Source organism: Streptomyces sp. NPDC085937, assembly GCF_044540535.1.
Taxonomy (GTDB): domain Bacteria; phylum Actinomycetota; class Actinomycetes; order Streptomycetales; family Streptomycetaceae; genus Streptomyces.
In genome coordinates this window covers 126,842-182,332 of the sequence record NZ_JBITSH010000008.1, presented here as the reverse complement: position 1 = coordinate 182,332, position 55,491 = coordinate 126,842, and the positions used below count along the sequence as shown (strand labels likewise).

Sequence of the window (55,491 nt, the reverse complement as noted above, 5' to 3'; positions counted from 1 at the left end):
GACTAGAGATGGGCAGGCGGTAGCACACGTGGGCAGGAACCGTCCGGGGTGGCGGCCGGAGAAGCTGAGGGAGCAACGGGAGGCACACGGCCTGACGCTCGAAGGCGCGGGTGAGCGGCTGCGCGAGGTCGCTGCGGCTGCTGGGCTCGCCGTGCCGGCGGCCAACTTCCAGACGCTGTGGCAACACGAGCAGGGCGAGGTGTATCCCGGACCGCACTACCGCCGCGCCTACTGCCTGCTGTACCGCGCCACCGAGCCCGAGCTTGGATTCCGTGCCCCGCTGCCCGGCGAGGCGACGGAGCTCGCGTTCACTGCGTCCAGCGAGCAGCACAACGGGACCCACGTCCTGGCCGTCGAGCGCGCACTGAGCCAGCTCACGCCCGCGACGGAGCAGGTTGACGGCCTGGGCATACAGCAGCGCATTCTCGATGCCTGGAAGCGTCGACATACCGGTGGTGACCCGAACCGGCCGACGCTGATGATGGTCGGAGGCTATGCAGGAAGCGGTAAGTCGGAGTTCGCCCGCTTCATCTCGCAGCTCACCGGATGGCCGGTGCTCGACAAGGACCCGATCACGAGGCCGCTCGTCGAGCGTCTCCTCGTGGAGATGGGCAGCGACCCCAACGACCGCCACACGGACCTGTACCGGGAGAAGGTGCGCCCACTGGAATACCAGTGCCTCCTGGAAACTGCGTATGCGAACGTCGACTGCGCCATCAGCACCGTCCTCTCGGCGCCGTTCGTCGCTGAGGCGACCGACGAGCGGTGGATGCGGCGCCTGATCAACCGGTGCGAAGCACGCGGGGTCACCGTCGTGGTGGTGTGGGTGCTCTGTGACCTCGACACCATGCACGAGCACATCAGCTTCCGCTCCGCCGCCCGCGACAGCTGGAAGCTGCAGAACTGGGACACGTACGCGGCCACCATCGACCTCGACGTGCGTCCCGTAGTGCCGCACCTGGTCGTCGACAACCGGCTCGGCGCGGCCATATCCCTCACCGACCAGGTACGCCAAGTCTTCGGGACGGTGTTCCAGTGAAGCCCGCCAAGCCCCTCTCCCAGACTCACGGGATCTTGCTGTACGGCCCACCCGCCTCGGGCAAGGACACGGTCACCGCCGCACTCACCGAACTCGACCCCCGATACACCCCTTTCACCCGACTCAAGATCGGAAACGGCCGGACGAAGGGCTACCGAATGGGCAGCCAGGAGCAGCTGGCCGAACTGGAGGCACGCGGCGACGTCATCTACCGCAACGACCGGTACGGCAACATCTACGTGGTCGACCGGCCCGGCCTGGAGCACGCAATGGGAGGCGGCATTCCCGTCGTGCACCTCGGCCAGATGGCGGGGATCGAGCAGGTCACCGCCCGTTTTCCGGCGCACTGGACGCGCGTGCTGCTGTGGTGCTCCAAAGACACCACCGCTCGGCGCTCACCCCTGCGAGGCGACACCGACACCCATGCCCGGCTGGTTGCCTGGGACGCCACACAGGCCGACCTTGCAGCCCATCCGCACTCCGAGTGGGAGCTGCGCGTGGATACGGAGGAGACGGCGCCCCCTGAGGCAGCGCAGAGGATCCATGATGTGGTGCGCGCTGCGGGGCGTTCCTCCTGAGAGCCGGACGCAGCAGGTGCCGTGGACGGAAACCGGTCAGCCCACCTGATCCGGATCCTCCTCCACGCGCAGGGCATTCAGGGCTTGGGCGATATCCAGGTTCGTGTCCCTGCTGGCGTCCCATCGGGCGAGCGTTTCAGCGGCGGCGTGCATGAGGGCGTCCGGCAGCCCGGCGTCGGCGAGCAGCGCTGCCGCGTCTTCCAGCTCGGGTCCCCAACGCCAGGCGCGAGCCGCAGTCTTGGGGATGTAGTCGGTCTCCACGAGGTAGCTCCGGGTGCGCTTGGCCGCAATCGTCAGCAGCTCGTCGGAGACGCCGTACGCGTCGGCCGCTCCGTACGCCACGGCAGCCAGGACACGAGAGACCTTCTGGTAGCTGGAGTACGCCAGCTTGAGCGCGGAGGCTTTGCCGATCTCCTCGCCGAGGAACTTCGTTCGCACGGCGGTGTCCGTGAACAGGGCCTCGACCTCGGCGGCTTGCTCTCCTGGGCCGGACAGGTACAGCGTCGGAGACTTCCCGTCGACGGGCGGCGAGCCGACCACGGCGGCGTCGAGAACCACGCTCTGTGGGAGGCATCCGGCGATGCGACGCATGCGCTCCGGCGCGATGGCGTTCGCCTCCAGGTACGTCTTGCCTGCGAAGCCCTGTTCCGAGACCTGCACTGCGACGTCCTCTGCCGCAGCCGGAGGACACAAGGCCAGGAGGAGATCAGCGCGGGCCACGAGCGAGGGAAGGGTGTCGGCTTCGAGTCCCGCCCGCTCAGCCCGCCGGGCGGAAGCGTTGCTCCGGCCGTGCGGGCACCACAGCACAGTGATGCCGCGGTCACGCAGCTGGGCGCCGAACGCGGCTCCCATGCTGCCGGGGTGCAGCAACCCAACTGTGGCTGTCACGTCGTACTCCTCGTGGCACTGTCGGACAGGAGCAGTTCAATGGCCGCACGGGTGTGCTGGACCCGGTGATCAGGCTCGGGAAGGTCCCTCGGCCAGGGAGAACCATTGGCGATCCAAATGGTGCTGAGCCCTGCAGCCCGCGCGCCGCCGATGTCGTTGACCGGGTTGTCGCCGATCATCCAGCCGCCCGTGCTCAATGTGGTGCCGCAGCGCGCGGCGGCCTGGGCGAAGTGCTCTTGCTCCGGCTTGCGGGCGCCGACCTCCTCAGAGATGCAGATGCCCTCCACACGGCAGTGAATGCCGGTGGCCCGCAGCTTGGCCGTCTGGATGTCCGTGGCGCCGTTGGTCGCAATGCCGATGCGCCAGCCGTGCCTCCGCAGCTCGTCCAAACCGGTGAGGACGTCGGCTGGGCAGGACACCATAGCGGCGATGTCGGCGCAGTACGACCGCCACAAGTCGTCCGCCGTGCTGGTCAGCCGGTACCGAGTGCGGATCTCCTCGAAGCTCGACGGGTAGGTGCGTTCATGGAGCAGGTCGAGCAGTTCCTGCCGCACTTCCTCACCCAATCGGTGGCGGATGGTGAAGTCCGTGGCCCAGTCCGCGAGCGTGCCGTGCCGGTCCACGAGGGTGTTGTCGAGGTCGAAGAAGACGAGGCGCTGCACACGCCGCACTCTAATGTGGGCAGATCAGTCGCGGGCTTCTCCGGGCAGGGGAAGCGGGCCCAAACTCGCCGCCCTCGCCGTAGACGGTGGCCGCTTACTCCGAGCACAGCGCGGGACGCGCGGCCCTTGCTCGCTCTGTGTGAGCAAGGGCGGCAGAGTCGGTCAGTCGGCCCAATTCGACGAAATAGACGTCGTGGTCGCCGTAGAGGACGACAGTGACCATCTCGTTGTCGTTGCTCATCGGCGCATGTGCGCGCGGCGGGAACTGGTCCCAATCGATCGGCCGGCCCGGTTGTAGGCGATCCGGGTCGCAGCTGACCGGCGTCTCCCTACCCCAGCAGCTCTGATTGGATCCGGTCCCAGCTCGGTCGCGGGCTGTCGACCGGGTGCACGATGGTGAGCAGGCGGCCTTCGAGGAACACATCGAGCCGGTCGTCCGTCCGAGAGGCTAGTTGGCGGCGCTGAGCCCGGTGGTCCACCGGCACGCGCTCTCCTAGGACACCGAGCAGCACCTCATGGCGTGATTGGCCGACAGCATCGCCGCGGATCCACCGGCCGCGGACCTCCACGCCAGACAACGTGCCGAGTGTGTCCTCGCGGCTGAAGGACCGGTTCATCGCCGCCTCGACCACCGGCTCGGCCAGGCTGATCGCCGTCCTGACGTGAGCCCCGGCTACGTCGCCCGAGCCCTCCGCGTCGGAATCAGCTCGAACCCTGAGGGGTCCCTCCGGCTCCAGGTCCTCGCGCCGACGGGGATCAGGCCGCGGAACGCGGAATCGCCACGGCAGTGCGCTGCCCGGCATGTCGATCCACCCGGTCCTGAGCCCGGCCGTGGCTGGGGCGTCGTCGGGCAGGAAGATGTCGACGTAGATGCCGCCCGTGCCGAGCCAGACCCAGCTCATGAAGTAGGCGTGATCATCGTGGTCGACGGACCACTGCGCGAGCTTCTCCAAGCGTGCCTTCTGCGCCTGGGTGCCTTTGCCAGCCGGGAACATCTGCTTGTGGTCGCGGCGGCGGCCCCGCGCCTCCCCAGCGAGCGGACCGGCGGCCAGGTCATACAGCAGGTCGGGCCGCACACCCTTCTTCGCGTAGGTCCCGACAAGTTTCCCGGGCAGGACGTCGAAGCTGCTGAGGCCGTCAGCTCCGGGCTTCCAGTCGAAGAGCGCCTCGCTGGCGGCGGTCATCACCCCGAGCCCGGTGCACTCGCTGACGAAGCGTCGGATGTGGCCGGAGCTGGAGTCGAGCGCGGGGCAGTCGACCCCGAGCGAACCAGCGCCCGGGCCGTCGGCGATGTAGCTGAGGAGGAGGCTGATTTCGTGGTCGCGCACACGCTGGTCGACCGTCTTGCGCAAGTCGCAGGCAAGGGCGTTGATGTTGACCACTGCGGCCAAGGACACCGGCAGAGGGCCTTGCCCGATCTCGACAGCCTGGACGGCCTCAGCGCCAGCCTTTCCCTTCTCGACCGTGAAGCGCCACACCCGGGCGCGCACCGAACTCATGCGGGAAGCCTACGGCCGCTCTCCGACAGCACGGATCGATCCGCCTCTGTTGGGCCCCTTCGACATGAGTTCTTCAACGAACTTCCGGCCCGGCACACGAGAAGTCGTATACAGCGAAGTCGGTAACCGGGCGGTAGCCGATCCGCTGGTAGAGGCCGTTGCTGGTGGGGTTGGCCAGGTCCGCGAACAGTAGGACCTCCATCGCGCCTGCGGCCAGCGCAGCCCTGCTCACCTCGACCGTCGCGGCGCCCGCGTAACCGTGGCCGCGTAGGTGGGCCGGGGTGTAGACGGGGGCCACCCGGACCTGGCCGGCGACCACGCATGCCTCATGATCCCACGTGGCCGTCGGCGTGCGCCCGCAGTTTTTCGCCGGGGCGAGGCGGCAGGACCTGGCAGATCAGACACCGCCCGAAGCACGGGGAGGTTGGGAGCAGCCCGCCGTCCCGAGTGTCCGTTGATATCGAACCCAGTCGTTTTGCCATCGAACCGAGTCGTGCCGCATCCGGCGTGGCTAGAACCACGAAGCGAACGAGGGCCGACGGCAAGCCGTCGGCCCTCTGGTCAGCTATCCCACAGCACAGTGCACCCTGCAGCTCATCAGCCGCCGAGAGTCCCCATGCACGTCATACACCGGCTCGTCGCCCGCAGCTGCGCGTTTCCTCCAGTCGCGATGGCAGGGCTGCTTTCGCTGATGCGGTCCCAATCTCCGGGGGACGGATCGAGGATCCAACCCCACTTCGGGGGCCGCACCTCGTCTTCTGTCATGTGATCGCAGGCGCCTGGAACGTGCGCCTTACCATTCTGTTTGATCAAGATGGCGTTGCCGGGGAACCGCCGCCACTCCTGTCGAACACGCCTTTCCTCCGGCTGTGCCTTGGGGACGCTGCCATCAGGAGGGCAGGCGCACCCCATGCCGATGATGTTGTCGCATCGCTCGCAGCGCACCTCTTTCATGTGTACAAGTGTCCCATCCGAGAGCGCGCAGCTCACGGGTAACGGCATGGCCGCGGTGTCCGTTGCGGCGACACCGAGAGATCACCGCTATTCGACTGGGTTGGATGGCAAAAGCGGCTGGCTTCGCTGACAACAGACACCGAGGTGGGATCGTGAGCGGCCCAGTCGATGGTGTCCTTTGACAGGGAAGCTGGTAGCCCCAGGTCAGGCGCTGCCACCGAGGAACTTCACTGTCAAAAGGACAAGTTCGCCGGGGGCAGACAGGAAAGACCCCCTGAAGGACTGGTGCGCGGCGGCAAGCCATGTCAACGTACAACGCCTGCTGGACACCACCCCCGAGCCCACGGAGGCGCCCCTGCATCCGCACCACCCCAGCGAACCCTGCCGCCTTGACTCGCCTGACCCGGTGTACTGGGTCACCCCGCGCCACTTGGCCGGAGACGACCACGCGCTCGCCGAGCGGATCGGCGACACCTTGTCGGATCTGGGCTGGCGCATGTGGCCTACCGCCCGCCACACCCTGCTGTACGTGAGCCCCAACGGGCTGTGCGGCGCCGAATGGGTCCTCGCGGCCTACCCGTTCGAGCTGGGCGGACTGCCGGTGGCCTGGCAGCTGAGCGCCCGCCCGCATGCCACGTCCGCGATCACGGAGTGGAACGCGTACTTCACCGCCGGCGTCCCGTACGAGGCGCTCGCCGATCTCCTGGTGGAGATCGACAGCCGTAAGACGCCCGACGTCGGCTTCACGGGGCCCGAGACCGTCCTCAACGCGCTGAGTGGCCGGGGCTGGATCCGCGACGTGGACTGCCCCCGCACCACCGCGGTGGACCCCGGGTTCTCCTGCAGTGTCTCCCTGGAGGTGTTGCCGCCGCTCATTGAGGACGTCGACCCGCGTCCTGACCTTGTGGGCTGGCAGGCGTGGGCGGACCCCGTTCCCGGCGCCCCGTACCTGTGGTGCGCCAGCTTCAGCGCCAGCGCCCCCCACGACCTGGTCGCCGCGTTCGCCTCCTCGCTCGCCTCGCCTGTCCCGGTGCCCCGCCGCACCGTGCCCGAGAGCGCCGAGGGTCGGCTCACCGTCGTCCGCCGCAGCTGACGACCTCTGCCCCATTGGAGCCGCTGGTGTGCGGCTCGTCGCCAGTCTCCCCGAGCAGAGACACGTTCCCGTGCCTGCCAGATGACCGAGAGGAAGAGATCTTGTTCTTTCGACGCGCTCGCGAGGACCGGGTGTTCCGTGAGGCCCAGCGTGCGGGCTTCGCGCTGCTACGGCAACTACAGGCCACGCAGCCGTGGCCCGCTGCATCCGAGCCGACTGCACCGGCTCCGGCTGTGGAGGAAGCGGTGGTGCCCGACTTCCTGCCGCCGGATTTGCCTGTGCCGTCGCGGCAGGAGGTGGCCGGGGTGATGATGCGCTGGCAGCAGCCGCTCGTCATCGGTGGCGAGGTCCGTACATGCCCCGGATGTGGCATGTACCGGGACTGGATCATCCTCTGCATGCGCGACGACTCGATATGGCTGCGCTGCCGCGCTGGCCACGAGACGAACGAGCCCGGCCTGGACGCGGCATGGTTCAACCGCCACTCCGGTCCCGTCGACCGGTTCCATCCCACCCTCGATGAGGGCCTGCGCCACCTCGGCCACTGAACCCCCGAAACCTCACCATCTCCTCGCATTGCCGGCGCCCGGAGGACCGGCGTGGTCAACCTGTCCGCTTCGCAGACCACCAAGGGGTTCGCATGCGCCTTCGCACCACAACCGTCCTCAGCCTCAGTGTCCTCATCGTCCTTGCCCTGACGGGCTGTTCGACGGACAGTGCAGATTCCATCGACCAGACACCCTCGGCGACCGTCTCGGTGCGCCCGGACGGCAAGAGTCCGGCGTCCGCTCCGCTGTCTTCTGCCGCGCTGGCCAAGCGGCTCCTGGACGAGAGTGATCTGGGCGAGGGCTACAACCGCACGCCGCGGCGCCCCGCGCAGCACGACGACGTGACCGTGATCGGCTGTCCGGCGTTGGAGAAGCTCGGCAGCGAGGCCGCGATCGGTGGCAGCTTCGACTTCCCGCACCAGGCGAAGGCGTCCTTCACCTATGCCGGCGGCAGCGACTCCGAGGTGGGCGAGGAGTTGTACAGCGACACCGAGGACAAGCTCTCCCGGAGCGTGGATCGGATCTTCGAGGCGATGACCTCCTGCCCCACCTACCAGGTCCTCACCGGCAGTACAGCCGTCACGGTCGCCACCCGGAAGGTGTTCGTCGCCCGGCTGGGCGACGAGCAGTGGAGCCAGCTGCTGACCTTCGACGCTGGCGGGCGGAGCAGCATCGTCAAGCAGACGGCCGTCCGCACGGGGACGGTGGTCGTCGTGGTTTCCGGTAGTCCCGGCGTTGTCGATGCCCACGTGCGCAAGGCGGTCGCCAAGGCCACGGTGGTCAGGACTGCGGGGTGAACAGGCAGCTGCTTCAGTTCTGCCGCAACGGCGGCCCACTGGGTGGGCCGCCGTTGGTGTGTGTCCGGTCAGTTGTCGTCGTGCTCGGTGCGGTATTCGAGGCCGGTTCGTGCGGCGACGATCTGGACCAGGCGCTCGTATTCCGCGTAGTCCTCGTCGGTCATGGTGGCGTAGATGTTGCTGCAGGAGCCGTCGGGGAGTTGGTCGACGTACTTCATGAACAGGTCGACGAGGGCCTTTTGCATCGCGTGGGTTCCCCGCGCCCACTCGTTCTCAAGCCGTCGCTGCGCGTTCGCGGCAGTTATCTCTGCCGGGGTGGCGGTGCAGATCAGGTCGTGCTCGGCCGCGGTGAACGCGGTCCCATTGCGGCGATACAGGAGCGATGGGTCATCGGGGCGGGTGCTGTCCACTTCGGTGAGGAGGACGACGACGTGGGGGCGGACAGAGGGCTGGGGCATGGGCGGTTCCTTGTGCGGTGTCATGTGATCGGTGTCGGTGATGGTGGCGCCGGCGTAGGGGTGCTCAGCGCCGCCGTGTCTGGGGTTCCACCGAGCGCGGAGCGGTGGGGTGCGCTGCGGCGTGGCTGGTGTTGGCTGCCTGGGCTCGTGGGCCGGGTGCGTGTCGTTCGCCGAGGCGTCGGATGCGCCAGGTCAGTGCTCGGGCGGGGCTGTGGGCATCGTCGAGCGCGCGCTGGTTGAGGGCCTGGTCGAGGATCGCGGTCGCGTTGTGGCCGGCTGCTTCCGCCTCGGCGAGCACGGCGGCCAGAGCGTCCCAGGCGAAGTCGGCCAGGATGCGTTCGGCGTGCTCGGGGACCGCCTGCTGCAGGTGGTGGGCGTAGCGGCGCTGGGTCTGCGGGCTGGGTGCCCGGCTGGCAAGACCGGTCAGGACCGGTCCGCTGATCTGCGCGTACGCGGCCTGCAGGTGGATGAGGGCCTGCTCGGCTGCCGCCTGCTGCTGGGCGTGCTGGCGGGTGCGGTGCCAGTACATCGCGTAGGCGACCGCAGTGAGCGCGACGTCCAGCAGCATCGCCAGCCCGGCACCGTCCCCTTGCCGTGCGGGGTCCTTCCAGATCGCCTGGACACTGCGACGCAGGACCACGGCACTGGCATGGTCGGCGGCGATGCGGGAGCGGGTGGCGCGCTCGAAGGCGACGGCGGCTCGTTCGAGTTCGGCCCGCGCTGCGGCCGGGGCGGCAAGCGGGAGCAGATCGAGTGCTCCGCCGAGCGCGGCCAGCTGGCCCTGAGCCACTGCGTCGTTGCTGCGGGCCAGGTGGTGGGTGATGCGTTCGGTGGCGGCGGTGGCCTGGTGCCAAGGGTTGCCCGGCCGGACGGCCACGGGCTCGGGGCTGGTGGTGGCGAGGCGTTGGCGGATCTTGGGCAGGGAGAGGTCGGGGGCGAGGGTGGAACCGGCGTAGAATACGGGCTCGCCCTTTTCGTTGGTGTCGCCGGGCAGGGCGAAGTTGCAGCCGAGTGCGTCGCCGGAGGGGCCGAGCTTGAGGCGCACGGTCACACCCGTGGCCTCCAGCAGGGCGAAGAACTCGGCCTCGGTGGAGGCGGCGGCCATTGCGCGGCGGACGCGCAGGCGCAGGATCTCGCGGGAGGTGGCGTCCTGGCCCAGGCGCTTGGCCTTGAAGTGCTCCTTGCTGGTGGGGCGCTTGGCAGCGGTGCCGTCGCCCGGCTTCAACCGCCTCAGCCCGTAGTCGACTTCGATCTGGCGGGCTTCCCTCTGCACGGCGCGGATGTCGTAGTCGCGTCGGGGGCGGCGGCCGTCCTGGCGGACCAGAGTGGCGGCGATGTGGATGTGGTCGTCGGCATGGCGCACGGCTACCCATCGGCATGCTTCGGTGTCCCCGGCGGGGGCGATGCCGGCGGCGGCCACGATCCGGCGGGCGATCTCGGCCCACTGGGCGTCGGACAGGATGGGGTCCTCGGGCGCGGCGCGGACCGGGCAGTGCCAGACGGTCGTCCTGGGTGCCCGGCGGCCGAGCATGGCCACCGGCTGGTCGAGCTGGGTGTACAGCTGCTTCTCCACCTCCTTCGGATCGCGGTGCGGGCTGCGGCCCGGGTCGGGCGCGAAGTCGTTCCAGGACGCCACCAGATGAGGGTCGACGTGCTCATTGGCAGTGCCCTTGCCGAAGAGGTAGGCGATCAGGCGGCGGGTGCTGCCTTTACCGAGGATGATCTTCGGTATCACCGGTTCACCGCCCCTCGACGACCTGCGCGACGGCAGTGTCGACTGCGGCCACCGCGTCCTCGATGCGGGCCAGGAGGCGGCGGACGGTGTCGGGCTGGGGCCAGGCGCCATCCTTGTTGAGGTGCCAGGTGAGCTGATTGAGGTTGTTGCCAACGCCGCCGAGCTGCCCGTTGGCGGCCATCAGAGCCTTGACCATGGCACCATAGTCGGCGACCGCCGCCGTGGGGTCCTCAGCGCGGGCAGCGGCCAGGGACGCCTCAGCGACGTAACCACCGATCGGCATACGGCTGATGTCGGCGGCTCGTTCGATCTCGGCGAACTCGCTGTCGCTGTAGCGGGGATGGACACGGCGATTACGCAGGCGCGGCTGACGCAGGCGGCGACGCGGAGCGGACGGCTGCACAGTGTGCGACGGCGACTGGGTCTCGCCCCCAGCCTCGGTTGGTCCCCCCGGGCCGGCCGACTCCGGCGCCCCCGCGCCGGATGCCTCCGCTCCCATCGGGGCGAGGGCCGGGTAAGGACTCCTTACCCGACAACTTGCTGTGCCGTCTGGGGCTGGGGTGCTGGGTATCGCCTGTTGGGTAGTGGGGGATTCGTGGTGCTGGTCGCGCATGACGGCATGTCCTTGTGTCGGGGGCAACGGTGCGGGTCCCGGTGGATTCAGGCGGTTCGCGGTCGCGTGTAGAGCTCGGTGAACTGCTTGGCGGCGAGATCGAGCAGCTTCACCTGGTCCCGCGATGTGTGGCGGGCGGCGGTGGCCAGGACCTTGTCGATGCGCGGGTTGAGGGGGCTGACGGCATCCAGTCCGGCGGCGCAGGCGACGACCAAGCGCAGTTCGGCATCGAGCCAGGCCCAGTGCTCGACGGCGGGTACCGGGATGCCGTCACCGACCGCGTCCCTGAGACGGCTCAGGTAGTCGCCGCTGGCGGAGAGGATGTCGGGCAGAGGGATCTCGTCGCCGGCCATCCATCGGCCCTGTTCCAGCAGTGTGAGGATGGCGCAGCGCGGCAGGGTCATCTCGTCGCGCTCCGGCGCGGTGCAGATCGGACAGGCGTCGAAGTCGCAGTGCCAGGCGGGTGTGGTCGACCGGGGGATGGCAGAAGGGCCTTTCAGACGTGAGCGGTGCCCGTGCCTCGTGCTGTCTGCACGGGGCACGGGGTGTGCCGGAGGGTGGGGCGATCGGTGCGTTTGCGGGGTCAGGCGATGCCGACGGGAGCTGTGTCGAGGTCCCTCTGGAGCTGGGAGGCGGCTTCGTCGAGTCCGTCGAGGGGCTCGGCCTCGAAGCCGTCGTGCGTGACGGGCTCGGCCTGCCCGGTGCGCTCGGCCTGCAGCTGGTCGCGCAGGGCGCGGGCACGCTTCTGACCGATCCGTAGTTCGCTGCGCAGACGCTCGGCACTCAGCCGGTCGTCGCTCCAGTCGGCGGTCAGGAGTCTGGCCTCCTCGAGAACCTCGGCATCGGTGCGGGTGCGGGTGCGGGTGCGGTCGGCGGTCGACTTGGCGGTGGTGGGGACCCGACCGGTCGCCCGACGCGGGGCGGCTCCGGTCGACTCCGCCACGGCGGCCGACCGGGGCGGTCGGGGAGTGGGGGCCGACTCGTCGGCTTCGGTCGGCCTCGTCACGAGTGCCTCGGCGACCTTCACGGGGGTCGACTCGGTCAGCTTCTCGGGGGCCGATTCGGCCTGGGCAGACCTTGACCGTGCGGCCTGCTCCTCAGCTTCCTGACGAGCCGACTGGGCAGAGGCTGCTTCGGTGGGGTCAGCCGACTCGGGGTTGTGGTGCAGCACCTTCGCCACGAGGTCCGACCCGAAGTAGATCGACCCGACCGGGAGCGAGGTCGCCAGCAGCACGAGAGCCCAGTTCGCAGGGTCCCAGCCGACCAGCTGGCCCCACTGGACCGACGTGGTGTGCAGGGCCGGAACGAGGCCGTGCACGTAGTTCAGCAGGAGGCTGGCGATCGTGTAGGTCGCCAGGACCCGCAGTGCGAACTTCCGGTCGGTACCGGTCAGCACGAGCGTGGCGACAAGCGCGAGGGCCATCAGCCCGTCGACAACGATTGGGTAGAGCAGGGCGGCGGTGGGGTCGGCGCCGATGGCGCGGGCCACGTCGGACAGCGCGTTCCACGAGACGCGGAAGGCCATGAGGACGACGGCGACCAGGCCGAGGACGAGGATGGTACGTCCCTTGTGTTTCACGTGACGACCCCCAGTGGGTGCGAGTGCCCGGCGGCCGGAGCGAGCGAGGAGGCGCCAGCGTGGAGGGACCGGCTGCCGCGTGTCGTGGCGCGGGCTATCGGGGGTGGGGGAGTGCAAGGTGAAGGGCTCCAGGGCGGTGCGGTGGGGCTTGTGGTGCAGGCGTGAGGGGCGTTCACGGAGGGGGCGTTCACGCGGGCCCCCTTCTAGAGGGGGCTCCGCGCGTGATCGCTTGGGCGCGTGCACGGCGTGGACGCTCGCGTGATCGCTTGACCTGCGGTTTTGTGGTGAGCGTGGACGCCGTGAGCGGCTTTCGGGGGCGGGTGCGCGTGAGGGCTGCGTGTACGGTCGCGTGATCGCTTCCGGACGCTGCCGCTGGGGCGTCAGCCGACGGCGGTGAGGTGGTGTGCGGACGGGTAGTAGCGGGTCTGCTGCCGGGAGGGCGTCCTAGGCGTGCTGCTCGGTTGCGGGGGTGCGATGGCGCGGTTCGGTCCTGATGGCCATGTGCCACATCGCTGCCGCCATCACCGGGCCGAAGAAGGCGTTCCAGGTGCCGCCGACGAGGCCGTGCTCGGCGTAGGCGGGGATGGTCAGCACGGCGGCGAGCACCCAGACGAGGACGGCAGGGAGGCTGGCGGCCTGCCGTGGTCCGTGCAGGTTCTGGCGGGCTATCACTGCGCTGGCGACCATGGCGAGTTCCCCGGTGGCGAAGAAGGCACAGCGTTCGACGGCGTTGTGCATGTCGAGGAAGTCGGCGGCGAACTGCCAGCTGGTACTGGCGCTGTAGGTGGTGCAGCCGACCGCAGCGATGACGGCGACCCAACGGGCGGCGGTTCCACGTCGCCGCCGGTTGGTGAGCTTTGGGGCGCTGTGCCGCAGCAGGCATCCAGCGGCGAGGGTGGTGGGGAGGAGCAGCGACAGGGCTGCCACGGAGGTGGTTGTCCAGTGCGCCGCGAGCGATATGGCGTTCTCTTCGGCGCCCACGGGCGCGGTAGTGCGAGGTGTCATGACAAGGTTCTCCAAGGGCCCGCGCGGTCGAGGGCATGCCTGTACGCGGGCGGGTGAGGCGAGCATGGGCAGGGAAGGCGCGGCTGTCGTCAGACGGCGGGAGCGGTGCGGCGTCGGTCCGGGCCGGTGAGGACGACGCGTTCGGTCATCTCGGCGAGACGGGAGGCGACACGGTCTCCGAGCGTGGTGCGCAGCTCGGCGGTGGGGAGGTTGGTGGTGATGAGGGTGGGGAGCATGTGCTCGTACCGGTGGTTGATGAGCCGGTAGGTGAGCTCCTCGGTCCACTCGCTGGTTTTGGCCGCGCCGAGGTCGTCCAGGAGCAGCAGCGGGCAGCGGGCCAGACTCTGCAGGTCCCTTTCGGCGTCGCCGCCGACACGGGGGCGGAGCCTGGCGTGGAGGTCGGCGGTGGTGGTCGCTTCCCAGCGCAGGCGGACGCCTCGGCTCAGGAGGGCGCGGATGGCGCCGTACGCCTGGTACGTCTTGCCAGTGCCGGTAGGGCCGGCGATCAGCAGCGACGGGCCTTCGGCAATGCCGGGTCCGCCGGGGCCGGGGCGTCCGGCACGGGCGATCTGGTCGGCCCAGGCGGTGACCAGCGGGTGGCCGGCGAGGGCACGGCGGTAGCGGGCGGGGATCCGGGCGTCGGCGAGCTCAAGCGCCGTGACGGGCTCGGCGTGGGACTCCTCGGCGGCAGCGGCGGGGTCGATGCCGCGGCTGGCCAGGATGCCGTTGAGCCGGTCGGCGAGCGGGCCGACCCGGTGGGGCTCCCGGGTGAGGGTGGCGGTCAGAGGTCACCTCCGAAGGCGGCTTCGACATCCGTGGGGTTTGTCCACGGCCTGTGGATAACCGGCGCGGCGGGGGTCGCGTTCATGGCCTCGTGGACGAGGCTGGGCAGGGTGCTGGGATGCAGTCCCTTGGCGCGGTGGCGTTCGAGTCCGGCGCGGATGTGTCCGGGGGCGATGCCCTCGTCGAGCAGTTTGCGCACCTCCCGGCCGAGATGGCCCAGGACGTCCTTGGGCGGTCGGTGTGCGCAGGCGGCGGCGTACTCGGCGATGAGCTGCTGGGCCGAGACGGTGTCGGGCGCGGGGGCGCTTGCGCCCCCCGAAGGGGTATCTCCTAGATCCATGATCCTAGGTCCTAGATCCGGACCATTAGGCGTCACCGCTCCCGCACCGAGTCCTCCCCGCTCCCTCCCGGAAGGCTCAGTGAAATCGGTCTGACCTGCGGTTTCGTCATCGGTGCCGGGATTGACCGCAGGCTCGCGCACTTCGCCGGAGCCTTCACGGAGGGTTCCGTGAGGCTGCGGTGCGGGCTCCGTGACGTTGGCCCCCGCAGTCGGCGCGGCGAGGCTTGACCTGGTGCCGGCCGGTGCGTCGTGGTGGGGGCAGGCGGGGAGGCGGCTCTTGCTGGGCCGGTTGATCTTCTGGTGCTGCTGCCAGGTGACGATGTGCAGGTATCGCTTGTCGTCCGGGCCCTTGTAGCGGCATATCAATCCGGCGTCGGCGAGCTGGGCGAGGTCCGTCTCGACATCGGCGGCGCCGTGTTCCGGGCGCAGGACCCACAACTGTCCGGCGATGATCGCGGCGTGGTCGCGGTGGCGACCCTGGTCGTCGGCCTGGGTGAGCAGGCCGAGGAAGGTGCGCTCGGCGGTCAGGGAGACGGCGGCCAGGGATTCGGAGACGAAGGCTTCGGGCTTGATGGTGCGGATTCGTGCCAAGAGGGGGCGGTCCTCACTCGGTGGCCGGTGGGCGGGCATCCACGGCTCACCGTCGATCGTGGTGGTACGGGCATCAGGGGAGGGGGAGTTGGCCGGTCGGCGGCGCCGGGCGCGCTGATGGCCGCTCGCGCTTTCCGGGGTGTCGTCAACATAGCCACACCCGGGTCGCGCAAGTCCAGCCCAATCCCGCGCAATCTCTCACGGCAGAAAGGCTGCCGAAAAGCAAGCGGTAGAGGGCGGTGCCAAAACTGTAGGTCACGATCGCCGGTTGGCGAAATAGTTGTCCTGGATGCCGAGCCAGAAGGATCACATCGGGAATCCGTTGACGGCCTGTCGGCGGGGAAGCTACAACACAACACCCCACGTCAGAGCGGCCCATGGACGCCGCGCTGCGTGTCGGGGACCGGGCCTCCGGACCACTTGACTCCCTGCGTGCCGATTGCGCGGGGCGGAACATAGCCGACGATCGCCGGTTAACCAAACCGGCGAATGCACGCTACAACTGGAGCTATGGCAGCACGATCACTGGAAATAGGAACCGCAGGAATGCATGCGGCCCGCACCATCGAGAAACTCCGCACCGAGTGCGGCCTTGGACAGCGTCAACTCGCGGCGCAGCGCACCGCTTTGGGCCGCCCCATGTCCAACACCATGCTGTCCCGCATCGAACGCGCCCAGCGGCGCTGCGACATCGACGACCTCGTCGCCATCGCCGAAGCCCTGCACGTATCGCCCCTCACCCTCCTCCAGGGGTCGCACGCGGCCTGAGCCCACGACCCTCGCCCCGCCCGTCCCGACTTCGCGACCAGGAGCCGCCCTCTTGCACCGTTCCGCGCCCGCGCCCGTCCCCGACAGGCCGTCCGACGCCCCCTTGCCCCGCCTCTACCGCCCCGAGGAGATCGCCGGCGCACTCGGCTGCTCCGCCTGGTGGGTCAAGGACCGGGCCCGGCGCAGCCTCATCCCGCACACCCGCGTCGGCCGCGCGTACCGCTTCACCGCCGAGCACCTCGCCGAGGTCGTCCGCCTCTACGAGGAGCGGCCTGCCCAGCCTGCGCGGGCAGTCGGAGTCGCGGCCACTCCATCCTCCGTGCCCGGTGCGCAGACCGGCTCCGCACAGCCTCGCCGGCCTCTCATCGCTCCGACGACCCGTCTGCGAGCCCGCCCGCCGCGTCGGCAGCAGCAGTACGGCACCGTCGCGTGACCCCATGCAATCCGTCGTAGCCGAACACTAGGAAGAGGAGGACAGCGGGACTTGGGTTTCGCGGAGAAGCGCGGAAACTACTGGCGCGGCCGGTACAAGATCGCGCCCGGCAAGCACAACACGGTCGTCGACGAGAACGGCAAGGCGATCCGGTTCGCCACCAAGGGCGAGGCTCAACGGGCGGCGGCCGAGGCCGAGAACAAGTACCGGCGTGGCGACTGGCGCGACCCGGCCCTCGGCCAGGAGACCTTCGGCGAGTACGCGAACCGCTGGTACGAGGCCCAGGACCTGGCCGCCTCGACCATGCAGAACTACAAGCGTCACATCGAGGAGCATCTGCTCCCCGAGTTCGAGGACAAGGCACTCGCCGGCATCCTGCGCACGGACGTCGACCTGTGGGAGAAGAAGGAAAAGGCCGTCTACGCGGCCTCCAGCGTCAAGACCTGGCGCTCGACGCTCCACCTGATCTTCGAGGACGCGATCGACGAGGGCCTGATCACGTCCAACCCGGCCGCCCGGCGGCGAGGGCGCGGCAAACGTGCCGGCCGCTCCCGTGACCGCGGCCCGGAGAAGGTTGTCACCGACGCGCTCGGCATCCTGCTGACGGCCGAACGGGCCGCCCTGCTCTCCGGCCGCGACGACGAGTTCGTCGCCGTGGTCCTCAAGGGCTACACCGGCATGCGCTGGGGCGAGATCGTCGGCCTGGAGACGGAGTACGCCCGTCCCGGCTCGATCCGCGTCGAGTGGCAGCTGTACGAACTCGACACGGGTGAGCTCGTGCGCTGTCCGCCCAAGGATGACAGCTACCGCCTCATCGACGCGATGGACTGGCTGTCGGCCCTGGTCGCCAACCACGTCGCCCGCACGAGGCCGACACCCTGCCCGTGTCACGGCAGGACCTACGTCTTCCGGGGGCAGGGCGCGGCTCGCACCGGAGGCCACCAGGGCGCGAAGCTGGTCGACGTCGCGCGCCGCGCCGGCGTCTCGACGGGCACCGTGTCCAACGTCCTCAACCACCCCAACCGCGTCACCGAGGCCACGCGAGCAAAGGTGGAGCAGGCCATCGCGGACCTCGGATTCGTGCGGGGCGGCGTTGTGCCGGAGCATGCCGCCCACTGGCGCCGAAACGGTTTTGCGACCTGGCTCTTCACCCCGGCGGTCTCCGGCTGGTACCCGAAGAAGGCGCCGCAGGAGCCACGGCCCGTGCCCCTGCTCGGCGAGCCATGGCCCGGTGTTCCAGCACGAGGGCGGGGTGCCAGTGCGCGGGCCGACGCCTGCTGGCTCCCGATCGCCAAGGGCCTTACACCCCACGGACTTCGCCACACGCACCGGACGATGATGGAAGACCTCGGCACCGAGAAGGTCCTCATGGACCAACGCATGGGCCACATCGACGGCTCGGTCTCGGCGCGCTACGCCCACGTCACGCCTGGCATGCGCAAGCGCCTCAAGCTTGGCCTGACCGAGCGGTGGGAGACGGCACTCGACGCCCGGCTGGCAATGTGCACGACGTCGCCAGTACGCGTCCTCAACGAGCTTCTGCGCTCGCGAATGCTTGCTCCATAGCGTTGTCTAGGTGGGTTAGGCCCGGCGCCGAAGGTTCGGTGCCGGGCTCAACCTGTCTCAAGTCTGAGGCGACGGAGCTCGTCGTCACACCTCTGAAGTGCGGATGGAGGACGTTCGGCAGTGCCCCAATGATCAGGGTGCAGTACTGCGCAAATCGTCTTCTGGGTGGCCCGTCCGCTGCTTGAAGGCGACTACCTTTCCATCAGCCCTTGGTCGGCCGGAGCGTGTCGCTGAGGTGTTCGCGACCGGCTGTGGAGCGATAGACCGCAGGATCGTAGGCTGGATCGCCAGCTGGTCTGACGCGCGTAGATACGGTTTGTCCCCGTACTGACGCTGTAGGAGGCTCCAGAGAAGCAGGGGGGCCTCTTGCCCTACCGACACGGGCTCCTCCTTGCGCCAGCCGCGCTGAGTGAGCTGCACGTACAGCGATCGTTTGCGGCTGTCGTCGATGTGACCCACTGCGGCACCACGGAGGATCAGGGCCTGGATCGACACGCCCCATGCCTGCTTCCGGCGAGCGAAGCCTTCCAGGGTTAGACGGTCTGTGATCTCCTCCCGTGCCCTTTCGTAGGGGACAAGCAGGGCGCCTGCGAACCGGTTTGCTTCACGTTCGGGATCTGCTGCGCGTGGCCTGAAGGTGTGGAGTACGAGGTGACCGAGTTCATGGGCGAGTGTGAACCGGTCTCGGTCGCCCTGTGCGCCAGGGAAGTACGCGATAAGTGCGGTCTCTCCGATACCGGCCCAGTACGAAACGCCGAAGTGCTTGTTGGTCGGGCTGACTGAGTCGCCCGTTGGATCAGGCAGCACGATGGGTGCAACCGCAATGCCGGCACGCTCAAGCGCACGCGTGAGGTGAGGGATGGGCTTGTCTGCGGCCAGGCGCAGGGCCTCACGGGTTTGAGCTGCCAGTTCCTCGATGTCGTCTTCTGACAGGTCCGGTGCGCTGGCGAACGGAAGCGGCGGCGCCGGGTAGCCGGCCTTGTTGGTGATCTCCTCTGTCACACGGAAGCTTTCGCCGTAGAACGCGCTGATCCGGCGTGTGACAGTCCGGCTCGCAGTTGCCATCTTGCGAAAGCGCAACGAGTCCAGTGGTACGGAGGAAGGCTGTGCGTAGAAGAAGCTCATCGGCGTATCGGTGGCTTCAGCAATCACGCGCAGCCGGTCCTCGGCTGGCTCGCGCGCACCTGTCTCAACCTGTGAGGTCCAGCTTTGGCTGATTCCTGTCAGGCGGTGGAGGTCGGCACCGGTGAGCCCGAGGAGGTCGCGGAGTGTCCGCAGCCGCTCACCAGGGGAAGCCTCCAGTGCCGTCGGCATCGTTTGTCTCCTCATCCGGAAGTTCGAGTTCCAGACCTTCATCTTGCGGCTCGAAGTGAAGGTCCCGCAGGTCGGACGCACTGGCGAGCAGCGGAAAATCCAGATCGACAAGCTGTTCCTTGCCGAACCTCCACGTGCCGATGGTCCGTACTACCCGGAACAACGGTGCTCCCTGGGCATCGATACGCCAGAGGATAAGCAGATCGTTGTCTTCCGGCCCCACCAGGGTCGGCTGACCGAACTTCGTCAAGGGTCGGTTCTGATAGAAGGCTCGCCGCTGACGGTTCGGTCCAGGGGCGGGGACGTGATCGTCCCTGAAGCCGTGGAGGAGGCGGGTGCAGTACTCGTCGTTCGTAAGCCACAGCTCCCCGTTCCGGCGGTGATTGCCGCTGAGCTTCCAGTCGCCGAGCTTGGCTGCCGCCGATCCGAGGCGGTAATGGACGAAGGCGCGGGTCATGTGTGTACGGATCCAGCCGTAGGCGTGGCCGTTCATCTCGGGCACCTGGGTCCGCTGGTGTTGAACAGCCCACGCGAAGGCGTCGTGAAGCGGCTCGCAGAGCTGCGCGGTGGCGTCGCGGATGTTCACGACCTCATCCTTAATCACGCCCGTGAAAATATCACGGGAAAAGTTAAGGGTGTAGATGGTTGCCTATCAAACACCTTGAGATGTAGGTGACCTGACGGCCTGTCCAGACCAATGGCACCGATGGCCGCCATGCAAGGACCCGGACAGTCGGTCCGGGTCCTCTGCTGTTGAGCCCATCATGCTGCGGTCGGAGTACCGGCGGGCTCGGGTTCTGGCCCTGTCTGGTCGAGGATGCGCTTGCCTCTCCACGGAGGTCGGCCTCTGTTGCCGGACGGGGTGAGTCCGGCAGCAGAGGCCCGTGACGGTGCCCTACTTCCGGGCGCTGATGACTCCTCCCAAGAACCCGGCGCCGACGGTGATGAGGGCGCCGCCTGCCGCATCGTGGCCGGTCAGGGAGAGGACCACACCGGTGGTGCAGAACGCTACGGACAGCCCGACCGTGGCCCAGACGAGGGCGTTCTGTGCGCGCGAGGGCTCCGAGGGGGCCTGCTCCGGCGTCTGCAGCTCGCTCGGCGGAGTTCCGTGCGGCTGCAGGTCATCCGAGTGGTCTTTTGTGGTGGACATGGCGAACCTTCGCTTCTGGTGCGTGCAGCAGCACGCGGTGAATGGGTGAACAGACCTTGGACCGGCGGGGAGTTAGCCGCGCAAGTCCGCTGGTCGTGTCCGGTGGCGCCCCCGGACATGGAGGAGACCGCACCGCGCGGGGAGCCGATTCGAGTTCTCGCGAATCGGCTGGCAGCCGCTGCGTTGCCCCCTCAGCATGGACTGCTCGCCGCGCCCATTCATGGCTTCTGACCTGCGGCTTTGCGTGACCCGGCTCTTGAATCAGCTTGGCCTTCGCTGCTACGGCTGCTGGCCATAGACCATCGCCCCAGCTGTGCGAATCCTCCTCTCTCGCGCCCTACAGGCTCGGGGTGTAAGCCGCGCAACCAGAGTGACCAGCCACGGGCACAGTCGTCTTCCGACGCCTTGCGGGACAGATTCAGTCTGGCGCAGTCATTTCTTCGAGTTGATTGCGGCGAATGCCGCGTCATGGCGCCAACTGACCTGACTCAATGGACACATGGAGATGGGTGAGCACTGGGCATACCGTGCCAGGCCGAAGGAGCTGGGCGGCGCGGTTCGCCGGGTGGAGATCGTTCGAGTGGGCGGCTCCGGCAGGTCCGGTTGGATCCATGTGCGGTTCCTTGACGGCGACGACGCGGGCCTGCAGGAGTGGGTCAATCCGAACTCTCTCGTAACACTGTGGGCGGACGTCGACGTGTTCCGCGCGGACGACGCGGGAGAGTTGGCACTGGCCGAGGCGTCACGCCAGGTGCGGGGAAGCACAGAGTTCGAGGCCGCGCGCATGATCCTCGGGTTCGTCCGGCCGAAGAACAGGCTGCGTCTGCGCAGGGGCGTTGCGGACGCAGGAGTCCTGGAGCTGGGCCGCCTTGACGACGCGGCACCGGTCATCGGCATGGACACCGCTGAACTACGTGCCGACCCGATGGTCTACGAGAAGAGCGACGGCTCGTGCTTGGCCGGATGGCCGGTTACCGAACGCGTCGCCCGTCAGGTGGCCGGCCGCCTCGCTGAAGAGATCCTCCCTGAGGTGGATCGCAAGCAGCAGGACATCGAGCAGGAGCGCACCCAGTCCTCCTGGTACTCCTACAGTCGCCGGGACGATCGCAAGCTGGACGCGGAGGCGGCCGTCTTGCGGACTGTCCGTGCGTGGTGCGGCGAGGACAAGGCCGACCGCTACGACGAGTTGGTTGCCCTGCGCGCCGAGGTCATCAGGCTCGGGGAGCTGGTCGAGAAGGCGGTCAAGGCCCTACGCGACCGCGGCCACGGCGTCATCGCCTCCACCATTGAGCGCGACCTTGGCGTCCATATCTCCAGCCTTGATCCTGATGTGCGTCGATGACACCTCGCCACGGGTCTGGCTCCGGCTTGGGCGGCGCGGGCTGCGCCGGCGGCTTCTCCTTCTCCGGCCGGTGCGGGTGCCAGCCGTCGAGAAACGGTCGCAGCTGATCTCCTGTCGGCTCCGCATGGAAATTGAGCGAGGCCAGGCCCCTGCCGTTCATGGTGGGGTCGAGCCGGTCGGCCTCCGCCTTTCCCCAAGCCGACCACTCTCGCAGTCTCTCGGCTTCGAGGGCGTCCTGCGACGCGACGGCGGCTTCATCCAGAGCGGCGCAGAAAGCCCTGATCTCCCCTGCGGCCCGCCACCGCTCAAGGGCCGCGCCGAAGTGCTCGGCCCGTGCCGCGCGAACGGCCTTGATCGAAGCGACACGGACAGCGGCCTCCCACTCCCGCCGTTCGCGTTCCTCCCGCTCCGCTTCCAGCCGCCGGCGCTCTGCCTCCTGCCGCTCTCGTTCCTCTCGCAGACGCTGCTGCTCCGCCTCATGTTCCAGCCGAGCCCGCTCCTGCTCCTCTGCGCGCGCCTTCAACGCCCGGAAGACTGAGCCGATCTGCTCCTCCAAGGGCTTCTTGGCGGTGTCGGCCCACTCCTTCTTCCAGCCGTAGCTGTGGCCGTAGCCGTAGCCCGAGTGCTGGCCAACCACCAGCTCCAGCTCGCCGGACGGCTCGAACTTGTGCGCCGGGGTGACTCGCTGCCAGTCGTACGTACGGCGGCCGGGCTGCTTGGGCACGTACCGGACCTGCTTCTGCCGCTCGCGGAAGCTGATCTCGTACGTTCTGCCGTGGACGGTGAGCAGCGGCCTGGGCTGCTTGCGCTTCTTGGACACCGCGATCTCGCCGTACCGTGCGAGAGCCTGCTCGGCGAGGAGCCGGAGCAGCTCGAGCACTCTCGGCAGGACCTCCTCGGAGATCTCGAAGGCGCTGTGGTCCGCGGTGACTGCGGCGAGCACGTCCTCGACGTCGGTGATCACACGGCTGCGTGCCAGGCGGACCCGGTTCCACTCGGTGTCGTCCTCACCGGTCACCCGGAGCAGGCCGAGGAAGAAGTCGCCCTTCGCCCGCCCGCTGTACTTCAGGTGGTATCCCTCCGGAGCGCACTGCCGTGCCGCGTCGAAGGCTCTGCGATACCGAGCCCGTTTCGCGTCGCTGGGGTCCGGGATCCGAAGGAATCGTCCGGCTTCCTGCACTTGTGCGATCAGCGCCGCCCCGACTTCCGCTGGTGACGGGCGTGGGGGTTTCACGGCACGCTGCGGGGCTGGCTTGGTCTCGGGCGGGAGAGCGGCGTCCTGCCGAGGGCGAGGTGCAACCGGCGCCTTTGCTCCATACGCCGCCGAACGAGGTCTGCGTGGAGCTGGCTCGGGGCGGTCGGGATGATGCCCGTGCTCCAAGTAGAAGCGTCCCGCGTCGGTGATCTCCGCCTGCCACTTCCCCTTCTTCTTGGGCATTGTGATCAGGCCCCGGTCCTTGAGCGCGCGGGCCGTGGTCGCGAGCTCGGGGTTGTCCGACGTGACGGGGTCGGTTCCGTCCCCACCGATGCGGGTGAGGAGCGCGAGCTGCCGGTCATTTAACGGAGACCATGGGTGCATGGCGATCGTCGTACCGTCCCTGGGCTCCCCGGCACAAGCCGTGGGGAAGGGCTCTCCCAGGGTGCACCCGGCGCACAGCGCGCTCGTAGGCGGAACGCCCCTCGCTGGGAGCCGCCGGGAGCCGGATCCCGAAGTCCACACCCAGTTGGCTCCCAAATGGCTCCCAAAACGGGGCCACACAACAAATCAGGCCCGGTGCTGATCTCTCAGCACCGGGCCTGACCTGGTATTTCTCTGTCGGGGTGGCGGGATTTGAACCCACGACCTCTTCGTCCCGAACGAAGCGCGCTGCCAAGCTGCGCCACACCCCGGTGTCGCTGCTGTCGCGGCGACGACGTTTACTTTAGCCCACTGGTGGCTAGAGACGAAATCTGGTTTTCGGGCGGGTGTGGTCCAGGGCCACCAGCAGGACCGCCACCGCGTAGAACGCGAGCCCCACGAGGAGCCCGTTGGCCAGCACGGCCTTGTAACCGTGCCGGGCGACGTCGAGGAACGGGTAGAGGTAGCGGACCGGGGAGCCGGGCAGGAGCTCGCCCCGGCCGAGGGTGAAGGCCAGGTAGGCCAAGGGGTAAAGGAGCCATGTCGGCGCCTGGCGCAGGTGCATGCGGGCCGGTGGCGTGAGGATCAGCCAGTCGAGTACCGCGGCCACCGGCAGCACCGTGTGCAGCGTGTGCGCGGCGACCGGCTCCAGCCACGACACGCCGCCGGACGCCGGGCCCGTCATGGAGAAGGCCGGGGACGCGTCCGCCAGGAGGATGTGGTGGACCAGGCCTGCCATGACGACGTACAGCAGCGCGGCCCCGGTGACCGCGCCCGGCAGGGGGTGCCGGGCGGTCCAGGCGCGGCGGGCCGAGGCGAACGTCACCAGCGCCAGCAGGACCCCGCTCTGGATCACGAAGTAGCTCAGCACCCTGGCGGGGCTGCCGAGGAGGATCTCGATCAGTACGGCCGCCGTCGCGACCACCGCCAGCACCAGCCGGTACACCGCTGTCAGCGGGCGGCGCACCGGCGGTACGACGGCTCTGGCGGGGACGACGGAGGGGAGCAGTGCCGGTGCCTTCCGCGGCAGGGCGGGGAGGTCCGGGATGTCCCTGGGTATCGGGGCGGTCATGCACCCCAGCGTGGGCCGGTGTCCGGTTCGGGGCGATGTGGGCTGGGCCGGTCGGGTTACCCGCCCGATCGCCCGCAGGCCCGCCCGCTCGCCGACCCGATCGCTCGCCCTCGCCCACCCGCTCGCTCGCCCTTGCCTGGGTCCTGGGTGGCGCGGTCGCCGGATACGCCGCCGACTCCACGGGCCCCCGCGATACACCGCCGGCTCCGCATGCCCCCGATACACCGACGGGCCCGCCGACTCACGTCAACGGGCCCGGCAGCACGCCGACCTCTTCAGAAACCGGTCTCAGCGGCCGACCGGTCTCAGCGGCCGACCGGCCTCAGCGCCCGGCCAGCGTCAGCGCCCGGCCAGCGTCAACGCCCGACCAGCGTCAGCAGCGTCGCCTCCGGCGGGCACGCGAAGCGGACCGGTGTGTAGCGGCTCGTGCCGCAGCCCGCCGACACGTGCAGGTACGACCTGCGGCCCTCCGCCGTATGGGTGGACAGGCCCTTCACGCGGTCCGTGTCCAGGTCGCAGTTGGTGACCAAGGCACCGTAGAAGGGGATGCAGAGCTGGCCGCCGTGCGTGTGGCCGGCCAGGATCAGCGGGTAGCCGTCGGCGGCGAAGGCGTCCAGCACGCGCAGGTACGGCGCGTGCACCACGCCCATCGAGAAGTCGACGCCTGCCGAGGGGCCGCCCGCCACCTCCGGGTAGCGGTCGCGTTTGATGTGCGGGTCGTCCAGGCCGGTCAGCTCGATCGACGAGCCCTCGATCTTCAGGGTGCCCCGGGTGTTGGTCAGGTTCAGCCAGCCCGCCGAGTCGAAACCGTCCCGCAGGTCCTCCCACGGGTTGTGGACGGCGTCGACGACCGGCGGGTTGCCGTTCAGGCCGTGCCGGCCCTGGACCTTCTCCACCAGGTAGCGGGCGGGGTTGCGGAGCCGGGGCCCGTAGTAGTCGTTCGAGCCGAAGACGTACGCGCCGGGGAACTCCATCAGAGGGCCCAGCGCGTCCAGGACCTCGGGGACGCCCTCGGGGTCGGACAGGTTGTCACCCGTGTTGATCACGAAGTCGGGACGCAGCCCCGCCAGCGAGCGCAGCCAGCGCTGCTTCTTGCGCTGGCCGCCGACCATGTGGATGTCGGACACCTGCAGCACGCGCAGGGGGCGCATCCCGGAGGGGAGAACGGGGACGGTCACCCGTCGGAGGCGGAAGGAGCGGGCCTCGAAGCCCGCGGCGTACAGCAGTCCGGCGGCGCCGGCCGCCGTGATTCCCAGGGGGATTCCGTATCGCGCGCGCATACGCCCATCGTGTCAGACCCTGACGGTCCCTCCGAACGAACCTCGGCGGCGGGGCACCGCAAATCGGCAGGCGCCGTCGCCCCCGCACCTGCGACAATCAAGTCATGACCACGCTCAAGTCGAAGCTGCACGACGACCTCAACGCCGCGATCAAGGAGCGCGACGGGCTCCGCTCCTCGACGCTCCGGCTGACGCTCGCCGCGATCACCAAGGAGGAGGTCGCGGGCAAGGAGAAGCGCGAGCTCTCCGACGACGAGGTGCAGAAGGTGATCACCCGCGAGGCGAAGAAGCGCCGTGAGGCGGCGGACGCCTTCGCGCAGGGCGGCCGTCCCGAGCAGGCCGAGCGGGAGAAGGCGGAGGGCGAGGTGCTGGCCGCGTACCTGCCCAAGCAGCTGTCCGACGACGAGCTGGACGTGATCGTCGCGCAGGCCGTGGAGGAGGCCCGGGCCGCCGGCGCCGAGGGCCCGCGTGCCATGGGTGCCGTCATGAAGATCGTGAACCCGAAGGTGGCCGGTCAGGCGGAGGGTGGCCGGGTGGCCGCCGCCGTGAAGAAGCTGCTGGCGGGCTGAGCCGGGCGAACCGGCGCGGCAGCATCCCGTCCACCGCGCGAGGCGGCTGCGTACGGTACGTCGTCTCCGTGACGGAACAGCCGTAACGGCGGGCGGCCCCTTCCCCACCCGGGGAAGGGGCCGCCCGCCGTTCGCTTCGTCCTTGCCGCCCGCCAGGGCTCAGCGGCGGCCGCCCGGCCCGTTGCCCGGGCCCTGGATGAAGCCTTCGGGGAGGGAGATGCCCGGGTTGGGCTCGTCGCCTCCGCCTCCGCCGTCGCCGCCTCCGTTGCCGTTGCCGCCGTTGATCAGGCCGCCGATGAAGCCCTCGTCGCCGTTGCCGCCGTCGTCACGGTCGCCGTCGCCGCCGGGCTTCCCGGGCTTGTTCGGCTTCGGGATGTGCACCGTGTGGAACTCCGGTGCTTCCTTGCCCTCCAGGGCGCCCGTCATGGCGTCGCGCCAGATGGGGCCCGGGACGGCGCCACCGAAGACCAGCGAGTGGTACTGGCCGCCGATGGTGATGTCCCGCATCTTCACCTTCTGGGTGGCGCTGCCCACCCACACGGCGCCCGACATGTTCGGCGTGTAGCCGACGAACCAGGCGTTCCTGCGCTCGTCCGTCGTACCCGTCTTACCGGCGTTGTCGCGTGCGTCGCCGAGGCCTGCCTGCTGGCCCGTACCGGAGTCGACCACGCCCTGGAGCAGGGTGTTCACCGTGTCCGCGGTCTGCTCGCTCATCGCCCGCGAGCACGTCGACTTCGGGACCGGCAGTGACTTCGACTGGTCGCCGTTCTTCTGGGTGATCGACTCGATGGCGACCGGCGTGCAGTACATGCCCCGCGAGGCGAAGGCCGCGTAGGCGCTCGCCATCGTGAGGGGCGAGAGACCGGTGGAGCCGAGGGTCATCGAGGACGGCACCTCGGGGATCTTGTCCCCGTTGCCCTGGACCACGCCGAGTTTGTCGGTCATCGTCACCACCGGGCACATCCCGATGTCCTCGATCATCTGCACGAAGTAGGTGTTGACCGACTTGGCCATCGCCTCTTCCAACGGGTACGGCCCGACCTCGGACTCGTTCTCGTTCTCCAGCTTGTAGTTGTCGTCGTTCACCCACGGCTTGTCGCAGCCGCGCACGGTGTCCGGGTACGGCATCTCGTACGGCGCGGAGTACGTCTGCGTCGGAGGCCGGCCCTCCTCCAGGGCGGCGGCGGCCACGAACGGCTTGAACGTCGAACCGGTCGGGAAACCGAAGTTGGAGCCGCCCCAGGCCGAGTCCACGGAGAAGTTGATCTCCGTCTCGTCCTTGCCGTAGCCGTACGGCTTGGACTGGCCCATCGCGACGACCTTGCCGGTGCCCGGCTCCACCAGCGTGGAGGCGGCGGCGACCTTGTCCGACTGGTAGACGTGGTCCTTCAGCGCGTCCTGCACCGACTCCTGCGCCTGCGGGTCGAGCGTCGTACGGATGGTCAGGCCGCCCTGGTTCCAGGTCTTCGCCCGCTCCTCGCGGGTCTTGCCGAAGACCGGGTCGTTGAGGAAGACCTTCTCCACGTACTTGCAGAAGAAGCCCGCGCCGTTGGCCGCGGTGATGCAGCCGTTCTTCGGCTTGCTGACCTTGAGGCCCAGCGGGGCGCGTGCCGCCTCGGCGGCCTCCTCGGTCGAGATGTCGCCGACCTCGGCCATCCGCTGCAGGACGGTGTTCCGCCGCTTCTTCGCCTCGGCCTCGTCGTTGACCGGGTCGTAGCGGCTCGGCGACTGGACGATGCCGGCGAGGAGGGCCGCCTCCTGGAGGTTGAGGTCCTTGGCCGGCTTGGAGAAGTAGCGCTGGGCGGCGGCCTCCACGCCGTAGGCCTGCTGGCCGAAGAACGTGATGTTCAGGTAGTTCTCGAGGATCTTCTTCTTGCCCAGTTCCTCCTCGACCTGGATCGCGTACTTCAGCTCCGCGATCTTGCGGCCGATGGTCTGCTGGGTGGCCTGCGCGACCTTCGTCGGGTCGTCACCCGCCTCCTCGACGAAGACGTTCTTCACGTACTGCTGGGTGAGCGTGGAGGCGCCCTCGGAGACCTCACCGCTGCGGGCGTTCTTGTTGAGCGCGCGCAGCACGCCCTTCAGGTCGACCGCCCCGTGCTCGTAGAAGCGGGAGTCCTCGATGGCCACGATCGCCTTCTGCATGTACGGCGAGATGTCCTTGAGGTCGACCACCGTGCGGTCGCGTGAGTAGACGGTGGCGATGAGGCCGCCGTCGGCGTCGAGGATGGTGGTGCGCTGGCTCAGCGGCGGCGTCTTCAGATTGGCCGGGAGCTCGTCGAAGCTCTCGACCGAACCCTTCGCCGCGAGGCCCAGCGCGCCCACGGCGGGCAGTGCGATGCCGGCCATGACGGCCCCCGCGAGGACACTGACACCGAGGAACTTGGCGGCCTGCTGCGTGGAGGACAGACCACCGCCCGAGCGCTTCTTTGGCATGGGAGCAGCCTACGTTCTCATTCGCCGGACAAGCGTATATGCCTTGGCCTAAGCTGCACTCAACTGTCACAGCAGTGAGGCCACGTATCAATACGTCCGGCGACCCCGAATCGTTCCGGATCTTCTCGACTTTCTTCATACGAGTTCAGTTGAGAAGCGTGGAGACCGTGTCCGGATCGCCTCATGTGTCATGTGGTGCCCGTTGTGACGCGACGGAACTACCCCTATATGCCCCTTTGGTCCCGCATGTCGCCCCCTCACTCCCCCGGGTGATCTGCCGCTTACCCATAGTCCGTTCGGACCATTCAAGATTGGGCCCGCTGGGGGTGTTGCGCTGTGTCCACCTTCCGTAACGTCCTCAACTGGCGGCGGTGAATATGCCGCTGCCGCCGTGGGGGAGCCTCGATTCGGGAGAGGACGGCGCCGGTATGGGCTGGGTTACCGACTGGAGTGCGCAGGCTGCCTGCCGCACTACCGATCCGGATGAACTGTTCGTTCAGGGAGCAGCGCAGAACAGGGCGAAGGCGGTGTGCACCGGCTGCCCGGTGCGTACCGAGTGCCTGGCCGACGCGCTCGACAACCGCGTCGAGTTCGGCGTGTGGGGAGGCATGACGGAGCGTGAGCGCCGCGCGCTGCTGCGCCGGCGGCCGACCGTGACCTCCTGGCGCCGGCTGCTGGAGACCGCGCGCTCGGAGTACGAGCGCGGCACGGGCGTCGTGCCGCTCAGCGACGACGAGGTCTTCCAGGACTACGCCGCCGTGAGCTGAGAGCTTTCGGGGGCCCACGGCGCGTGCCCGGTTCCGTGACCGGGTGCACGCGGTCCCTCGGGGGCGGGTCTCGGAGTGCCGGGTTGCCCGCGCCGGCGGGGCGCGCCCCGCCTTTGCCGCGCCTTCTCGCGCGCGAGTGCGGAACGGGGCCGGCCCGGAGCCACCGAGTCCGTCGCCGTACGAGGTGTGACGTGCCGTTTCTCGTGGTGCCTGCGTGCCGCGCCTACGCCCCTTCCTGTCGTGCCGCGTAACAGGACGCTTCGCGTCACATCAGGGCGTTTCCGGCAGCTCCGGTCGCCCGGCAGCGAGCCGCTCGCCGATGTCCCGCAGCCCCGCGAGGTCGTGCACGTCGCCGGGCAGGGCGGCCACCTCGGCCACCGCCACCTCGGGGTGCAGCGCGGTGAAGCGGTCACGCGTGCGCTGCTCGCGCGAGAGCAGCTGCATGCGCTCGGCGTGCAGCCTCAGCAGGCCCGCGGTGAGACGGTCCACGGACCGCTCCGCGTCCGCGTCGCCGTCCGCTGCCGGATGGTCGGGAGCCGCGCCGGTACCGTCCTCGGTGGCGGGGGAGCCTCCGTCGGTGACGTTACGCGCGGATGATTCTGAACTGCCGTACGTGTCGGGAGAGTTACGAAGTCCAGCTTTCCCGTCCCCCTGATCCACAATGCGGGAGTCCTCAAGATTTTCCGCGGCGGCCAGCGCCCGCTCCGCCGACAGCCGGTCGGCGCCGCTGCCGTGCACCCGGTTGAGCACCAGACCGGCCAGCGGCATGTCCTCCGCGGCCAGCCGCTCCACGAAGTACGCGGCCTCGCGCAGCGCGTCCCGCTCCGGGGCCGCCACCACCAGGAAGGCCGTCCCGGGCGCCTGGAGCAACTTGTACGTGGCGTCCGCGCGGGTACGGAACCCGCCGAACATCGAGTCCATCGCGGCGACGAAGGTCTGTACGTCCTTCAGCAGCTGACCGCCCAGCACCTTGCCCAGCGCGCCGGTCATCATCGACATCCCCACGTTCAGGAACTTCATCCCCGCACGGCCGCCGACCTTGGCCGGCGCCAGCAGCACCCGGATCAGCTTGCCGTCGAGGAAGGAACCGAGCCGCTTGGGCGCGTCCAGGAAGTCCAGCGCGGAACGGGACGGCGGGGTGTCGACCACGATCAGGTCCCACTCGTCCCGGGACCGCAGCTGCCCCAGCTTCTCCATCGCCATGTACTCCTGCGTGCCGGCGAAGCCCGCGGAGAGCGACTGGTAGAAGGGGTTGCCCAGGATCGCGGCGGCCCGCTCCGGGTCCGCGTGCGCCTCGACGATCTCGTCGAAGGTGCGCTTCATGTCGAGCATCATCGCGTGCAGCTCGCCGCCCGCGGAGTCGTCGACGCCCTTCACCCGGCGCGGGGTGTTGTCGAGGGAGTCGATGCCCATGGACTGGGCGAGGCGGCGCGCGGGGTCGATGGTGAGGACCACCACCTTGCGGCCCCGCTCGGCCGCGCGCAGCCCCAGGGCCGCGGCGGTGGTCGTCTTGCCGACGCCGCCCGAGCCGCAGCACACCACGATCCGGGTGTCCGGGTTCTCGATCAGCGGGTCGATGTCGAGGGAGAGGGTGGGCGAGAGGTGGTGACGGACCGGGTCGTCCGTCTGCGCCGCTTCCGGACGACGGCTCATGACATCCCCTGCTTCCGGTGCTTCCGACTCGTGACGGGGCCGATACGGCGGTGGCGGTGGTGCGGGCGGGTGCGACAGGAACGCTCGGCGAGCGGCGACCGGGCCGTACGGCGACCGGTCACGGGCGCCCGCGTCCACGTCGTGCGGCCGGTCACGGCCGTCCGCGTCCGCATCGTGCGGTCGGTCACGGCCGTCCGGGTCGTGCGGCCGGTCACGAGACGCCCTGTCCGCGCAGCTTCCGCGCCAGCGCGTACAGCCCGGCCAGGTCCATCCCCTCCGCCAGCAGGGGCAGTTCGTGCAACGGCACCCCCAGGCCCGCCAGCACGGCCCGCTGCTCGGTCTCCAGCGCGTACCGCTCGGCGTACTCCTCCGCCTGCCCGAGCAGCGGCTCCACCAGCCGCTCGGCGTGGCCGCCGCGCCGCGCGCCGCCCAGCCCGGCGGACGACAGCGACCGTGCGACGGAGGAACGGGGGACGGACCCGACGAGTTCCAGGGCGTCCGCGTCCAGCACCTGCGGGCGCACCATGTTCACGATGACCCGCCCCACCGGCAGCCGGGCCGCGCGCAGCTCCGCGATGCCGTCCGCGGTCTCCTGCACCGGCATCTCCTCCAGCAGGGTCACCAGGTGCACAGCCGTCTCCGGCGACTTCAGCACCCGCATGACCGCCTGCGCCTGATTGTGTATCGGGCCGATCTTGGCGAGTCCGGCCACCTCGTCGTTGACGTTGAGGAAGCGGGTGATGCGGCCGGTCGGCGGGGCGTCCATCACGACGTAGTCGTAGACGAACCGGCCGCCGCGGTCCTTGCGCCGCACCGCCTCGCACGCCTTGCCGGTGAGCAGGACGTCCCGGACGCCGGGCGCGATGGTGGTGGCGAAGTCGATCGCGCCGAGTTTCCTCAGGGCGCGGCCGGCGCTGCCGAGTTTGTAGAACATCTGGAGGTAGTCCAGAAGGGCCAGTTCGGCGTCGATGGCGAGGGCGTACACCTCCCCGCCCCCGGGAGCGACGGCGATCTTCCGCTCCTCGTACGGCAGCGCCTGCGTCTCGAAGAGCTGCGCGATGCCCTGCCGGCCCTCGACCTCGACGAGAAGCGTCCGCTTCCCCTCCTCGGCCAGGGCCAGCGCCAGAGCGGCGGCCACCGTGGTCTTGCCGGTTCCGCCCTTACCACTCACGACCTGGAGCCTGCTCACGCCTTCGAGCCTAAATGCTTGCCGCGCGCAGTGGCGGCTCCGGGGGATGTTCCCGGCCTCGTGTGCCGCTCCATCGGCGCGGAGGTTCGTCCAGTCGAGTGCGGCAGCGCCCTCAGTGGTCCGGCAGCCGCTCGCTGACGAACGTTCCCAGGCCAACTTCGCCGCGCGTCCATCCTTCGGCCCGCAGGTGTGCCATGGCTTTCGCTGCCGTTGCGTTGACCACGCCGCATTCCTGCGCAATCTCCAACGTGGACGGGACACGACTGCCAGGCGGATACGCGCCGTCGCTGATGCGCCGAATGATCTCCGCCGCAATCTGCCGCCAGAGCGGGCGCGTCCTGTCCAGTTCGACCATGTGACCAGCGTGGGCAACCGTGGACATGTGCGCATCCGTGAATAACTGCGGATGACTGTGGGTGGGCTGCGCAACAGAAGGCCCCCCAGCAGCCGGCCAGGGCCACTGAGGGGCAGCGACTGACGCTGAGCTGGGTGCCTTCACAGAGCCTCTGGCAGCAGCGCTGGGCGAAGTGCTCGGGGTGCTGCGTACTGGTCAGCGAGCCGGGGCAGCCGCAGCCATGTGGCAGATGCTTCGCGGCGAGGGTGACAGCGTGCGCGAACCAGTCTGGGGAGACGCTGCGCGAGCACTGGGCGAGTCGCTGAAGCACAGCCAGGAAGGTGGCCGGCGATGAGCACTGTCGTCACGACCATCGCGCTGACTGCGCTCGCCTGGTTCGCCTGCGGGGCACTGATCAGGTGGGGAGCATCCCGCCGCTAGACACAGCCCACAAAGCACAGAACGGCCCGCTACGCCCCCTGGAATGCTCACGGAGGGCAGAGCGGGCCGTTCTCATGTCTGCGAGGCGCTTACAGGGCGCCCTGTGCGTGCAGCCAGCGGGCAATGCCGGGGGAGCGACCAGCAACCCAACCGAGCAATTCGCTGTCGTTCTTCGAAAGAGGGCGCACAGGCAGGAACCAGATTCCACACGCTGTGTTACCCGCCCTTTGCCAGCGGGTGAGCGTGGTCGGCATGTTTCGGCCGGCGCGCTGCCGCAGTAGACGCACAGGAACCGGTCATCGGACGTCATCAGGAAGCTTGCGGCGAGCCAGTGCGCGACCTGATCGGCAGCGCTGAAGGGTTCGATCTGGGCGCTCACCTTCAGCGCACGACGTTCGGCATTTCTGCGCGCCTTGCAGTTTCGGCACCGCTGTTCCCGGAAATCAGCGCGCGAGCGGTCCCGACTGAACTCATACCGCGTCAGCAGGCGTCCACAGCCACCAGCGGCAGGAGTCGTGCATTTCTTCGGAAGGTGCGAGTCACCCAGGTCTATCGGCCGGCGCGCGTATTCTGCTCTGCAGCTACGATCCTGACCATTTCGCTGGGCGCGCCATTCCGGGGCATTCGTCAGGCGCTCACGTTTCTGGGCATTCTTCGTTGCACGCACAGCCGGATCACTAACGCGCGCTGTCTGCGTCGCACGGTCACACACGGCGCAATACGGCTGCCGCCCATCTGGCGCCTTGCGATGCTTCCCGAATGCCCCCAGCGGCTTGACCCGGAAGCATTTGGCGCAAGCCTGTCTCGCGTAGCCTCGCCGCTTCGTCCGCTTCCATCTGTGCACGGTACTGGTCGCGCTCGGCGTCAGTCATAATGGTGTTTCCCTTGTTTGGGACACACGGCCGGCGAGTCCGCCAAGATCTGTCCGGCCCTGTGCCAATTGCCTACGGCGTTAAACCCATTCGATGGTCACGCGCGGTTCGATGACAGCCGCTGCTTTCGCACCCCGGCTCTTTTCGCTGGGAAGTGCCTTGCGTACAGTGATCCGCTTCACGAACAGCGCTACGAAACTGCGCCGTTCGTCCAGCGAGGCGCCCGCCCACCAGGTGCCAGGCCCTAGCGGATCCCCGTTCCAGTCAGGGTCATCACTTGCTGACCACTCATGAATCGGCAGCGTCAGCGTCCCCTCACGGCCCATGTCTTCCAGTCGCGCATCAGCGGCTGCGACCCTGGCTTGCTGCGTCCGCACGTCGTTGGCCCAGCGCTGCCGTCCGATAGCGTCGCCCCGGTACAGGTCTGCATCGTCATAGAGCTGCGTCAGTGCCCGCGTGGCGTCCGCCCGTTCCTGTACCAGCGTGCGCCGTTCCTGCGCTGTCTCCGCTGTCTCGTTGACCTCTGCGTAGTGGGCAGCGACACGTGCCAGGACGTCCCGCGATGCGTCGTCATACTCCGCTGTTGCGATCAGTCCGAAGATGCTGCGCACAACGTAGTCGTCCAGCGCCCTGCGGCTGATGTAGCTGCGCCCTAGGTGGTCGCCCGGCGTATCGCTCAGAGGCTTGCCAGCGGGCCGATTGCAAAAGTAGCTGGGTCGCTCGCTGTTGTTGGCGCTCATGGTGTACCCGCAGGCGCAGCCCATGATCCCCTGACTGGACAGCAGGCCAGAGCTGCGAGGGGCGTTGGCGCGCACAGGGCGAGCGTCCAGCCACTCTTGCAGGGCGAACCAGTCGGCGGGCGGCAGGATCGGTTCCCAGGCAGCCAGCGGCCGGCCCTCAGCGTCACGGCGGATCCGGTGCCCGGTCACCCTGCCCTCTGCGCTGTATATGGCGTCAGCGTCGAACCCAGCGATGTGCGGATGACGCAGCATGCGGATGAGGGTCTTCGGATACCAGGAACTGCCCGCTGACTTCTTACCGCGAGCCGTGCCCTGCGTGGCCACGCCTTCGGTGTTCAGCATCGTGCACAGCGCGCCGATGGTGTGGTTGTCCTCGCTGATCAACTTGTGCAGGCGCCGGATGACGTCCGCCTGCGCTGGTTCGACGTCCAGCAACTGCACGGCAACTGGCTTGCCTTCTGCGTTCGTCCGGATTTCCTGCCGGAAGCGACGGCCATACGGCGCCTTGCCTCCGACGTACCCGCCCAGTGCGCGAGCCTGAGCAGCAGCGTCACGGACGGCAGTGCTCTTGGTCTTCGATTCCTGGTGCGCAGCGTCCAGCCGGAAGATCAGATGGATCAGGTCCATGGTGTCGCCCGGCCGGAAGATGCCCTCAGTGGTGGACACGATGGTCACGCCCAGCGACAACAGTTCGTTCACGATCGGGATAGCGTCGCGCGGTTCGAGCCGAGACAACCGGCTGATGTTGTAAACGATCATGACGTTCACGCGCCCCATGCGGCAGTCGCGCAACAGCCGTTCGAAGTCTGGCCGTTCGGTTCCGCTGTAGGCGCTGATACCGACGTCTTCGTAGTGCCCGCACCACACAGCCTCGCGCCCCTGGTGCGCCGACTCCTTGGCGAACAGTTCGAACCTGGCGTGATTCGCAGCGCGCTGGCTCGCTGGTGACGTCTCACTGCCGTTGACTCGCCCGTATGACTGCCGCGTATAGCCTGCGACGTGAAGGTTCATCCCCGTTACCACCTTTGGAGTTGTCATGGCGGAACCGTACCGTCGTTCATGGGAATACGCGACTGTGCCGCTGCTCGTCCACGCAACGAAGCAGATTCTGGACACCTGGGGCGAGGACGGCTGGGAGCTCGTCCAGGTCGTGCCCGGGCCGAACAACCCCGAGCAGCTGGTGGCCTACCTGAAGCGCGAGAAGCAGGCATGAGCGGCGTCGTCGAGGCCCGGCTGGCCGAGCTGGGCCTGAGCCTGCCGGAGGTCGTCCCGCCGCTCGCCTCGTACCAGCCGGCCGTCATCTCGGGCCGCTACGTGTTCACGTCCGGCCAGCTGCCGATGGTGGACGGCAAGCTTCCGACGACCGGCAAGGTCGGTGCGGAGGTCACCCCCGAGGAGGCCAAGGACCTGGCCCGCACCTGCGCGCTGAACGCGCTCGCCGCGGTCAAGTCCGTCGTCGGTGACCTGGACCGCGTGGCGCGCGTGGTGAAGGTCGTCGGCTTCGTCGCCTCCGCCGCGGACTTCACCGGCCAGCCCGGCGTGGTGAACGGCGCGAGCGAACTCCTGGGCGAGGTGCTCGGCGACAAGGGCGTCCACGCCCGCAGCGCGGTGGGCGTCGCGGTCCTGCCGCTGGACGCCCCGGTCGAGGTCGAGATGCAGATGGAGCTCACGGAGGCGTAACCCTCCGGAGCGCCCCGCGCGCGTTTCCTTCGGTACGCACCCTCGCCCCGGCCGTGGCCCCCTCGCCAGGCCGGGGCGACGGCCGTCCGGCCCCGCTGCTCCGGGCGGGTGACGACGGCCGCCCCCGCGCCCGTGCTCCCCGCCCGCCCCGAGGGGCACTCGAACATCCGGGCGTCTCGGGATAGCCTCCGGCCATGGCGAATGCGCAGGCTGGCGGGCAGTGGTACCCCCCGGAGTGGCCCGAGCGGATCAGGGCGCTCGCGAGCGGTGAGCTGACTCCCGTCACGCCGAAGCGGGCGGCCACCGTCATGCTCCTCAAGGACACCGCCGGCGGACCCGCCGTGCACATGCTGCGCCGCCGTACGTCCATGGCGTTCGCGGGCGGCGCGTACGCCTACCCCGGCGGCGGTGTCGACCCGCGCGACGACGACCGGCACGTCCGCTGGGCCGGCCCCTCGCTCGACTGGTGGGCGGACCGGCTCGGCGTGGACCGCGCCGGCGCCCAGGCGATCGTCTGCGCGGCCGTGCGGGAGACGTACGAGGAGGCCGGCGTGCTGCTGGCCGGCCCCGCCCCGGACTCCGTGGTCGGCGACACCACCGGCGCGGACTGGGAGGCGGACCGCGCCGCGCTCGTCGCGCGCGAGCTGTCCTTCGCGGAGTTCCTCGACCGGCGCGGGCTGGTGCTGCGCTCGGACCTGCTCGGCGCCTGGACCCGCTGGATCACCCCCGAGTTCGAGCCCCGCCGCTACGACACCTGGTTCTTCGTCGCCGCGCTCCCCGAGGGCCAGCGCACCCGCAACGCCTCCACGGAGGCCGACCGCACGGTGTGGATCACCCCGCGCGAGGCGGCGGCCGCGTACGACCGGGGTGAACTGCTGATGATGCCCCCGACGATCGCGACCCTGCGCCAGCTCACGGCGTACGACACGCCGGCGGAGGCGCTCGACGCAGCGCCCGAGCGGGACCTCACGCCGGTGCTGGCCTCCGCGCGCCTGGTGGACGGCGAGATCGTCCTTTCCTGGCCGGGGCACGACGAGTTCACCAAGCACATCCCGACCGGGGGAGCCCCCGCATGACGGACGCCACCGCCCTTCCCGGCCAGCCGCGCGGCGGGGTCCTCTCCGGTCCCGCGACCGCGCGGGCCGTCAACGTGCTCGCCCCGAACCCCTCGGCGATGACGCTGGACGGCACCAACACCTGGATCCTCTCCGAGCCGGACTCCGACCTCGCCGTCGTCGTCGACCCGGGACCGCTGGACGACGGGCACCTGCGGCACGTCATCGGCACCGCCGAGCAGGCGGGCAAACGGGTCGCCCTCACCCTCCTGACGCACGGTCACCCCGACCACGCCGAGGGCGCCGCCAGGTTCGCCGAGCTGACCGGCACGAAGGTCCGCGCCCTGGACCCGGCGCTGCGGCTCGGCGACGAGGGGCTGGCCGCCGGGGACGTCGTCACCGTCGGCGGCCTGGAGCTGCGGGTCGTCCCGGCCCCGGGGCACACGGCGGACTCCCTGTGCTTCCACCTGCCGGCGGACCGGGCGGTCCTCACCGGCGACACCGTGCTGGGGCGCGGCACGACCGTCGTGGCCCATCCCGACGGCCGCCTCGGCGACTACCTGGACACCCTGCGCCGGCTCAGGTCGCTCACGGTCGACGACGGCGTCCACACGGTGCTGCCCGGGCACGGGCCGGTGCTGGAGGACGCGCAGGGTGCCGTGGAGTACTACCTCGCTCATCGCGCCCACCGGCTCGCCCAGGTGGAGACGGCCGTCGAGGACGGCCACCGCACCCCGTCCGAGGTCGTCGCCCACGTCTACGCCGACGTCGACCGCTCCCTGTGGCCGGCCGCGGAGCTCTCCGTGCGCGCGCAGCTGGAGTATCTGAAGGAGCACGGCATCCTCTGACGGGGTCCGTCTTCCGTGCCGTGCCCCGGACATATCCGTGGCCTGACCCCGGACACATCGGCGGCCTTACCCCGGACACCCCTGCGCCCCCCACAGGCCGGGGGCCGCGGGGGGCGCAGGGGTGGTTCTGGGTGGTTCCGGGCTGAGGCGTCAGCGGGAGCGCTTGGCGAGGCGTTCCACGTCGAGGAGGATCACCGCGCGGGCCTCCAGGCGGAGCCAGCCGCGCTGGGCGAAGTCCGCCAGGGCCTTGTTGACCGTCTCGCGGGACGCGCCGACCAGCTGGGCCAGCTCCTCCTGCGTGAGGTCGTGCACCACGTGGATGCCTTCCTCGGACTGCACGCCGAAGCGGCGGGACAGGTCGAGCAGGGCGCGCGCGACACGGCCCGGAACGTCGGAGAAGACCAGGTCGGACATGGCGTCGTTGGTCTTGCGCAGGCGGCGGGCGACGGCCCGCAGCAGCGCCGTGGCCACCTCGGGGCGGGCGCTCAGCCAGGGCGTCAGGTCGCCGTGGCCCAGGCCCAGCAGCTTCACCTCGGTGAGGGCCGTGGCGGTCGCGGTGCGCGGGCCCGGGTCGAACAGGGACAGCTCACCGATCAGCTCGCCCGGGCCGACCACGGCGAGCATGTTCTCGCGGCCGTCGGGGGAGGTGCGGTGCAGCTTCACCTTGCCCTCGGTGACCACGTACAGGCGGTCGCCGGGGTCGCCCTCGTGGAAAAGTGAGTCGCCCCGTGCCAGGGTCACCTCACTCATGGAGGCGCGAAGCTCCGCGGCCTGCTCGTCATCGAGCGCCGCGAAAAGCGGGTTCCGCCGCAGAACGTCGTCCACGAGTACTCTCCTTGTCGACCTGCTCAGGGGATCTTGTTCCCCAACGTGCCAGGGGACCGTGGTTCCCATTTTGCCGGACGGTCCAAACAGTGTGATCTGTCACAAGGATGCCGCACGGGTCGGCCGGGGTAAGCGGCAGGGGTCCAATTGGACGCCGATCTTCGCGGTCCGGGGCGGATGTCCGTGTCGGGTCGTAGGCTGGCCGGGTGTCCAAATCGCCGGTGAGAGCACAGGCCGAGGGGGCTGCGCGGGTGAGTTCAGGTCGTGATTCCGCTGTGGGCGAACAGGGCTCCGATGGCGGTAGGGAAACGACGAAAGCGGCGAAGCGGTCGGCGTCGCGGGGAGCCGCGACGCCGGACGACGTGAGGACGTCCGGCCGGGGCCGCACGGGAGCGACCGGTGCGGCCAAGAAGGCCGCCGCCAAGAAGGCCGCCGCCAAGAAGGCTCCCGCCAAGAGGGCGGCTGCCAAGAAGGCGTCCCCCGCAACGCAGGAACCCGGCGACAAGAAGGCCGCGCCCGCCAAGAAGGCGCCCTCTGCCAAGAAGGCGACCCCCGTTGCCGGGAAGGCGCCCGCGGCCAAGAAGGCGTCCTCCGCCAAGAAGGCTGCTCCTCTCAAGAAGGCGCCCGCTCCCAAGAAGCAGGTTGTCGCGCCCAAGAAGGCCACCGCCGCGGTGTCGGCCGCGCCCGCCAGGACCGTCGACCCGCACCCGCGGGGCGAATCCCGCACCGCGCTGGTGCGGCGGGCGCGCCGGATCGACCGCGAGCTCGCCGAGGTCTACCCGTACGCCCACCCCGAGCTGGACTTCGAGAACCCCTTCCAACTCGTCGTCGCGACCGTGCTGTCGGCCCAGACGACCGACCTGCGCGTCAACCAGACGACGCCCGGACTGTTCGCGAAGTACCCCACCCCCGAGGACCTGGCCGCCGCCAACCCGGAGGAGGTGGAGGAGATCCTCCGCCCCACCGGCTTCTTCCGCGCCAAGACCAAGTCGGTCATCGGGCTGTCCAAGGCGCTCGTGGAGCAGTTCGGCGGTGAGGTGCCGGGCCGCCTCGAGGACCTGGTCAAGCTGCCCGGCGTGGGCCGCAAGACCGCGTTCGTCGTGCTCGGCAACGCCTTCGGGCGCCCCGGAATCACCGTCGACACCCACTTCCAGCGCCTGGTGCGCCGCTGGCGCTGGACCGAGGAGACCGACCCCGACAAGATCGAGGCGGCGGTCGGCGCGCTGTTCCCCAAGAGCGACTGGACCGACCTGTCCCACCACGTCATCTGGCACGGCCGCCGCATCTGCCACGCCCGCAAGCCGGCCTGCGGTGCCTGCCCGATCGCCCCGCTCTGCCCGGCGTACGGCGAGGGCGAGACGGACCCGGAGAAGGCGCGGAAGCTGCTGAAGTACGAGAAGGCAGGTCAGCCGGGCCAGCGCCTGAAGCCCCCGCAGGCGTATCTGGACGCCGGCGGCCGGCCCGCCCCGCCGCTGGGGGCCGGATGACGGCACGGCGGGCACCCGCGCGGACCGCGGAACGATCCCGGGGCCGCCGGGCGTTGGACCCGTGGGACGGGGCAGGACGACGGGGGTGGGTATGACGCGCGCGAGCGGGACGCAGGGGGGTCCGGTGACCCTCAGCAGGGACGGGCTGCCCGCGTGGCTGGACCCGGTCGTCGGCGTGACCGAGACGATCGCGCCGAAGCAGCTCAGCCGCTTCCTGCCGCCGGGGGACGGCTCGGGGCGGCAGTCCGCCGTCCTCATCCTCTTCGGCGAGGACGAGCGTGGCCCCCAGCTGCTGCTCATGGAGCGGGCGACCTCGCTGCGCTCGCACGCCGGCCAGCCGTCGTTCCCCGGCGGTGCCCTCGACCCGGAGGACGGCGATCCGCAGGGCGACGGACCGCTGCGCGCGGCGCTGCGCGAGGCCGAGGAGGAGACCGGGCTCGACCCGTCCGGCGTGCAGCTCTTCGGCGTGCTGCCGAAGCTGTACATCCCCGTCAGCGGTTTCGTCGTCACCCCCGTGCTCGGCTGGTGGCGCGAGCCCAGCCCGGTCGGTGTCGTCGACCCGAACGAGACGGCGCGGGTCTTCACCGTGCCCGTGGCCGATCTCACCCACCCGGACAACCGGGTGACCGCGATCCACCCCAGCGGCTTCCACGGGCCGGCGTTCCTGGTCGAATCGGCCCTCGTATGGGGGTTCACCGCGGGTGTCATCGACCGGTTGCTGCACTTCGCGGGCTGGGAGCGTCCCTGGGATCGGGACAAGCAGGTCCCGCTGGACTGGCGGGCGTGACAGGGTGGTCGCCGTGCTGCGTAGGACAAGGCGAGGCTTGAATCGGTGAACGTGCTGGACATCCTGTTGCTGGTGGCCGCCGTGTGGTTCGCCGTGGTCGGCTACCGCCAGGGCTTCGTCGTCGGCATCCTGTCGGTGGTCGGCTTCCTCGGCGGCGGACTGGTCGCCGTCTACGCACTGCCCGTCATCTGGGACGTGATGACGGAGAACTCCGAGGTGAGCACCGCCGCCGCCGTCGTAGCGGTCGTGATCGTCATAGTCTGCGCCTCCGTCGGCCAGGCCCTGACCACGCACCTCGGCAACAAGCTGCGCCGCCACATCACCTGGTCACCGGCCCGGGCGCTGGACGCCACCGGCGGCGCCCTGGTCAACGTCGTCGCCATGCTCCTGGTCGCCTGGCTGATCGGTTCCGCCCTGGCGGGGACGACGCTGCCGACGCTCGGCAAGGAGGTGCGCGGCTCCAAGGTGCTGCTCGGGGTCTCCCGGGCGCTGCCGGACAAGGCCGACATCTGGTTCGCCGACTTCTCCTCCGTCCTCGCGCAGAACGGCTTCCCGCAGGTCTTCAGCCCGTTCGCCAACGAGCCGATCACCGACGTCCGCCCGCCGGACCCGGCGCTCGCGGGCAGCCCCGTGGCGCTCCGCGCGCAGCGTTCCATCGTCAAGGTGACGGGTACCGCGACGAGCTGCGGCAAGGTCCTGGAGGGCACCGGCTTCGTCTTCGACGACCGGCGCGTCATGACCAACGCCCATGTGGTGGGCGGCGTCGACGAGCCGGTCGTGCAGATAGGCGGCGAGGGCAGGAAGTACGACGCGACGGTCGTCCTGTACGACTGGGAGCGCGACATCGCCGTGCTCGACGTACCCGACCTGGACGCACCCGCGCTGCGCTTCGCCACGGAGGACGCGGGCAGCGGGGACAGCGCCATCGTCGCCGGCTTCCCGGAGAACGGCGCGTACGACGTCCGCGCGGCGCGGCTGCGGGGCCGCATCACGGCCAACGGCCCCGACATCTACCACCGCGGCACCGTGCGCCGCGACGTGTACTCGCTGTACGCGACGGTCCGTCAGGGCAACTCCGGCGGCCCGCTCCTCACCCCGGAGGGCGAGGTCTACGGCGTGGTCTTCGCGAAGTCGCTGGACGACGCCGAGACGGGTTACGCGCTCACCGTCGACGAGATCCGCGAGGACATCGCCGAGGGCCGAACCGCCACCCAGCAGGTGGACAGCGACAAGTGCGCGCTCTGAGCGGGTGCTGCCGGACCGGCGGCCCGGACGAGAGGGGCAGACGGACCGTCAGCCGCGCGGGTGACGCAGCCGGACCGAGACCCAGCGCGCACGGCGGCGGAGGATGCGCGGGATTCCGACCCTGAGGTCCGTAGCTGCCATCTGTGGTGCACCGCCTCGCTGGTGGGAACCCATACCGCTCGCCGAGCGGCGATTGCGGCTTGCGTCACTGTAGTCGTGCGTCCAGCCCATACCCCGACGTGTGCCCCCGCCCCAAGGTCCATAACCGCCTGAGGGGCGGCCAATTGGCCTATGCGCCAGGCAATTGGCGTTCGTAGGACAAGCGTTCAGGCCGCGGGGGTGTGACGGGTACCGAGCGCGTCCGTACGGTCACCGATCCGGCTCGGGATCCTTCAGCCAGTTGATCAGTTCCGTCGAGAAGGTGACCGGGTCCTCCTCGTGCGGGAAGTGCCCCAGCCCGTCGAACAGGCGCCACCGGTACGGCGCTTCGACGTACGCGCCCGAGCCCGCCGCGCTGCGCGTGCGCACCACGGGGTCCAGTGAGCCGTGCAGATGCAGGGTCGGCACCCGCACCGGGCGCTTCATCCTGCGGTTGAACTGGATGCCGTCGGGGCGCGCCAGAGACCGCACCATCCAGCGGTACGGCTCGATCGAGCAGTGCGCGGTGGACGGGATGCACATGGCCCGCCGGTAGATCTCCAGGGCCTTCTCGTCGGGCGGCTGCGGCCCGGACCAGTCCTGGATGAGTTGTGCCACCAGAGCCCCGTCGTCCGCGGTGAGCCGGCGCTCCGGGACCCACGGCCGCTGGAACCCCCAGATGTGCGACTGGGCGGCCGTCTGCCGGGCGTCGGCGAGCATCGAGGAGCGCCAGCGCCTCGGATGCGGCATCGAGGACACCGCCAGCCGCCGTACGAGCTTGGGGCGCATGGCCGCGGCCGTCCAGGCCAGGTAGCCGCCCAGGTCGTGGCCGACCAGCGCCGCGTCCGGCTCGCCCAGGGAGCGGATCACACCGGTGATGTCCAGCGCGAGGTTCGCCGGGTCGTAGCCGCGCGGGGTGCGGTCGCTGCCGCCGACACCCCGCAGGTCCATGGCGACGGCCCGGAAACCGGCGTCGGCGAGCGCCGTCAGCTGGTGCCGCCACGTCCACCAGAACTGGGGGAAGCCGTGCAGCAGCAGCACCAGCGGGCCGTCGCCGAGCTCCGCGATGTGGAAACGGGCGCCGTTGGCGGCGACGTCCCGGTGGATGAGTCCCGGGCCGCCCGGGATGTCCAGGCGTACGACCGAGGCTGGTTGCGCCGAAGGAGTGGCGGGGTCCGTCATGAGGACGAGCGTGCCACAGCCTCGATGGCCTCGGGGCCACGGTGCTCGGGGAGCGCCGGACGCGGGTGCGGCTTGGCCTTCTGCAGGACGCCGGCCGTCTCCTTCATCGAGGCGGCGACCTTCTGCGGACCACGCCCCTTCTTGGCCTTCTTGGCGAAGGTGACGCCGATCAGCGCGAGGAGGCCGGCGACGATGCAGTTCGCCGCGAAGGACAGCAGGAAGCACCACCCGAGGTTCCAGCCGCTCCAGGTGCGGATGCCGTACGCCAGCGCGAAGTTCAGCATCGGCAGGGAGAACAGCAGCAGCACGCCCGCCGCCATGAACGCGCCACCGCTGGTCGCGCCCCGCTTCACGTCCTGCCTGAGCTGAGCCTTCGCCAACGCGATCTCGTCGTGCACCAGGGCCGACATCTCCGCCGTCGCCGAGGCGAACAGCTGGCCGATGCTGCGTTCGGCGCCGACCGGGCTGCCGTCGGGTGCGCTCATCGCGGTCTCCCTCTTCTGCGTACGCGTCGCGTACGTCCGTCGTGCCTGCGCGGGACGGTCCCGTCTTTTGTACCGTCTCGTCAGATCATGCCGGACCGTCGTGCCGATCGCCTGCCCCGCCCGGCACTTCGGCAAGCGCGTCCCGTTCGGCGGCCTTCTCCCGGGCGAGTCGGCGGTGCTCCGCGGCCTTCTTCTCCAGGAGCTCGGCCATGCGCAGGTGGTACTCCGGGTCGTCCTGCTCGTAGACGTCCGGCACGCCGCTGAGGTCCTCGTCCCGCTCCTCCTCCTCGGCCAGCTTGCGGTACTTGGCGTTGCGGATCTTCAGCAGGACGGTGGCCAAGGCGGTCGCGATCAGCGAACCGGCGAGGACGGCGGCCTTCACGCTGTCCGTCATCGTCGCGTCGTCCTCGAAGGCGAGCTCCCCGATGAGCAGCGACACGGTGAAGCCGATACCGGCGAGCGTCGCCACGGCGAACACGTCCGGCCAGGCCAGGTCGTCGCTGAGCGAGGCGCGCGTGAAGCGGGACGTCAGCCAGGTGCCGCCGAAGATGCCGAGCGTCTTGCCGAGGACCAGACCGAGGACCACGCCCAGCGTCTCGGGCTGGGTGAACACCTTCGCGAGCGCGTCCCCGGAGATCGCGACTCCGGCGCTGAACAGGGCGAACAGCGGGACCGCGAGACCCGCCGACAGCGGCCGGACCAGGTGCTCGATGTGCTCGCCGGGGGACTGCTCCTCACCCTCGCGGCGGTGGCAGCGCAGCATGAGGCCCATCGCGACGCCGGCGATGGTGGCGTGGATGCCGCTGTTGTACATCAGCCCCCAGATCACCAGCGCCAGCGGCACGTACACGTACCAGCCGCGCACGCCCTTGCGCAGCAGCAGCCAGAAGACGAACAGGCCCACCACCGCGCCGCCCAGCGCCGCGAAGTTCAGCTGCTCGGTGAAGAAGACGGCGATGATCAGGATCGCGAACAGGTCGTCCACGACGGCGAGGGTGAGCAGGAAGGCGCGCAGCGCGCTGGGCAGGGAGGTGCCGATGACGGCGAGGACGGCCAGGGCGAACGCGATGTCGGTGGCGGTGGGCACGGCCCAGCCGGCGAGGGAGCCACCGCCCACGCCGGCGGTGATCGTGTAGACCAGCGCGGGCGCGATCATGCCGCACAGGGCGGCGACGACCGGGAGTGCGGCGGCCTTGGGATCGCGCAGGTCACCGGCGACGAGCTCACGCTTGAGCTCGATACCGGCGACGAAGAAGAAGACCGCGAGCAGACCGTCGGCCGCCCAGTGCGCCACGGACAGGTTCAGCCCGACGGCCCCGGGACCGATGTGGAAGTCACTGACGCTCTCGTAGCTGTCGTGCAGCGCGGGTATGTTCGCCCAGACCAGCGCGGCGACGGCGGCGAGCAGCAGCAGCACACCGCCGACGGTCTCGGTGCGCAGCGCCTCCGCGACGTAGTTGCGTTCGGGCAGGGAGAGGCGTCCGAAAGCCTTGCGGGGGGTGGGGGTGCGGGGGGCGCTCACGGTGTGGTCCTTCGGTCGGCGGGCAGCACGAATCGCGTGCCGACCAGACTTCCCGGCGCCCCATGAGACAGCGTGTTGTGTTCTTTAGCGTAGCTAACGTGCCCCGAGGCCGCACCAGCAACACCTCTGGGCCCGACGCGGGAGGCCCCCGGGGTCGTCGCGGTGAATCGGGCGGGACGAACGGTGCTGACCTGCGGTGATGCGCCAGGCGGGCTGCTGCTGCCCGGCTGCGACACATGCGTCGAGGAGCGCTGTGACGTGGCTTGCCTCACAGGACGGGTGCCAGTGGGTGAGACATACGCAGTCGCGGTGCCCTCAGTCCTCTCCGCAGGCCAGGGCCTTCTTCTTGGCCTCGATCTCTTCCAGGGTGGTTACGCGCAGGCGCCGCCGTCCGCGTGTGACACGTCCGGACCCGACCACGGCAGGGGCCGCGGCCGTTCTTCCGGTCGTCTCCCCGTCTGCCGGCCCGGTGGTATCAGGCCTTCCGATGCCGGCGAGCAGTTTCTCCACAGGGCGGGCGCACACGGCGCACAGGTCTGTCTCGACGGTCCTGCCGTCGGCCGACGCGATCGTGTAGGTGACGGCGGGCCTCCGCCGATCCACGTCACACGCGGTGACCTGCATCTTCACACCTGCCCTTGCCGGTTGAGTACGTCCTCAGGTTACCGGTGTGAAGATCCGGTGAGCGTGCCCGATACCGTGATCGAAAACGTTGCGGGGGGTGCGGGAAAACCGTGCGACGCGAGTAGGAGAGGCCGTGCCGAAGCGCAAGATCGTGGATGAGGGCGAGGTCGTCCGCTGGTTCGAGGAGGGGTGGACCTACCAGCAGATGATCGAGGAGTACCGGAGGAAGTACGGAATCGACACCGTCTCGTCGATGTGGGGGAACTTCCGGCACCGCAAGGGCCTGCGCAGGCGTATCGCCCGAGATGACGACCTGATCCCGTGGGCTGTGAAAGCCGAGCACCGTCACCAGTACCCGCTGGCGATGTTGCGCGTGGAGGGCCGGTACCGCGCGGGCATGGACCTGGACGAGAACTCGGCCAAGCGGCTGGAGTCCTGGCGACGAACGCTGGCGGAGGAGAACGCTGTCGTCCACTACGACCCCGACACGAAGGAGGGTTTCTTCTACGTGCCTCGTGAACCGCACGACGACGACCTGATCCGTCGGCCCCGACGCAAGACGACCTTGCGCCGCAACGCCGACGAGCGCCGGGACACCTGAGGAGCGGGTGGGCGCACTCGCCGCCTTGAGCGGGAGAGCACGCCATGGGCGTGGGCGAACGGGCAGGGCCGGGTCACGGAGTGGCCAGGCGTGCCCGGCTGCCCGGCCACCGTGACGGCGAGGCCCGCCGACGGGTGGGGTGCCGGACGGAGTCCCCGCGCGAGTCGCGAGCGACCCGGCCCGGGGGCACCGTGTGGGCATACCCCACCCGTGACAGGTCCGCCGTTCTAGTCCTCGCTCGGCGCAGCCGGCAGCTTGGTCTGGATGAGGTCCATGACCGTGGAGTCCGTCAGCGTGGTGACGTCCCCGAGCTGGCGGTTCTCCGCCACGTCCCGCAGCAGGCGGCGCATGATCTTGCCCGAGCGGGTCTTCGGCAGCTCGGCCACCGGCAGGATCCGCTTGGGCTTGGCGATCGGGCCCAGCGTGGCGCCCACGTGGTTGCGGAGCTCGCCGACCAGGTCCTCGCTCTCCGCCGCCGTGCCCCGCAGGATCACGAAGGCGACGATCGCCTGGCCGGTCGTCTCGTCGGCGGCGCCCACCACGGCCGCCTCGGCGACCGACGGGTGGGAGACCAGCGCGGACTCGACCTCCGTGGTGGAGATGTTGTGGCCGGACACCAGCATCACGTCGTCGACCCGGCCGAGCAGCCAGATGTCGCCGTCGTCGTCCTTCTTGGCGCCGTCACCGGCGAAGTACTTGCCCTCGAAGCGCGACCAGTAGGTGTCGATGAACCGCTGGTCGTCGCCCCAGATGGTGCGCAGCATCGACGGCCACGGCTCGGTGAGGACCAGGTAGCCACCGCCGCCGTCGGGCACCTCGCGCGCCTCGTCGTCCACCACGGTGGCGGAGATGCCGGGCAGCGGCGTCTGGGCGGAGCCCGGCTTGGCCTCGGTCACGCCCGGCAGCGGGGAGATCATGATGCCGCCGGTCTCCGTCTGCCACCAGGTGTCGACGACCGGGGTGCGGTCCGCGCCGATGTTCTTGCGGTACCAGATCCAGGCCTCGGGGTTGATCGGCTCACCGACGGAACCGAGCACCCGCAGCGACGACAGGTCGAACTTCGCGGGGATGTCGTCGCCCCACTTCATGAACGTCCGGATCGCGGTGGGCGCCGTGTAGAGGATCGTCACCCCGTACTTCTGCACGATCTCCCAGAAGCGGCCCTGGTGCGGCGTGTCCGGGGTGCCCTCGTACATGACCTGGGTGGCGCCGTTGGCGAGGGGGCCGTAGACGATGTACGAGTGCCCGGTGACCCAGCCGACGTCGGCGGTGCACCAGTAGACGTCGGTCTCCGGCTTGAGGTCGAACACGGCCCAGTGCGTGTACGACGTCTGGGTCAGGTAGCCGCCGGAGGTGTGCAGGATGCCCTTCGGCTTACCCGTGGTGCCCGAGGTGTAGAGGATGAACAGCGGGTGCTCGGCCCCGAACGCCTCCGGGGTGTGCTCGCTGCTCTGCCGGTCGACCACGTCGTGCCACCACACGTCGCGGCCCTCGGTCCAGGCGACGTCCTGGCCGGTGCGGCGGACGACCAGGACGTGCTCGACGCTCTCCACCCGGCCGACGGCCTCGTCCACGGCCGGCTTCAGTGCGGACGGCTTGCCGCGCCGGTAGCCGCCGTCGGCGGTGATGACCACGCGCGCGTCGGCGTCCTGGATACGGGTGGCGAGCGCGTCGGCCGAGAAGCCGCCGAAGACCACGGAGTGCGCGGCGCCGATGCGGGCGCAGGCCAGCATCGCCACGGCGGTCTCGGGGATCATCGGCATGTAGACGGCGACCCGGTCGCCCTTGCGGACCCCGAGCTCCAGCAGGGCGTTGGCCGCCTTGGAGATCTCGTCCTTGAGCTCGGCGTAGGTGATGGCGCGGCTGTCGCCCGGCTCACCCTCGAAGTGGATCGCGACCCTGTCCCCGTGGCCGGCCTCCACGTGCCGGTCGACGCAGTTGTAGGCGACGTTGAGCTCGCCGTCCTGGAACCACTTGGCGAACGGCGGGTTCGACCAGTCGAGGGTCTCGGTCGGCTCCTTGGCCCAGGTCAGCCGACGGGCCTGCTCGGCCCAGAAGCCGAGCCGGTCAGCCTTGGCCTGTTCATACGCCTCCGCGGTGACGTTGGCGTTCGCGGCCAGGTCGGCGGGGGGCGCGAAGCGTCGCTCCTCCTTCAGAAGGTTGGCCAGGCTTTCATTGCTCACGGCATCTGCCTTTCCCAGGGTGTCCGTTGTGTCCCAGGCCACAGCTCATCAGACCCGGGGGTGCGATGACAAGGGTCGACGGGAAATTGGTTTAGACCTGTCGGGGCCCTGTGCGGGCGCCCGACAACCCTTCCCACGGGGCGGGGAGCAAGCCGGTTCAAGAGGTGTAACGCCTCTCACATCCGGCCGTCTCTCACACCGCCAGGTCCACGTCCCGCACCCGGTCGAACACCCGGTCCTCACCCTGCTCGGTGAGGAGATACGCCTGGGCCTCACCCACATGGAAGTACAGCCCGTGCAGTTCCAGCGCCCCGTCCCGCAGCGCGCGGGCCACCGAGTCATGGGCGCGCAGATGCTCCAGCTGCTGGACCACGTTGGCCAGGCAGAGCCGCTCGACGTCGTCGGCGGGGGCCCGCCCGGTCAGCCGCGGCGCGGGCGCCCCGGCGTCGCGCAGGCGCTCCACGCTCGGCCCGCCGTGCCGCAGCCAGCGTCTCAGCGGCGTGGTGACGGAGCCGGCGGGCCGGGAGTCGAGCAGCGCCTGCATGGCGCCGCACCCCGAGTGGCCGCACACGGTGATCGAGCGCACCGCGAGTACCTCGACGGCGTACTCGATCGCGGCCGCCACCGAGTCGTCGCCGCTCTCCGTGCCGGGCGGCGGCACGAGATTGCCGACGTTGCGCACCACGAACAGGTCGCCCGGGCCGCTGGACGTGATCATCGACGTGACCACGCGGGAGTCGGCACAGGTGAGGAACAGCTGGGAGGGCTGCTGTCCTTCGCGCGCGAGCCGTGCCAGCTCCCCCCGGACCAGGGGCGCCGTCCTGCGCTGGAACGTGCTGAGTCCGCGCACCAGTTGACTGCCGCCCGTGTCGCCCGCCCGGGCGGGGGTGTGCGTACCGGTCCCGTCGGGGGCGGCCGGTGCCGGTCCGGCCGTCGCGGGGTGGGTCCATGCCTTCGCGGGGCCGCTCGGCGTCGTCGTACCCGGCGGGGGCGCGGTGTCCGGCGGGCCGGAGGACGGGTGGTCGCACTGGTGGTTGCGCCAGGCCGTCCAGGGGCGGCAGCGGCAGTCGCCGGTGCCGTCGGCTTCCGCGTCCGTCCCGGCCGCGGGCCCGGAGGTGAGGACCGCGGGCTCGGCGATCCGTACCCCGGCGCGCCGGCCGGTGATCTCCACGGTGCCGCCCCGCGCGGTGTGCGTGTTCTGCCAGTCCTGCAGCGTCTCGTACGCCGCGTGGTCCATGAAGGAACCGTCCAACGACACGACCACGTCGGCGCCTTGCGGCACGAGATGCAGCGCCCGGCTGAGCCGTGGCACCGCGAGGAACGTCAACTGCCCGCGGACGTGGACGTGATGCGTCCCGTTCGCCTCCCGGTGCGTGATCCGGGTCCGGGTGAGCCGGTGCAGGGCCACCCCGACGGCCACGCCGATGCCGAGCGCCACGCCCTCCAGCACACCGAAGGACACCACGCCGAGGGTGGTCACGGCGTAGACCATGACCTCACGGTGGCGGGTCACCGTGCGGATGTGGTGCAGGGACACCATCTGGATGCCGACGGCCATGACCAGGGCGGCGAGCGCGGCGAGCGGGATGAGCTCCAGCAGCGGGACCAGGAGCAGCGCGGCCGCCACCACCAGGACGCCGTGCGCCATCGTGGAGTTCCGGCTGACGGCGCCCGCGTGGACGTTCGCGGTGCTGCGGACCGCGACTCCGGCGACGGGCAGGCCGCCGAGGGAGCCGGAGACGACGTTGGCCGCGCCTTGCCCCAGCAGTTCCCGGTCCAGGTTGGAGCGGACGACGTCCCGGGAGGCGGGCCGGGCGGCCGCCAGCTTGTCCACGGCCACCGCGCCGAGCAGTGACTGCACGCTGCACACCAGTGTCGTGGTCAGCACGGCCGCGACGAGGCCGAGCACCGGGCCCTCGGGCAGCCCGGCCAGGGCGTGGCTGCGCCACGACGGCAGGTCCACCAGGGGCAGGACCAGACCGGCCGCCGCGGCGACCGCGGTGGCGGCGGCGACGGCGACGAGCGCGGCGGGCACCTTGCGCAGCAGGCGCCCGGCCCGGCCCGGCAGCCGGGGCCACAGCAGCAGGACGGTCAGGGCCAGCACGCTCACGGCCAGGGCCGCGGGATCCAGGTGCGCCAACTGGGCGGGGAGCGCGCGGAGGTTGTCGGGCACGGAGCTCTGCGGCTCGCCCCCGAGCACGATGTGCACCTGGGCGACGGCGATGGTGACGCCGATACCGGCGAGCATGCCGTGCACGATCGCGGGGCTCACGGCGAGGGCGCCGCGAGCCACCCGCAGACAGCCGAGCCCGAGCTGGGCGAGGCCGGCGAGGACGGTGACGGCGCAGGTGGTGCGCCATCCGTAGTGCTGGATGAGGTCGGCGGTGACGACGGTGAGGCCCGCCGCCGGTCCGCTCACCTGGAGCGGTGAGCCGCCGAGCCGTCCGGCGACGAGTCCGCCCACGGCCGCGGCGACCAGGCCGGCCTGGAGCGGTGCGCCGGTGGCGAGGGCGATGCCGAGGGACAGGGGGAGCGCGATGAGGAACACCGCGATCGCGGCCGAGAGGTCGGCGCCCGCGATGCGGAAGCGGCGGGGACGGCCGGGCGGTGGCGGGCTGTGCGGCGGATGGGCGCGCTCGGTGTGCGCCGAGTCGGTGTGCGTCGAGTCGGTGGTGCCGGCGGGAACGCAGGCTGACATGGTCTCCCGTCTCCTTCGGGTCTGCGCGGTCGCGTGACGTGTGGCCCCGCTCGGTGCGAGCGGTCGCGGCCGTGGGGCACGGCCCCAGAACGGCGGGATGAAGCAACACTCAGTAAACAGAGCGTAATTGTGAGTAAAGGGCTGGCATAGACTTTCCGGGCAAATGGCTGCACTAGTCACTCTGAGGAGTGAAGTAGCCATTTCATCGGCTTGTCGTATTAATTCCTTTCTTCTTTCCGTGCGACGTTGACGGCGCGGTCGGCAAGGACCGGCACAGCACCGCACGACGCCCCTCATCAGGCTCGGCCCGAGAGAAGGAAGAAGGTGGGCGAATGGCCGCCACCCACAGGATCGCCACGGGCACCGTGATCGTCGCGGTCTCCCTCGCCTCGCTCGCCGGCTGCGGAACCGGCGCGGACGGCGACGGCGGACCGGAGAAGGAGAAGGCACAGCCGGCACCCGCGCCGAAGAACGTCGTCCGGCTGATCGGCGACGGCTCCACCGCGTACACCGGCGCCCAGCCGCACCTGCCCCGGCCCGAGCGGCTGAAGCCCGGTGAGAAGCCACCGCAGTTCGTGGTCTTCTCCTGGGACGGCGCGGGAGAGGACAGCCAGAAGCTCTTCTCCCACTTCCGCAAGGTCGCCAAGGAGAACGACGCGACCATGACGTACTTCCTGAGCGGCGTGTACCTGCTTCCCGAGGAGAAGCGGGACCTGTACCACCCGCCGCAGCACTCGCCGGGCCGCTCCGACATCGGCTTCAACGACCAGCAGGGCATCACGGACACCGTGAAGCAGCTGCGGCTGGCCTGGCTGGAGGGCAATGAGATCGGCACCCACTTCAACGGTCACTTCTGCGGCAGCGCCGGCGGGGTCGGGGAGTGGTCGGTGGACGAGTGGAAGGAGGAGATCTCCCAGGCCAAGCAGTTCGTGAAGACCTGGAAGACCAACACCGGCATGAAGGAAGCGGCCCCGCTGCCCTTCGACTACGACAAGGAGCTCATCGGGGCCCGCACTCCCTGCCTGGAGGGGCAGAAGAACTTCATGAAGGCCGCCCGGGAGCTGGGCTTCCGCTACGACACCAGCGGAGTCAACAACCAGGTGTGGCCGGACAAGAAGGAAGGGCTGTGGGACCTGTCCATGCAGCTCGTGCCCTTCCCCGGGCACTCCTTCGAGCAGCTGACCATGGACTACAACTTCATGGTCAACCAGTCCGGCACCACCACCCAGGGCGACCCCGCCAAGCACGAGATGTGGGGCGACCAGATGCGGGACGGCCTGCTCCAGGGCTTCGAGCGCGCCTACAACGGCAACCGGGCACCCTTGATCATCGGCAACCACTTCGAGTCCTGGAACGGCGGCGCCTACATGCGGGCCGTCGAAGAGGTCGTCGAGGCGGTGTGCACCAAGTCCGACGTGCGGTGCGTCTCCTTCCGGCAGTTGGCCGACTGGCTGGACGCGCAGGACCCGGCGACCCTGGCGAAGCTGCGCACACTGGGTGTCGGGGAGGCGCCGAAGAAGGGCTGGAAGCCCTTCCTGGCCGCCGGCTCAGCCCCGGCCCCCAAGGGTGCACCGGGTTCCCCCGCACCGAAGGAGTGAGGGTCAGGCGCCGGCGGTGACGCTCCCGCCGAGCACGAAACCGGGGTCGACCTGCGCCGCCAGGTCGGCCCCGGTGCGCTCGTTGCCCCACGACTGGGCGTTCTTCAGATGGAAGTGCACCATCTGCCGGGTATAGCGCTCCGGGTCACGCAGTTCGTACGTCGCGTCGGCGGAGGCACGCAGCGTGCGCAGGGCGAGCCGGTTGCATTCCTCCAGGCGGTCGAAGCGGGGCGGGCGGCCCTTCTCCATGGCCCGGACCCAGTCCGAGTGGCCCACGGTCACCAGCAGGTCGTCCCCGACCTCCGCGCGGAGGAAGTCCAGGTCGTCCGGGCCCTGCACCTTGTTGCCGACGACCTTCAGCGCCACGCCGAAGTCACGGGCGTACTCCTTGTACTGGCGGTAGACGGAGACGCCCTTGCGGGTCGGCTCCGCCACCAGGAACGTCATGTCGAAGCGGGTGAACATGCCGGACGCGAAGGAGTCGGAGCCGGCCGTCATGTCGACCACGACGTACTCGTCGGGGCCGTCCACCAGGTGGTTCAGGCAGAGCTCCACGGCGCCGGTCTTGGAGTGGTAGCAGGCGACCCCGAGGTCGGCGTCGGTGAAGGGCCCGGTGACCATCAGCCGGACGGTGCCGCCGTCGAGTTCCACCGGCCGGGCGCAGGCGTCGTAGACCGGGTTGTCCTCGCACACCCGCAGCAGGCGGGAGCCGTCGCCGGGCGGCGTCGTCTTGATCATCGTCTCGGCGGACGCGATGCGCGGGTTGCCGCCGCGCAGATAGTCCTTGATCAGCCGCAGGTTCTCGCCCATCGCGGGGAGGGCGGCCGCCTCCGCCTCGTCCAGGCCCAGGGCCGCCCCGAGGTGCTGGTTGATGTCGGCGTCGACCGCGACGACCGGAGCGCCGTCGGCCGCGAGGTGACGGATGAAGAGGGAGGACAGGGTCGTCTTTCCGCTCCCGCCCTTCCCAACGAAAGCAATTTTCATGTTCACCAAGCGTAGTGGAACGATTGCTGTACGTCATCGTCGGGCGTGAAGAAGACCACTCCTTCGTGGGGTGGGGGCCCGGGGTGCGTAGGGTCGTACTCATGAGTACGACGGGCGCGACCGCCGATCCCCTCGCGGCCCTGGGCTCCCTGCCCGGTGTGGCCGACTCCGTGGAGTCCGTACGCAAGGCCGTGGACCGGGTCTACGGCCACCGGGTCATGCGGCGGCGCAGCAACGAGATCACCTCCGAGGCGGCCCTGCGCGGCGCCCGGGGCTCGGCGGCGCTGTCCGGCGCGGACTGGGCCCTCGAGGAGGTGCGGCGGCGCAGCGCCTTCAGCGGTGACGACGAGGCACGCACCGTGGGCGCGGCGCTGCGCCTGACGGCCGAGGCGGGCCAGCTGCTGTCGATCTGGCGGCAGTCGCCGCTGCGGGTGCTGGCGCGGCTGCACCTGGTCGCGGCGGCCGACAAGGGGGAGCAGGTGGGCCGTCCCCGGCAGGAGGGGGAGCAGGTCGACGAGCCCCTGGTCGGGCTTGCCCTGCCCAGCGCCGCGGAGGCGCACGGCCGGCTGGACGGGCTGGCCGAGCTGATCATCGCGGGCGGTTCGGCGCCGGCGCTGGTGACGGCCGCCGTGGTGCACGGCGAGCTGCTCGCGCTGCGCCCCTTCACCTCCCACAACGGTCTGGTCGCGCGGACGGCCGAACGTATCGTCCTGGTCGGCAGCGGCCTGGACCCCAAGTCGGTGTGCGCCGCCGAGGTCGGCCACGCGGAGCTGGGCCGGGACGCCTATCTGCGGGCGCTGGAAGGCTATGTGTCCGGCACTCCGGAGGGTGTGGCCGCCTGGA

The 55,491-nt window shown here is 69.8% G+C and carries 52 protein-coding genes, 1 tRNA gene and 1 pseudogene (2 of these 54 only partly in view); 21 read left to right on the top strand and 33 right to left on the bottom strand.

Annotation, left to right across the window (positions count from 1 at the left end):
- Positions 1-1,039: the 3' portion of an AAA family ATPase gene (locus ACIF8S_RS19030; protein ID WP_244793355.1), read on the top strand. Its footprint begins 2 nt before the window's first position; the window shows 1,039 of its 1,041 coding nt (coding positions 3-1,041); the start codon is cut by the window's left edge — 1 of its three bases falls inside, at position 1; it ends in the stop codon at positions 1,037-1,039.
- Positions 1,036-1,617, top strand: a complete 582-nt coding sequence (locus ACIF8S_RS19025; RefSeq protein ID WP_400000193.1) for a guanylate kinase — start codon at positions 1,036-1,038, stop codon at positions 1,615-1,617. Before ACIF8S_RS19030 ends, ACIF8S_RS19025 begins: the two co-directional genes overlap by 4 nt.
- A gap of 36 nt (positions 1,618-1,653) precedes the next feature.
- Here the strand turns inward: ACIF8S_RS19025 and ACIF8S_RS19020 are convergent, their stop codons facing one another.
- From ACIF8S_RS19020 to ACIF8S_RS19005, 4 genes and pseudogenes are all read right to left on the bottom strand, one after another.
- Positions 1,654-2,505, bottom strand: coding sequence for a DUF1932 domain-containing protein (locus tag ACIF8S_RS19020; RefSeq protein ID WP_400000192.1), 852 nt, complete (start codon positions 2,503-2,505; stop codon positions 1,654-1,656).
- Positions 2,502-3,167: an HAD family hydrolase gene (locus tag ACIF8S_RS19015; protein ID WP_244792860.1), complete on the bottom strand. Its 666-nt coding sequence runs from the start codon at positions 3,165-3,167 to the stop codon at positions 2,502-2,504. Before ACIF8S_RS19015 ends, ACIF8S_RS19020 begins: the two co-directional genes overlap by 4 nt.
- 329 nt (positions 3,168-3,496) lie before the next feature.
- Positions 3,497-4,666 carry a hypothetical protein gene (locus tag ACIF8S_RS19010; RefSeq protein WP_400000191.1) on the bottom strand — a complete coding sequence of 390 codons (1,170 nt, stop codon included), beginning with the start codon at positions 4,664-4,666 and terminating at the stop codon, positions 3,497-3,499.
- Between the two features lie 73 nt (positions 4,667-4,739).
- Positions 4,740-4,982, bottom strand: a pseudogene (locus ACIF8S_RS19005) (GNAT family N-acetyltransferase); the annotation flags it as partial.
- 1,044 nt (positions 4,983-6,026) lie between these two features.
- Here ACIF8S_RS19005 and ACIF8S_RS19000 point away from each other — a divergent pair.
- The 3 genes from ACIF8S_RS19000 to ACIF8S_RS18990 all read left to right on the top strand — a co-directional run bounded on the left by ACIF8S_RS19000 (position 6,027) and on the right by ACIF8S_RS18990 (position 8,058).
- Positions 6,027-6,713 carry a DUF317 domain-containing protein gene (locus ACIF8S_RS19000; RefSeq protein WP_400000190.1) on the top strand — a complete coding sequence of 229 codons (687 nt, stop codon included), beginning with the start codon at positions 6,027-6,029 and terminating at the stop codon, positions 6,711-6,713.
- A 101-nt stretch (positions 6,714-6,814) separates the two neighbouring features.
- Complete coding sequence (locus ACIF8S_RS18995) at positions 6,815-7,261, top strand: hypothetical protein (RefSeq protein WP_400000189.1); 447 nt, start codon at positions 6,815-6,817, stop codon at positions 7,259-7,261.
- A 92-nt stretch (positions 7,262-7,353) separates the two neighbouring features.
- A complete protein-coding gene (locus ACIF8S_RS18990) occupies positions 7,354-8,058 on the top strand; it encodes a hypothetical protein (protein WP_400000188.1) in 705 nt (234 codons plus the stop codon).
- A 68-nt stretch (positions 8,059-8,126) separates the two neighbouring features.
- Here the strand turns inward: ACIF8S_RS18990 and ACIF8S_RS18985 are convergent, their stop codons facing one another.
- The 8 genes from ACIF8S_RS18985 to ACIF8S_RS18950 all read right to left on the bottom strand — a co-directional run bounded on the left by ACIF8S_RS18985 (position 8,127) and on the right by ACIF8S_RS18950 (position 15,162).
- Positions 8,127-8,516, bottom strand: a complete 390-nt coding sequence (locus tag ACIF8S_RS18985; protein ID WP_400000187.1) for a hypothetical protein — start codon at positions 8,514-8,516, stop codon at positions 8,127-8,129.
- Between the two features lie 64 nt (positions 8,517-8,580).
- A complete protein-coding gene (locus ACIF8S_RS18980) occupies positions 8,581-10,251 on the bottom strand; it encodes a mobilization protein (protein WP_400000186.1) in 1,671 nt (556 codons plus the stop codon).
- Positions 10,252-10,255: 4 nt separating this feature from the next.
- Positions 10,256-10,750: a plasmid mobilization protein gene (locus tag ACIF8S_RS18975; protein WP_400000185.1), complete on the bottom strand. Its 495-nt coding sequence runs from the start codon at positions 10,748-10,750 to the stop codon at positions 10,256-10,258.
- A 161-nt stretch (positions 10,751-10,911) separates the two neighbouring features.
- Positions 10,912-11,268: a hypothetical protein gene (locus ACIF8S_RS18970; RefSeq protein WP_400000184.1), complete on the bottom strand. Its 357-nt coding sequence runs from the start codon at positions 11,266-11,268 to the stop codon at positions 10,912-10,914.
- A 179-nt stretch (positions 11,269-11,447) separates the two neighbouring features.
- Positions 11,448-12,443 carry a DUF2637 domain-containing protein gene (locus ACIF8S_RS18965; protein WP_400000183.1) on the bottom strand — a complete coding sequence of 332 codons (996 nt, stop codon included), beginning with the start codon at positions 12,441-12,443 and terminating at the stop codon, positions 11,448-11,450.
- Positions 12,444-12,887: 444 nt separating this feature from the next.
- The gene (locus tag ACIF8S_RS18960; RefSeq protein ID WP_400000182.1) at positions 12,888-13,448 is read right to left on the bottom strand and encodes a hypothetical protein; all 561 of its coding nucleotides are present in this window, start codon (positions 13,446-13,448) and stop codon (positions 12,888-12,890) included.
- An 89-nt stretch (positions 13,449-13,537) separates the two neighbouring features.
- A complete protein-coding gene (locus ACIF8S_RS18955) occupies positions 13,538-14,233 on the bottom strand; it encodes an ATP-binding protein (RefSeq protein ID WP_400000373.1) in 696 nt (231 codons plus the stop codon).
- Positions 14,230-15,162 carry a hypothetical protein gene (locus ACIF8S_RS18950; protein ID WP_400000181.1) on the bottom strand — a complete coding sequence of 311 codons (933 nt, stop codon included), beginning with the start codon at positions 15,160-15,162 and terminating at the stop codon, positions 14,230-14,232. Before ACIF8S_RS18950 ends, ACIF8S_RS18955 begins: the two co-directional genes overlap by 4 nt.
- A gap of 510 nt (positions 15,163-15,672) precedes the next feature.
- On the opposite strand from ACIF8S_RS18950, the gene ACIF8S_RS18945 reads away from it, so the two are divergent.
- Genes ACIF8S_RS18945 through ACIF8S_RS18935 form a run of 3 tightly spaced genes read left to right on the top strand, consistent with a single transcriptional unit; the run spans position 15,673 to position 17,929 of the window.
- Positions 15,673-15,930, top strand: coding sequence for a helix-turn-helix domain-containing protein (locus tag ACIF8S_RS18945; protein ID WP_400000180.1), 258 nt, complete (start codon positions 15,673-15,675; stop codon positions 15,928-15,930).
- A gap of 52 nt (positions 15,931-15,982) precedes the next feature.
- Positions 15,983-16,363: a DNA-binding protein gene (locus tag ACIF8S_RS18940; RefSeq protein WP_400000179.1), complete on the top strand. Its 381-nt coding sequence runs from the start codon at positions 15,983-15,985 to the stop codon at positions 16,361-16,363.
- A 51-nt stretch (positions 16,364-16,414) separates the two neighbouring features.
- Positions 16,415-17,929 (top strand): LacI family DNA-binding transcriptional regulator, encoded by a 1,515-nt coding sequence (locus ACIF8S_RS18935; protein WP_400000178.1) that lies wholly within the window; start codon positions 16,415-16,417, stop codon positions 17,927-17,929.
- A 132-nt stretch (positions 17,930-18,061) separates the two neighbouring features.
- Here ACIF8S_RS18935 and ACIF8S_RS18930 read toward each other — a convergent pair whose 3' ends face one another.
- The 3 genes from ACIF8S_RS18930 to ACIF8S_RS18920 all read right to left on the bottom strand — a co-directional run bounded on the left by ACIF8S_RS18930 (position 18,062) and on the right by ACIF8S_RS18920 (position 20,393).
- Entirely contained in the window at positions 18,062-19,243 is a 1,182-nt protein-coding gene (locus ACIF8S_RS18930) for a helix-turn-helix domain-containing protein (RefSeq protein ID WP_400000177.1), read from the bottom strand.
- Entirely contained in the window at positions 19,212-19,829 is a 618-nt protein-coding gene (locus ACIF8S_RS18925) for a hypothetical protein (protein ID WP_400000176.1), read from the bottom strand. Before ACIF8S_RS18925 ends, ACIF8S_RS18930 begins: the two co-directional genes overlap by 32 nt.
- Positions 19,830-20,138: 309 nt before the next feature.
- Positions 20,139-20,393 (bottom strand): hypothetical protein, encoded by a 255-nt coding sequence (locus ACIF8S_RS18920; protein ID WP_400000175.1) that lies wholly within the window; start codon positions 20,391-20,393, stop codon positions 20,139-20,141.
- Between the two features lie 499 nt (positions 20,394-20,892).
- On the opposite strand from ACIF8S_RS18920, the gene ACIF8S_RS18915 reads away from it, so the two are divergent.
- The gene (locus ACIF8S_RS18915) at positions 20,893-21,735 is read left to right on the top strand and encodes a PE-PGRS family protein (protein WP_400000174.1); all 843 of its coding nucleotides are present in this window, start codon (positions 20,893-20,895) and stop codon (positions 21,733-21,735) included.
- On the opposite strand, the gene ACIF8S_RS18910 is transcribed toward ACIF8S_RS18915, so the two are convergent.
- The 4 genes from ACIF8S_RS18910 to ACIF8S_RS18895 form a co-directional block, all read right to left on the bottom strand.
- Positions 21,665-23,314: a PE-PGRS family protein gene (locus tag ACIF8S_RS18910; RefSeq protein WP_400000173.1), complete on the bottom strand. Its 1,650-nt coding sequence runs from the start codon at positions 23,312-23,314 to the stop codon at positions 21,665-21,667. The two genes, ACIF8S_RS18915 and ACIF8S_RS18910, sit on opposite strands and share 71 nt — an antisense overlap.
- A gap of 237 nt (positions 23,315-23,551) precedes the next feature.
- Positions 23,552-23,625, bottom strand: a tRNA-Pro gene (locus ACIF8S_RS18905).
- A 47-nt stretch (positions 23,626-23,672) separates the two neighbouring features.
- The gene (locus tag ACIF8S_RS18900) at positions 23,673-24,425 is read right to left on the bottom strand and encodes a Pr6Pr family membrane protein (RefSeq protein ID WP_400000172.1); all 753 of its coding nucleotides are present in this window, start codon (positions 24,423-24,425) and stop codon (positions 23,673-23,675) included.
- 356 nt (positions 24,426-24,781) lie between these two features.
- A complete protein-coding gene (locus ACIF8S_RS18895; RefSeq protein WP_349795215.1) occupies positions 24,782-25,705 on the bottom strand; it encodes a metallophosphoesterase in 924 nt (307 codons plus the stop codon).
- 104 nt (positions 25,706-25,809) lie between these two features.
- Here ACIF8S_RS18895 and ACIF8S_RS18890 point away from each other — a divergent pair, with 104 nt between their 5' ends.
- Entirely contained in the window at positions 25,810-26,274 is a 465-nt protein-coding gene (locus ACIF8S_RS18890; protein WP_400000171.1) for a GatB/YqeY domain-containing protein, read from the top strand.
- A 159-nt stretch (positions 26,275-26,433) separates the two neighbouring features.
- Here ACIF8S_RS18890 and ACIF8S_RS18885 read toward each other — a convergent pair whose 3' ends face one another.
- Positions 26,434-28,710: a transglycosylase domain-containing protein gene (locus ACIF8S_RS18885; protein ID WP_400000170.1), complete on the bottom strand. Its 2,277-nt coding sequence runs from the start codon at positions 28,708-28,710 to the stop codon at positions 26,434-26,436.
- A 428-nt stretch (positions 28,711-29,138) separates the two neighbouring features.
- Here ACIF8S_RS18885 and ACIF8S_RS18880 point away from each other — a divergent pair, with 428 nt between their 5' ends.
- Entirely contained in the window at positions 29,139-29,477 is a 339-nt protein-coding gene (locus ACIF8S_RS18880) for a WhiB family transcriptional regulator (protein ID WP_024885781.1), read from the top strand.
- Positions 29,478-29,747: 270 nt separating this feature from the next.
- Here ACIF8S_RS18880 and ACIF8S_RS18875 read toward each other — a convergent pair whose 3' ends face one another.
- From ACIF8S_RS18875 to ACIF8S_RS18860, 4 genes are all read right to left on the bottom strand, one after another.
- Positions 29,748-31,130 carry an ArsA family ATPase gene (locus ACIF8S_RS18875; RefSeq protein WP_400000169.1) on the bottom strand — a complete coding sequence of 461 codons (1,383 nt, stop codon included), beginning with the start codon at positions 31,128-31,130 and terminating at the stop codon, positions 29,748-29,750.
- Between the two features lie 211 nt (positions 31,131-31,341).
- Positions 31,342-32,319: an ArsA family ATPase gene (locus ACIF8S_RS18870; RefSeq protein ID WP_400000168.1), complete on the bottom strand. Its 978-nt coding sequence runs from the start codon at positions 32,317-32,319 to the stop codon at positions 31,342-31,344.
- A 112-nt stretch (positions 32,320-32,431) separates the two neighbouring features.
- Complete coding sequence (locus ACIF8S_RS18865) at positions 32,432-32,701, bottom strand: GntR family transcriptional regulator (protein ID WP_400000167.1); 270 nt, start codon at positions 32,699-32,701, stop codon at positions 32,432-32,434.
- Between the two features lie 1,345 nt (positions 32,702-34,046).
- Positions 34,047-35,717, bottom strand: coding sequence for a recombinase family protein (locus tag ACIF8S_RS18860; RefSeq protein WP_400000166.1), 1,671 nt, complete (start codon positions 35,715-35,717; stop codon positions 34,047-34,049).
- 25 nt (positions 35,718-35,742) lie between these two features.
- Between ACIF8S_RS18860 and ACIF8S_RS18855 the strand changes: the two genes are divergently transcribed.
- The 4 genes from ACIF8S_RS18855 to ACIF8S_RS18840 all read left to right on the top strand — a co-directional run bounded on the left by ACIF8S_RS18855 (position 35,743) and on the right by ACIF8S_RS18840 (position 38,289).
- The gene (locus ACIF8S_RS18855; protein WP_103543799.1) at positions 35,743-35,919 is read left to right on the top strand and encodes a DUF4177 domain-containing protein; all 177 of its coding nucleotides are present in this window, start codon (positions 35,743-35,745) and stop codon (positions 35,917-35,919) included.
- Positions 35,916-36,386, top strand: coding sequence for a RidA family protein (locus ACIF8S_RS18850; protein WP_400000165.1), 471 nt, complete (start codon positions 35,916-35,918; stop codon positions 36,384-36,386). The genes ACIF8S_RS18855 and ACIF8S_RS18850 overlap by 4 nt, the downstream gene beginning before the upstream one ends.
- Before the next feature lie 194 nt (positions 36,387-36,580).
- Positions 36,581-37,462 carry an NUDIX hydrolase gene (locus tag ACIF8S_RS18845; protein ID WP_400000164.1) on the top strand — a complete coding sequence of 294 codons (882 nt, stop codon included), beginning with the start codon at positions 36,581-36,583 and terminating at the stop codon, positions 37,460-37,462.
- Positions 37,459-38,289, top strand: coding sequence for an MBL fold metallo-hydrolase (locus ACIF8S_RS18840; protein ID WP_349795209.1), 831 nt, complete (start codon positions 37,459-37,461; stop codon positions 38,287-38,289). Before ACIF8S_RS18845 ends, ACIF8S_RS18840 begins: the two co-directional genes overlap by 4 nt.
- A gap of 150 nt (positions 38,290-38,439) precedes the next feature.
- Here the strand turns inward: ACIF8S_RS18840 and ACIF8S_RS18835 are convergent, their stop codons facing one another.
- Complete coding sequence (locus ACIF8S_RS18835; protein WP_006132548.1) at positions 38,440-39,114, bottom strand: Crp/Fnr family transcriptional regulator; 675 nt, start codon at positions 39,112-39,114, stop codon at positions 38,440-38,442.
- A 362-nt stretch (positions 39,115-39,476) separates the two neighbouring features.
- Here ACIF8S_RS18835 and nth point away from each other — a divergent pair, with 362 nt between their 5' ends.
- From nth to ACIF8S_RS18820, 3 genes are all read left to right on the top strand, one after another.
- Positions 39,477-40,601: an endonuclease III gene (gene nth / locus ACIF8S_RS18830; protein ID WP_400000163.1), complete on the top strand. Its 1,125-nt coding sequence runs from the start codon at positions 39,477-39,479 to the stop codon at positions 40,599-40,601.
- A gap of 91 nt (positions 40,602-40,692) precedes the next feature.
- Positions 40,693-41,388, top strand: coding sequence for a CoA pyrophosphatase (locus ACIF8S_RS18825; RefSeq protein ID WP_349795208.1), 696 nt, complete (start codon positions 40,693-40,695; stop codon positions 41,386-41,388).
- Positions 41,389-41,433: 45 nt separating this feature from the next.
- A complete protein-coding gene (locus tag ACIF8S_RS18820; RefSeq protein ID WP_400000162.1) occupies positions 41,434-42,633 on the top strand; it encodes a MarP family serine protease in 1,200 nt (399 codons plus the stop codon).
- A 48-nt stretch (positions 42,634-42,681) separates the two neighbouring features.
- Here the strand turns inward: ACIF8S_RS18820 and ACIF8S_RS18815 are convergent, their stop codons facing one another.
- The 5 genes from ACIF8S_RS18815 to ACIF8S_RS18795 all read right to left on the bottom strand — a co-directional run bounded on the left by ACIF8S_RS18815 (position 42,682) and on the right by ACIF8S_RS18795 (position 46,584).
- Entirely contained in the window at positions 42,682-42,864 is a 183-nt protein-coding gene (locus ACIF8S_RS18815; protein WP_078540982.1) for a hypothetical protein, read from the bottom strand.
- Between the two features lie 138 nt (positions 42,865-43,002).
- The gene (locus ACIF8S_RS18810) at positions 43,003-43,953 is read right to left on the bottom strand and encodes an alpha/beta hydrolase (protein ID WP_349795206.1); all 951 of its coding nucleotides are present in this window, start codon (positions 43,951-43,953) and stop codon (positions 43,003-43,005) included.
- A complete protein-coding gene (locus tag ACIF8S_RS18805; protein ID WP_349795205.1) occupies positions 43,950-44,438 on the bottom strand; it encodes a phage holin family protein in 489 nt (162 codons plus the stop codon). Before ACIF8S_RS18805 ends, ACIF8S_RS18810 begins: the two co-directional genes overlap by 4 nt.
- An 85-nt stretch (positions 44,439-44,523) precedes the next feature.
- Entirely contained in the window at positions 44,524-45,960 is a 1,437-nt protein-coding gene (nhaA, locus tag ACIF8S_RS18800) for a Na+/H+ antiporter NhaA (RefSeq protein WP_400000161.1), read from the bottom strand.
- A gap of 315 nt (positions 45,961-46,275) precedes the next feature.
- Entirely contained in the window at positions 46,276-46,584 is a 309-nt protein-coding gene (locus ACIF8S_RS18795) for a hypothetical protein (protein ID WP_400000160.1), read from the bottom strand.
- A 133-nt stretch (positions 46,585-46,717) separates the two neighbouring features.
- On the opposite strand from ACIF8S_RS18795, the gene ACIF8S_RS18790 reads away from it, so the two are divergent.
- Complete coding sequence (locus ACIF8S_RS18790; RefSeq protein ID WP_400000159.1) at positions 46,718-47,185, top strand: hypothetical protein; 468 nt, start codon at positions 46,718-46,720, stop codon at positions 47,183-47,185.
- A 227-nt stretch (positions 47,186-47,412) separates the two neighbouring features.
- Here ACIF8S_RS18790 and acs read toward each other — a convergent pair whose 3' ends face one another.
- Together acs and ACIF8S_RS18780 are read right to left on the bottom strand one after the other, a co-directional pair.
- Entirely contained in the window at positions 47,413-49,368 is a 1,956-nt protein-coding gene (gene acs / locus ACIF8S_RS18785; RefSeq protein ID WP_400000158.1) for an acetate--CoA ligase, read from the bottom strand.
- A 193-nt stretch (positions 49,369-49,561) separates the two neighbouring features.
- Complete coding sequence (locus tag ACIF8S_RS18780; RefSeq protein ID WP_400000157.1) at positions 49,562-52,066, bottom strand: bifunctional SulP family inorganic anion transporter/carbonic anhydrase; 2,505 nt, start codon at positions 52,064-52,066, stop codon at positions 49,562-49,564.
- A gap of 332 nt (positions 52,067-52,398) precedes the next feature.
- Here ACIF8S_RS18780 and ACIF8S_RS18775 point away from each other — a divergent pair, with 332 nt between their 5' ends.
- Entirely contained in the window at positions 52,399-53,664 is a 1,266-nt protein-coding gene (locus tag ACIF8S_RS18775) for a hypothetical protein (protein WP_400000156.1), read from the top strand.
- 3 nt (positions 53,665-53,667) lie between these two features.
- Here ACIF8S_RS18775 and ACIF8S_RS18770 read toward each other — a convergent pair whose 3' ends face one another.
- Positions 53,668-54,648, bottom strand: coding sequence for an ATP-binding protein (locus ACIF8S_RS18770; RefSeq protein ID WP_400000155.1), 981 nt, complete (start codon positions 54,646-54,648; stop codon positions 53,668-53,670).
- A 101-nt stretch (positions 54,649-54,749) separates the two neighbouring features.
- Here ACIF8S_RS18770 and ACIF8S_RS18765 point away from each other — a divergent pair, with 101 nt between their 5' ends.
- Positions 54,750-55,491, top strand: partial view of an oxidoreductase gene (locus ACIF8S_RS18765; RefSeq protein ID WP_400000154.1) — the 5' portion only. 83 nt of this gene lie beyond the right edge of the window; only the first 742 of its 825 coding nucleotides appear in the window; its start codon is at positions 54,750-54,752; its stop codon lies off the right edge, out of view.

Excerpts from the sequence above, each read along its gene's own strand:
- ACIF8S_RS18960 (WP_400000182.1), bottom strand. The coding sequence starts at position 13,448 with ATGACACCTCGCACTACCGCGCCCGTGGGCGCCGAAGAGAACGCCATA.
- ACIF8S_RS18860 (WP_400000166.1), bottom strand. The coding sequence starts at position 35,717 with ATGAACCTTCACGTCGCAGGCTATACGCGGCAGTCATACGGGCGAGTC.
- ACIF8S_RS18885 (WP_400000170.1), bottom strand. The coding sequence starts at position 28,710 with ATGCCAAAGAAGCGCTCGGGCGGTGGTCTGTCCTCCACGCAGCAGGCC.
- ACIF8S_RS18945 (WP_400000180.1), top strand. The coding sequence starts at position 15,673 with ATGGCAGCACGATCACTGGAAATAGGAACCGCAGGAATGCATGCGGCC.
- ACIF8S_RS18865 (WP_400000167.1), bottom strand. The coding sequence starts at position 32,701 with ATGTCCACGGTTGCCCACGCTGGTCACATGGTCGAACTGGACAGGACG.
- ACIF8S_RS18920 (WP_400000175.1), bottom strand. The coding sequence starts at position 20,393 with ATGTCCACCACAAAAGACCACTCGGATGACCTGCAGCCGCACGGAACT.
- ACIF8S_RS18770 (WP_400000155.1), bottom strand. The coding sequence starts at position 54,648 with ATGAAAATTGCTTTCGTTGGGAAGGGCGGGAGCGGAAAGACGACCCTG.
- ACIF8S_RS18805 (WP_349795205.1), bottom strand. The coding sequence starts at position 44,438 with ATGAGCGCACCCGACGGCAGCCCGGTCGGCGCCGAACGCAGCATCGGC.
- ACIF8S_RS18900 (WP_400000172.1), bottom strand. The coding sequence starts at position 24,425 with ATGACCGCCCCGATACCCAGGGACATCCCGGACCTCCCCGCCCTGCCG.
- ACIF8S_RS18985 (WP_400000187.1), bottom strand. The coding sequence starts at position 8,516 with ATGCCCCAGCCCTCTGTCCGCCCCCACGTCGTCGTCCTCCTCACCGAA.
- ACIF8S_RS18930 (WP_400000177.1), bottom strand. The coding sequence starts at position 19,243 with ATGCCGACGGCACTGGAGGCTTCCCCTGGTGAGCGGCTGCGGACACTC.
- ACIF8S_RS18990 (WP_400000188.1), top strand. The coding sequence starts at position 7,354 with ATGCGCCTTCGCACCACAACCGTCCTCAGCCTCAGTGTCCTCATCGTC.
- ACIF8S_RS18880 (WP_024885781.1), top strand. The coding sequence starts at position 29,139 with ATGGGCTGGGTTACCGACTGGAGTGCGCAGGCTGCCTGCCGCACTACC.
- ACIF8S_RS19010 (WP_400000191.1), bottom strand. The coding sequence starts at position 4,666 with ATGAGTTCGGTGCGCGCCCGGGTGTGGCGCTTCACGGTCGAGAAGGGA.
- ACIF8S_RS18890 (WP_400000171.1), top strand. The coding sequence starts at position 25,810 with ATGACCACGCTCAAGTCGAAGCTGCACGACGACCTCAACGCCGCGATC.
- ACIF8S_RS18850 (WP_400000165.1), top strand. The coding sequence starts at position 35,916 with ATGAGCGGCGTCGTCGAGGCCCGGCTGGCCGAGCTGGGCCTGAGCCTG.
- ACIF8S_RS18795 (WP_400000160.1), bottom strand. The coding sequence starts at position 46,584 with ATGCAGGTCACCGCGTGTGACGTGGATCGGCGGAGGCCCGCCGTCACC.
- ACIF8S_RS18810 (WP_349795206.1), bottom strand. The coding sequence starts at position 43,953 with ATGACGGACCCCGCCACTCCTTCGGCGCAACCAGCCTCGGTCGTACGC.
- ACIF8S_RS18780 (WP_400000157.1), bottom strand. The coding sequence starts at position 52,066 with ATGTCAGCCTGCGTTCCCGCCGGCACCACCGACTCGACGCACACCGAC.
- ACIF8S_RS18815 (WP_078540982.1), bottom strand. The coding sequence starts at position 42,864 with ATGGGCTGGACGCACGACTACAGTGACGCAAGCCGCAATCGCCGCTCG.
- ACIF8S_RS18855 (WP_103543799.1), top strand. The coding sequence starts at position 35,743 with ATGGCGGAACCGTACCGTCGTTCATGGGAATACGCGACTGTGCCGCTG.
- ACIF8S_RS18840 (WP_349795209.1), top strand. The coding sequence starts at position 37,459 with ATGACGGACGCCACCGCCCTTCCCGGCCAGCCGCGCGGCGGGGTCCTC.
- ACIF8S_RS18910 (WP_400000173.1), bottom strand. The coding sequence starts at position 23,314 with ATGCACCCATGGTCTCCGTTAAATGACCGGCAGCTCGCGCTCCTCACC.
- ACIF8S_RS18915 (WP_400000174.1), top strand. The coding sequence starts at position 20,893 with ATGGAGATGGGTGAGCACTGGGCATACCGTGCCAGGCCGAAGGAGCTG.
- ACIF8S_RS18975 (WP_400000185.1), bottom strand. The coding sequence starts at position 10,750 with ATGGGAGCGGAGGCATCCGGCGCGGGGGCGCCGGAGTCGGCCGGCCCG.
- ACIF8S_RS18775 (WP_400000156.1), top strand. The coding sequence starts at position 52,399 with ATGGCCGCCACCCACAGGATCGCCACGGGCACCGTGATCGTCGCGGTC.
- ACIF8S_RS18825 (WP_349795208.1), top strand. The coding sequence starts at position 40,693 with ATGACGCGCGCGAGCGGGACGCAGGGGGGTCCGGTGACCCTCAGCAGG.
- ACIF8S_RS18845 (WP_400000164.1), top strand. The coding sequence starts at position 36,581 with ATGGCGAATGCGCAGGCTGGCGGGCAGTGGTACCCCCCGGAGTGGCCC.
- ACIF8S_RS18895 (WP_349795215.1), bottom strand. The coding sequence starts at position 25,705 with ATGCGCGCGCGATACGGAATCCCCCTGGGAATCACGGCGGCCGGCGCC.
- ACIF8S_RS18970 (WP_400000184.1), bottom strand. The coding sequence starts at position 11,268 with ATGACCCTGCCGCGCTGCGCCATCCTCACACTGCTGGAACAGGGCCGA.
- ACIF8S_RS18875 (WP_400000169.1), bottom strand. The coding sequence starts at position 31,130 with ATGAGCCGTCGTCCGGAAGCGGCGCAGACGGACGACCCGGTCCGTCAC.